The organism is Myxococcus sp. CA005, assembly GCF_006518205.1.
In the GTDB taxonomy this organism is placed as follows: Bacteria; Myxococcota; Myxococcia; order Myxococcales; family Myxococcaceae; genus Myxococcus; species Myxococcus xanthus.
On record NZ_SRLV01000063.1, the window covers coordinates 1 to 50396 of the forward strand.

Below are 50396 nucleotides of genomic sequence, written 5' to 3' on the forward strand. Positions count from 1 at the left end.
GCCCTGGCCCCCGCCGCCGCGCCCAAGCCCGTGCCGCCTCCCGAAGGCGCCAGCGTCCTCTCCGGCACCCTGGCCGACTTCACCGCCGCGTGTGACACGGACCTCGAGCGCACCCGCGCGCAGGTGTCCGCCATCAAGGCGCTGGACGCGCGCAAGGACGGCCAGGCCGTGCTCGCGGCCTATGACGAGGCCCTGGGCTCGCTGCTCGCCGCGGCCAACCGCTCCAGCCTCGCGCGCGAGGTCCATCCGGAGGCGGCCTTCCGCGACGCCGCGCGCGAGTGCGAGCAGCGCGTGGACTCCGCCAACGTGGCGCTGTCCCAGGACCGAGGCGTCTATGACGTGCTGGCCGCGGTGGACCTGTCCAGCGCGGACGCGGCGACCCGGTACTGGATGGACCGCGCGCTGCTCGACTTCCGCCGCGCCGGCGTGGACCGCGACGACGCCACCCGCGCCAAGGTGAAGTCGCTCAACGAGGAGTTGCTCAAGCTGGGGCAGCAGTTCAGCAAGAACATCGCCGAGGACGTCCGCAAGGCGACCTTCAAGCCCGCCGAGCTGGACGGCCTGCCGGAGGACTACCGCAAGGCGCACCCGCCGGGCGCGGACGGGCTGGTGGTCATCACCACCAACTACCCGGACTACTTCCCCTTCATGACGTACGCGAAGAACGCGAAGGCGCGCGAGAAGCTGTGGCGCACCTACCGCCAGCGCGCGTACCCGGCCAACCAGGACGTGCTGGCGCAGCTCATCGCCAAGCGCCACGAGCTGGCCACGCTGCTGGGCTACGCGAGCTGGGCCGCGTACACCACCGAGACGAAGATGACGCGCACGCAGCAGGTGGCCGCGGACTTCATCGACCGGCTGGGCATGGCCACCGAGGCCCGCGCGAAGCAGGAGTACGCGCAGCTCCTGGCCCGCAAGCAGAAGGACGTCAAGGGAGCCAAGGTGCTGGAGCCCTGGGACCAGGACTTCTACGAGGACCGGCTGCGCGCGGAGCGCTTCAGCTTCGACTCGCAGGCGGTCCGGCCCTACTTCGAGTACGGCCGGGTGAAGGCGGGGGTGATGGACATCACCTCGCGCATCTGGGGCATCACCTACAAGCCGGTGAAGGACGCCCGGGTGTGGCAGCAGGAGGTGGAGACCTACGACGTGTTCGACGGCGACACGCTGCTGGGCCGCATCTACCTGGACATGCATCCACGTGACGACAAGTACAAGCACGCGGCGCAGTTCGATCTCGTCGCGGGCCAGGCCGGCAAGCGCTACCCGGAGGCCTCGCTGGTGTGCAACTTCGCGCGCCCCGGCGAGCTGATGACGCACGACGAGGTGGAGACCTTCTTCCACGAGTTCGGCCACCTGCTGCACGCCATCTTCGGCGGGCACCTGAAGTGGGCGGGCATCGCGGGCACCCGCGTGGAGTGGGACTTCGTGGAGACGCCGTCCATGCTGCTCCAGCAGTGGGCGGGCAACCCGGAGGTGCTGAAGGAGTTCGCGAAGCACCACGAGACGAACCAGCCCATCCCCGCGGAGATGGTGGAGAAGCTCCGCGCGTCGAAGGAGTTCGGCCAGGGCCTGTGGGCGCGGCGGCAGTTGTTCCTGTCCGCGGTGAGCCTGGACTACTACTCGCGAGCGCCGGGCTTCGACACGACCGAGGCCCTGGTTGCCCTGCAGACCCGGCTCAGCCCCTTCAAGCATGAGCACCGCGACGGCACGCACTTCGAGGTGGCCTTCGGGCACCTGGATGGCTACTCGGCGGCGTACTACACGTATCTCTGGTCCTCCGTCATCGCGAAGGACCTGGAGACCGAGTTCCAGAAGAAGGGCTTCCTCGACCGGGAGACGGCGATGAAGTACCGCCGCACCGTGCTGGAGCCCGGCGGCTCCAAGCCCGCCGCGGAGCTGGTGAAGGACTTCCTCGGGCGCGAGTACGGCTTCGACGCGTACCGCGCGTACCTCGACGCAAAGTAAGGAGCCCGCGGCATCCACGCGAACGCAGCTTGCACGCCGCAGGCTGCGTTCGTCCGAGGTTCCCTCGCCGGGAACCTCGCTACCCATTCGCGCCAATCTCTTCCCAGCGCGCTTCCGGGTAGCCAACGCCATCCTGCCCCCTGAAACAACGGAGAGGTCCAAAAGGCCACGTGCCTGGGTGGAGTGCACATTGCTACGGCTTCTGCTGTCCCGGCTTCGGATGGGGCAGTGTGGAGGGGGGTAGCCGACGTGACACCCATGCATCGACGAAGAGGGGGCTGGCTCTTCCTTGCGGGCGCAAGTCTCGCCCTGCTGGTGACCAGCTGCACCGATGACGGCCCAATGGCCCGGGTCAAACCCGACGAGGAGATACCAGGAGAACCTGTTCCACCGGGGCAGCCCCCGGTCGCAGGCGAGTGCGAGAACGCACCCCAGAAACCGGGGCGCGTCACGCTCCACCGCCTCAACCGCGCGGAATACAACGCCACCGTGCGGGACCTGCTGGGAGACACCACCCAGCCGGCCAATGACTTCCCTATCGACGACCACGGCTACGGCTTCGACAACATCGCCGACGTGCTCTCGCTGTCGCCGCTGTTGATGGAGAAGTACTCCGCCGCGGCGGAGCGGCTGGTGAATGACGCCTGGACGCGCGGCGCCTTCAACGCCTGCGCGCTGGACCCGCTCAACCCTGCGCCGTGCGCGCACGAAATCCTCTCCGACTTCGCCCGCCGCGCCTGGCGCCGGCCGGTGCAGCAGGAAGAGGTCGACAAGCTGATGACCTTTGTCAACCTGTCGAGCCAGCACGCGGACCCGCCCGTGGTGGGCGTGAAGCTGGCCCTGCGCTCGGTGCTCGTCTCACCGCATTTCCTCTTCCGGGTGGAGAAGAACGCGCCGCCAGGAAGCACCGAACCGTACACGCTCGACAACTTCGAGCTGGCCAGCAGGCTCTCCTACTTCCTGTGGAGCAGCATGCCGGACGACGCGCTGTTCGCCGCCGCCGAAGCGGGGAAGCTGAGCGACCCCGCGGAGATGGAGGCCCAGGTGCGGCGCATGCTCGCGGACCCGAAGGCACGCGCGCTGGTGGAGAACTTCGCCGGCCAGTGGCTCTTCACCCGCGCGCTGGGTACCGCCGTGCCGGACGGCACGCTCTATGGCGCGTTCAACGAGGAGCTGCGCGCCGCCATGCGCACGGAGACGGAGCTCTTCTTCGCGGAGTTCATCTCCGGCGACCACAAGCTGAAGGACCTCATCGACGCGCCGTTCACCTATGTGAACGACCAACTGGCCGCCCACTACGGCCTGCCATTGCCCGGCAGCCCCACGCACAAACGCGTGGAGCTCACGGGCCACCCGGAGCGCAGCGGCATCTTCGGCAAGGGCTCGCTGCTCATCGTCACGTCCAACCCGGACCGCACCTCACCGGTGCAGCGCGGCGTCTGGGTGTTGGAGCAGTTGCTGTGCTCGGCGCCGCCGCCACCGCCACCGGACGTGGAGAACCTGCCGCCGCCCATCACGCCGGACATGACGATGAAGGAGCGCATGGCGCTCCATCGCAGCGCGCCGGCGTGCCAGGGCTGCCACCGGCTGATGGACCCGCTGGGGCTGGCGATGGAGAACTTCGACCCCATTGGCCGCTGGCGCCTCCAGGAGGTGAGCGGCGCGCCCGTGGACGCCACGGGTGACCTGCCCGACGGCGCCATCCTCAACGGGGTGCGCGACATGCAGACCTACCTGAAGGAGGACCCGAAGCTGACCAACTGCATCACCGAGCACATGCTCACCTATGCCACGGGCCGTGGCCTGGACGAGGCCGACCACTGCGCGGTGAAGGATGTCGCCGACAAGGCCGAGGCCCGCGGTGGGCGACTCGTCGACTACATCCTCAGCATCGTCTCGAGCAGCCACTTCACGCAGCGTGGCGCGGAGGAGGAGCAGACGCCATGAGCAAGAAATTCAGACTCTCGCGACGGACCGTCTTGCGGGGAACGGGGGCGCTGATGGCGCTGCCCCTGTTGGAGCAGATGATTCCCCGCAACGCGCATGGCGCGCCGGGCACCGTGCCCCGCAGACTGGCCGTCTTCTACACGCCCAACGGCATCCACATGCAGAAGTGGACACCCAAGATAGAGGGCCCCGCGTGGGAGCTGACGCCCACGCTGGAACCCCTGGCGGCGGTGAAGAACGACCTGCTGGTCGTCACCGGCCTGGCGAACCAGCCCGCCTTCCCGGATGGTGACGGGCACCATGCCGCCGCCACCGGCGCGTTCCTGTCCTGCGCCAAGGTGTACAAGACGGAGGGCACCAACCTCCGCGTGGGCATCTCCATGGACCAGGTCATCGCCAACCACATGACGGCGACGCGGGCCACCCGCTATGGCTCCATGGAGCTGGGCATCGACGCGGGCCGCGGCATCGGCAACTGCGACTCCGGCTACGCGTGCCCGTATGCCAACAACATCGCGTGGTCGGGGCCTCGAACACCGGTGGCCAAGGAGACCAACGCGCAGGCCGCGTTCAACCGGCTCTTCGCGGGCGGCATCCCCGGAGAGACGCAGGCACAAATCGAGAAGCGGCGCGCGTACGGCAAGAGCATCATCGACGTCGTGCGCGATGACGCCACCGCGCTGAAGGGCCAGTTGGGCACCTCGGACCTGCAGAAGCTGGATGAGTACTTCACCAGCGTGCGGGAGTTGGAGAAGCAGGTGGAGGACGTGTCCGTCCCATCCATGGCCTGCGCTTCGGGAGCCGCGCCCATCGTGTCCGAGGACCCGACGGCGAAGACCAAGGCGATGATGGACCTCATCATCCTCGCCTTCCAGTGTGACCTCACCCGGGTGGCCACCTTCATGCTGGCCAACGCGCGTGCCAACAAGGTCTACCCCTTCCTGGGGCTCAGCGGCGCACACCACACGTACTCACACCACCAGAAGTCGCAGTCCAACTACAACGCGCTCGCCACCATCGACAAGTGGGAGGTGACGCTCCTCCAGTACCTGCTGGAGCGCATGAAGTCGGTCATCGAGGCCAACGGCCTGTCGATGCTCGACAACTCGATGGTCTACTTCTCCAGCGAAATCGGCGACGGGGACTCTCACAACCACGTCAACCTGCCCATCATCCTGGCGGGCAAGGGCGGCGGCGCGCTCACGCCGGGCCGGCACATCGTCTACCAGCAGGACCCGCTGGCCAACCTGTACATCTACCTGATGCAGGCCATGGGCGTGCCCAACGTCACCACCTTCGGTGACGACGGGACGGGCCCGCTGCCGGGCCTTGTGTAGCGCCGGCATTCCCGTGCGCGGCGGAGCGTGCGAGCGGGCGGCCCACCGCACGCAATGCCCCGCCGCGCACGCTTCACATGCATGAGCGGGCGTCCTGGCGCATCATCCCCCTCATGCCTTCCTTCTCCCGCGCCTACCGCTGGTCCGCCTTGCTCCTGCTGCCGCCGCTGCTCGGCTGCGGGAGCGGAGGCACCCAACAGGGGCGGCGACAGAACGCCACCTCCCGGCAGGCCGTGGCCACCCGGCAGCCCGCCGCGTCCGCGAAGCCGAAGGAGCCACGCGCGGCCCTCCCCGATGCGAATGACTTCTCCCGGGACATGGTGGCCGCGCACAACCTGGCGCGCTCCCGGGCCCAGCCCGCACCCAAGCCCGCGCTGCCGCCGCTGGCCTGGTCCACCCAGGCCGAGCGCAAGGCCGCGTCCTGGGCGAAGGCCTGCAAGTTCGAGCACAACCCGGACCGGGGCGACTTCGGAGAGAACCTCGCCGCCGCCACGCCCGGCGCGTGGACGACGTCCCAGGTGGTGAAGAGCTGGGCGGACGAAGCCGCGGACTACGACTACCGGCGCAACACCTGCCAGAAGGGCAAGGTGTGCGGGCACTACACGCAGGTGGTGTGGCGCAAGACGGCGGCCGTGGGGTGCGCCACGGTGATGTGCAACAAGAACTCACCGTTCGGCGCGAAGTTTCCTACCTGGCAGCTCTGGGTGTGCAACTACGCGCCGCCGGGCAACTGGGTGGGTCAACGGCCCTACTGAGCGCGCCCCACGGGGCCGGTGTGTCCCGGGTGACGGACACTCACGCGGCGGGAGGTGACGGCCCTCCGCCTGGCGGCGGATAATCCCCCCATGCTCCGCCCCACGCCCCGCCATCTTCGACCGCTTGGCCTGCTCATCCCCCTGCTCCTCACCGGCTGTGGCTCCGACACACCTGGAGAGGAAGACAGCGACACCGAGCCGCTGGTCATGACGCAGTTCGACCGCGACATGCTGGCCGCGCACAACGCCGCGCGGAGGAACGTGTCGCCCGCGGCCTCCCCCGCGTTGGAGGACCTGACGTGGGACGAGCAGGCGACGCGCACGGCGAAGGCCTACGCCGCGAAGTGCCAGTTCTCGCACAACCCGAATCGCGGCAACCTGGGGGAGAACCTCACCGCGGCATCGTCCAGCGCCATGGGCGCCCAGGGCGTGGTGCAGGGCTGGGTGGACGAGGCCGCCCACTACGACCACGCCGCCAACACCTGCGCGAGCGGCAAGGTCTGCGGCCACTACACCCAGGTGGTGTGGCGCAACACGCGGGCCCTGGGCTGCGCCGTCCAGGAGTGCACGAAGGACTCGCCCTTCGGTTCCCAGTTCCCCAAGTGGACGCTCTGGGTGTGCAACTACGCGCCGCCGGGCAACTACGTGGGCCAGCGCCCCTACTGACGCAGGTGCTGGTCCAGGAAGGCCGCCACCTGCTGCCAGGCACCCGCGGCGGCCTGCGCGTCGTAGCGCTCACTCGACGGGTTGGCGAAGGCGTGCTCCGCTTCGAACTCCAGGATGTAGTGCCGCACACCCGCATCATCCAAGGCCTGCCGGAAGGCCTGCACCGTCTCCAGGGGGATGGACGGGTCCTTCGTGCCGAAGATGCCCAGCACCGGCGCGCGGATGGCGGCGAGCTCCCGCGCCTCCGTCACCGGGTTGCCGTAGTAGAGGACCGCAGCGTCCAGCTCCGGCATGGCCATGGCCGCGTGCAGTGACCAGCCGCCCCCGAAGCACCAGCCGATGGTGCCCGTGCGCGGCGCCTGCACCCGCGCGTCCTGCTGAAGGAAGGTGTGCGCGGCCGTCAGCGTCTCCTGCGCGCGCGCCGGGTCCACGGCCTTCAGCAGCGCCAGCGCCTCATCCCGCGAGGTGGCCACCTTGCCGCCATACAGGTCCACCGCCAGCGCGGCGTAGCCCTCCGCGGCCAGCCGGTCCGTCCAGTGGCGGATGTGGTCATTGAGCCCCCACCACTCATGGATGACGATGACGGCGGGCAGCGGCCCCTGGGCGCCCTGGGGCAGGCTCAGGTAGGCCTTCGTGCCGGCCACCTCCACCTCCTGGCCCTTGGGCGCTGGCGGCGCGTCCTCGCGCAGCGTGTGCAGCGCCTTGAACTCCGATTCGGAGACAGCGCCCGTGGCGGACGGCTCGCGGAGCACTTCCCGGGAACGGCCCTGGACGCAGGCGCTCAGCAGCAGCGCTCCCATCATCAACAGCAGGCCCTGGCGCATGATGTGTCGACCTCCGTGGGTGTTGGCCCGTCCCCGATGCGGAGACGCTGGAGACAGGTGGACTACCCCGAGGCAGCGCCCCTCCGCCACTCCGGTGCCCGTGAACGCGAAGAGGGCTGGGAGGGAAGAATCCCCGCCAGCCCCCTGGGCGTCCTGCGTGAAGACGGTGACTACTTCTTCTCGGCCGCGGAGGGCTTGCCCGCCGGCGGCGTGCCGCCCATGGCCGGCATCTCCGGCGGCTTGACGATCTCCAGCAGCTCCACCTCGAACACCAGGGCGGCGCCACCCGGGATGTTCGGCGGCGCGCCGCGGTCACCGTAGGCGATGTCGGACGGGCACACGAGCTTGGCCTTGCCGCCCACTTTCATCTTCTGCACGCCCTCGGTCCAGCACTTGATGACGCCCTGGAGCGGGAACTGCGTGGGCTCGCCACGCTTGTGCGAGCTGTCGAACTCGGTGCCGTCCGGCAGCGTGCCACGGTAGTGCACCTTCACGATGTCCGACGCCTGGGGCGACGCGCCCGTACCGGCGGTCAGCTCCTTGTAGATGAGGCCGGACTCCGTCTTCTGGGCGCCCTCTTCCTTCGAGGCCGTCTCCAGGAACGCCTTCGCCTTCTCCTTCTCAGCCTCCGCCTTGCGGGTGCTGCGCGCGCGCGCCAGCTCCTGCAGCTTCGGGCCGTACGTCTCCAGCTCCACCGCGGGCTTGTCGCCCTTCACCTGCGCGGTGATGCCCGCCTTGACGTACTCCAGCTCCTCGGGAGTCATGTCGAACACGCTCACGCTGCGGCCAATGGACAGGCCGAGCGCGTACAGCGTCTTCTGGTCCTCCGTCTGCGGATTCGCGCTCGCGCCGGGCGCCGTCGCCGTCGCCGCCGGCGTCGAATCCGTCTTGCCCTGCTGCTGGCAGCCCGCCAGCACCAGCATTCCCGCGACCAGCCACGTCTTCTGCATGTCGTTGCCCTTCCTTGCTTTTTGGAGCGGCAGTGAGACATCGCCGCAGTCAGTTCTGAGGGGCGACTTACTACAGAAATGGCCTGACTTCCGGTTCGACGGCACCCCGGAAGCGTCCCCGTTCCTGAGCGACACCCCGCCCGCCCCCAGGGCGACCTCGTGTCCTTTCCAGGAGGTGGGGTTTTTCATTACCCGTTCCACCCGGCGTCAGCCTCGCCCGCCTCCAGGTAGCCCAGCAGCGGCGCCAGCACGGGCGTGATGCGCTTGTAGGCCGCGGTGTCGGCGGGCACGGTGCGCAGCACGCGGGCCAGCCGCTGCCGCCGACCGGGCGCTTCCACTTCCGAGGCCACCGGGGCCACGTAGGTGTGGATGGTGAAGAGGATGGCGCGCGTGCGGGGCAGCCGGGTGAGCGTCTGACGCTCCAGGCGGAGGAAGCAGCGCTCGCCCGCATTGTCCGGGGTGATGCCGTCGAACAAGTGCCGCCACTCCGGCAGCGTGCGCGGCTCCAGGTCCAGCCGCTCCGTGACGCTGATGGCCCAGTTGCAGCGCGTGACGGGGCGCCCGGGCTTCAGGCCCTCCATCAACTTCAGCGTGGAGGGCCCCAGCTTCGCGTTGAACTGGGGCACCGGCTCGTGGACGGCCAGCAGCGACCGGCCCAGCTTGTCCCCCAAGCACCACCCGGAAGGGAAACACAACTGGCCCGCCACTAGCGGGAAACCCTCATGCGTGCCGGCCAGCAGCAGCAGGTCCTCCTGAACCTGCCGGCCAAACCAGTCCAGCGGCGCCAGCGGCAGGCTCGCCGCGTCCCCCGGCGTGAAGTCCGTCCGCGTTCCCAGCAGGCGGTTGTGCCAGCACCAGCGCGTGCCATCCACCTCCAGCGAGAAGTGCTCCGGCGATTGACGCGCCATGGCAGGCAGCAGCACCGTCAACGTCTCCCATTGGAGTTCCTCTGTTCCGGGCCCTCCCTGGAAGCGCTCGGCGTGCCCCGCCGTCAGCAGCGCCGCCTTCAATGCCACTTCGTCCGCATAGCGCGGCGCGTCTACTTCAATGAGTGTCTCTTCGGGCCTCAGCGCACGCACGCCCAGCGACATTGAAAAGACATCCTGCTCGAAGGGGAAGTAAGGCAGCACCGCGTCGACCTCTCATGAAGGGTTGGAGCAATTTATCAATCGTGTTGCAGAACGCATCGCGTCACGGAAGGGTGGCTGTTTTTCGATGTCTCACCCTTGAGGTTGTTCATCTTCACGGGGAGGATTCGCATTCCGGTCCGCGCCCTGGAGCATCGTGCTCAGAAGCCAGCAGGCGCAGCACTTCCACAGGAGATACCTGATGCATCCTCTGCCGCTGTCGCGCGCGCCCCGTGCCGTGCTTCTTGCCCTCGTGGGCCTGATTGTCCTTCCCGCATGTTCGGATGACGGCGATGACCGTCCAGATGCGGGCCAGCCGGACTCTGGCATGCCCGCGGACGCAGGCAGCGACGCGGGCAGTGATGCAGGCAGTGACGCGGGCACCCCGGACGCCGGCGGCCCCATGGCCTGGCCGCAGGAATTCTCCTGCGAAGGCAAGGAGCAGACCGAGCTGACGTTCAACCCGGGCCAGGAGCAGGACCTCCAGGACGCGGTGAACGCGCTGGACGATTGCACCACCATCAACCTGGGCGCGGGCACCTTCCAGTTCGACAACGCCATCACCATCCGCGCCAACGGCATCACCGTCAAGGGCGCGGGCAAGGGCACCCAGGGCGAGGCCACCGGCGGCGAGTCCAGCACCGTGCTGGACTTCACGCACGCTGCGGCGAACACCAACGGCTTCGACGTGGTGAGCAAGCTCTTCACGGTGAGCGACCTGGCCGTCTGGAACGCGAAGAAGGATGGCCTGCGCATCGAGTCCTCCACCAACGTGAACATCCAGCGCATCCGCACCGAGTGGGCCCAGGAGAACCAGCAGAGCAACGGCAAGTACGGCATCTACCCCGTGAAATCGACGTACGTCCTCGTCGAGGACTCTGAGGCGTACAACGCCGCCGACGCGGGTATCTACGTCGGTCAGACGCAGCACACCATCGTCCGGCGGAACGTGGCGAAGAAGAACGTGGCGGGCATCGAAATCGAGAACACGAAGTACGCCCACGTCACGAACAACGTCGCCGAGGACAACACCACGGGCCTGGTCGTGTTCGACCTGCCGGGCAACCCCATCCGGGGCACGGACATCTACGTCGCCCACAACACCATCACCGGGAACAACCGCCCCAACTTCGCCTCCGTGGAGGCCAGCAGCAGCACCGTGTCCCAGGTCCCGGCCGGCACCGGCACCTTCATCCTGGCGTCGCGCCGGGTGGAGATGGAGCGCAACACGTGGGGCAACAACAACACGGTGGACATCGCCATCCTCAGCGGTCTGGCCATCGAGCCCGACCCCGTCCAGTGGGCGGCCGGCTTCTTCAACTACCCCAGCCAGGACATCTCCATCCACGACAACACCTTCACCGGTGGCAGCGGCCGAATGGTGGACAACGGCACGCCGGACCCGGAGCGCCGTCCGCTGGGCGCGCTGGTGGGCGCCGTCTACCAGTACGGCGCCGCGGCCCACGGCGTGACGGGCGTGGAGCACGTGCTGTGGGACGGCGTCGACCCGGCGCCTCGCGATGAGAGCCTGGCCAACCCCATCAACATCTGCTTCACCCGCAACACGCTGCCAGAGGGAGCGCAGGCCTCGGTGGTGGACTTCGACCTGCAGGCCGTCGGTGGCCACCTCTCGGCGGGCCCCACCCCCGAAAACGCGGCCGCCGCCTGGGGAGAGACGCGCCGCTATGCCCAGGGCGCCGAGCCCTACAACTGCTCGGGCTTCACCCCGGCCCTGACCATCCGCTGAGACATCGTGAAGAACGGACGCATGTACAGGCCGTTCATCCCAGGACTGGGCCTCGCCGCGATGCTGGTGACCGCGGCGCTGGCCTCGTGCTCGGGTGACGAGGGCGGCGTGGAGCCGACCCCGGACGGCGGAGGCGGCTCCACGGTCGACTCCGGGCTCCCGCCCGAGGACAGCGGCACCCCGGACGCGGGCACGGGTGACGCGGGCGAGGACGCCGGCACCCCAGAGGACGCGGGGACGAACGAGGACGCGGGGACGCCAGACGCCGGGCCTGCGTTTCCGCCCAACACCCTGTCGGGCTTCGGCCTCTTCACCGGGACACCCGCGACGGGTGGGCTCCAGCCGGTGGAGGGGAACATCCCCTATGAGCTGACCACGCCGCTCTTCTCCGACTACTCGGTGAAGTCGCGCACGCTGTACATCCCGCCGGACGCGCAGGCCGGGTACTCGGCCAACGACGTGCTGGACCTGCCGGTGGGCACCATCATCACCAAGACGTTCTCCTTCCCCGCGGACCTCCGCGTCCCGGAAGAGAACGTGCGCGCCATCGAAACGCGCGTGCTGGTGCACAGGCCCGGGGGCTGGGAGGCCTTTCCCTACTTCTGGAACGAAGCCCAGACGGAGGCCACGCTGGCCAACGGCGGCCGCGTCGTCCGCGGCGTGCGCTTCATTGGCGAGGACGGCGTGGAGCGGACGCTGGACTACCTGGTGCCCAGCAAGAACCAGTGCCTGAAGTGCCACCATCTCCAGGACGCACAGGAGAACCAGGTGCTGCTGCCCATTGGCGTGAAGGCCCGCTACCTCAACCAGGACCATGACTATGGCGACGGGCCCATCAACCAGCTTCAGCACCTGGCCAACCTGGGCCGGCTGACGGGGCTGCCTCCGGTCAACCAGGTTCCCCGCGCGCCGAACGCGTTCAACGCGGAGGACGGCACGCTGGAGCAGCGCGCGCGCACCTACCTGGACATCAACTGCGCGCATTGCCACAACCCCAAGGGGACGGCGGGCACCACCAGCCGGCTGTTCCTCAACGTGGACAACACGGAGGAGTTCACGTTGGGCGTGTGCAAGCGGCCGGGCTCCGCGGGCGGTGGCGTGGGCGGTGAGTTCGACATCGTCCCCGGCAGCCATTCGGTGTCCATCCTCTGGTACCGCATGCACACCGAGGAGTCGGGGAAGATGATGCCGGAGCTGGGCCGCGTGCTTCGCCACGACCAGGGCTCACGACTCATCTCCGACTGGATTGACGCCATGGACCCACGCTCCTGCAAGTAGGTCCTCGGTCAGACGAGCGGCCCCTCCGTGCCCGGTGCGCGGAGGGGCTTCTCGTTTCCGATGCGTGACGGCCGCGCCGCGTGACAGGGCGCGCGCGTGCCGCATAATCGCGGGGACATGTCCCTGCCCATGCTGCTCCGGGCCGCGGGGGTCGCCACCGCGCTCGTCCTGCTCGCCGCCTGCCGCATCGAGTCCGCCGCGCCCTCGGCCGGGCCCACGCTGGCGCGCGAGGGCACGCCCTCCGGAGACGTCTGGGTCTACACGTCCATGTACCGGCACGTCCTGGACGCGCTGGAGCCGCTGCTGAAGGCGCGGCTCCCGGACGTCCGGGTGCATTGGTATCAGGCGGGCAGTGAGAAGGTGGCCAGCCGGCTGGAGGCGGAGCGCGCCGCCGGGGCCATCCGCGCGGACCTGCTGGCCACGTCGGACCCGTTCCTCTACGAGCGGCTGGCCCGTGAAGGCGCCCTGCTCCGCTACGCCTCGCCCAACGTGCTCCGGGTGCCCCGCGCCCTGGTGGACCTGGACGCGCGCTACGCGGCCCTGCGCCTGTCCACCATGGTCCTGGTGCACCGGCAGGGCGGGCCACCGCCGCCCACCTCCTTCGCGGCGCTCGCGGAAGGTCCGTGGACGGGACGCGTGGCGATTGGAGATCCACTGACGTCGGGCACCGCCTTCACCTGGGCCGTGTTCTGCGACGCGAAGTACGGCGCGTCCTTCTTCCCCGGGCTGCGCCAGCGAGGCGCCATCGTCGCGGGAGGCAACGCGGCGGTGCTCCAGAAGGTGGAGAGCGGCGAGGCGGATGCGGGCGTGTTGCTCCTGGAGAACGCGCTCGCGGCCCAGGCCCGCGGCAGTCCCATCCAGGTGGTGTGGCCCACCGATGGCGCCGTCGTCATCCCCGGCCCCGCGGCCCTCTTCGCGACGACGCCCAACCCCGTCGCGGCGAAGGCGGTGGTGGACGTGCTGCTGTCGCCCGAAGGCCAGCGCATCATCGTGGAGAAGGGAGACATGCACGCGGTGGACCCCAGGCTCGCGGGCCCTCGGGGAGAGGCCGGTGTCTCGGAGTTGCTGGAGCGCGCGCGCCCATGGACGCCCGAGTTGCTCGAACGCGGGCTCACACAGGGCGGCGCCGTGAAGGAGCGCTTCCGCCAGGCCTTCTCCCAATGAGCGCGGCGGCGCCCAAATCCCAGTGGCTGGGGCTCGGCCTGTGGTTGGTGCCGGTGCTCTGCTTCTCCGTGCTCCCGGTGGCCGCGCTGCTCTGGCGAGGCCTGGGCCACTCCGGGACGGGCGGCTTGGACTGGCTGCTCGCCGAAGGTGGAGCGCTGGGGAACACGCTGCTCATCGCCACGGGCGCGGCGGTGCTGGCCTTCGTCCTGGGAGCGCCGCTGGCGCTGGTGCTGCAACGCACCGACCTGCCCCTGCGCGGGGCCTTCACGGTGCTGTTCACCCTGCCCTCCGCCGTGCCCGCGTTCATCTGGGGCATGGGCTGGCTGTCGCTCGCGAGCCCCCGCGCGGGGTACCTCAACCGGCTGCTCGGCGATGACACCTTCGACATCTACGGCCCCGCGGGCATCGCCTTCGTGGAGGGCGTGTCGGGCCTCCCGCTGGTGCTGCTGGCGGGTGCGGCGGCCCTGCGGCGCGTGGACCCGGCGGTGGAGGAAGCCGCGCGCGTCTGCGGAGCTTCGACGCTTCGGGCGCTGCTGACGACGACGCTGCCGCTGGCGCTGCCCTCCCTGCTGTCGGGCGCGGTGATGGTGTTCCTCATGGCGGCCTCGTCCTTCGGCGTGCCGTACCTGCTGGGCGTGTCGGCCTCACCGCCCACGCGGGTGCTCACCACGCGCATCTATGAACTGGTGCTGATGGGCGGTGACGAGGGCCTGGCGCGCGCCGCGCAACTGGCGACGTCGCTGCTGCTGCTCGCCCCCATGGCGATGCTGGTGACCTGGGCGCTGGGCCGTGCCGGCCGCGTCCGCCTCAGCGCGGGCAAGGGCCTGTCGTCCCGTCCCTTCCCGCTGGGGCGCGCACGCGGGCTCGTCCTGGGCGCGGTGAGCATGACGGCCGCGGTGCTGGTGCTCCTCCCGCTGGGGGCCATCCTCCTCACGTCGCTCCAGCGCAGCTTCGGCGCGGCGCTGACCTGGGAGACGTTGACGCTGACGCACTGGGCGGGTGTGCTGCTGGAGCCGCGCACGTTGCACGCCACGGGGCGCAGTGTCCTGCTGGCGGCGGGCGCGGGTGTCCTGGTGTGTGGGCTGGGACTCGCGGCGGCGGTGCTTCGACGCGGGCTGCGCCGCCTGGGCACGGGCGTGGAGGCGCTGGCGGTATGGCCCTACGCGGTGCCGGGGACGGTGCTGGCCCTGGCGCTGCTGCTCGCGTTCTCCCGGGACTTGCGCTTCATCCTGCTGGACCGCGTCGCCTTCGTGCTCGCGCTGGCACACACGCCGTGGCTGCTGCTCATCGCCTACGTGGCGAAGTACCTCGCGCTGGGCGCGCGCAACAGCGACGAGGCGCTCGCGCAATTGGACGCCTCGCTCACCGAGGCCGCGCGGGTCAGTGGTGCCGGCCCCTGGCGCGCGTTCGTGGATGCGCCCCTGCCCTTGCTGCGGCCGGCGCTCACCGCAGCCTTCGTCCTGGCGTTCCTCGCATGCGCGACGGAAATCACGATGTCCGTCCTGCTCGTACCCGCGGGAACCGAGGTGCTCGGGACGCTGCTGTTCGAACTCCAGAGCTACGCGGACCCCGCCGCCGCCGCGGTGCTGGCATGTGCCTTCATCGCGCTGGTGGTGGTGGGGCAGGCCCTGCTCGCGCTGCTGACCCGGCGGCCCTTGGACACGCGGTGATGGACGAGGTGTCCGGCATCGCCAGGGAGCCGGCGGCTTCCTGGCGATGTCTTCAGGACCTGCTCGCCATTACATGCACGCGCAGTACATGCCCCGGATGCAGTGCCCGAATCCCTCGCCACAGAAGTGGTCACAGTCCGAGTTGCGCTCACAGACGGACTGCGTGAACTCAGGAGCGTTGGCCTCGGCCGTGGACGGCATGAACGCCATTCCGAAACCCGCCGCCAGTCCCACACCCAGCGCCATCAGCATCGCAATTCCATTCTTCTTCATCGCGTGACTCCTTTCGGGGAGCCTCCAGCCTAACTCCAGACTCAGACACGAGGCAGCCAATCCACACGCCGCGTGCTTCCGCGACGCAACAGCAGACTTCCTGACACACAGCGACATGGTGTTTCGGACACGGCCCCGAAGCACCGTCGCGCCAAAGCCGAGGGACTCACGGCAAAAGGCGGCGGCCAGGGTAGACTCCGTCACCGCCGCATGAGCAACTTTCGACGCGCCACCCGTGACGACAACACCGCGCTGCTCGACCTGTTCGGCACGGTGCCCATGCAGGGAGACCTGGTCCTCTCCGCACAGCGAGCGCCCGACTACTTCGGCCTCTACACCATGCAGCGTGGAGAGACGGAGGTCTGGGTCCACGGCGAGCACGGCCGGCTGGACGGCATGGGCGCCGTGCACGTGCGCGATGGCTGGCTGGAGGGCCGTCCGTGCCGGGTGGGCTACCTGGGAGACCTGCGCACCCGTTTCTCCGCGCGCCGGAACCGCGGCCTCGCGCGCTTCTACGGGCCCATGATCGAGGAGAGCGCCCAGCGCCTGGGCGTGGACACCTTCCTCACGGCCGTCATGGCCTCCAATGCCCCCGCGCTCCACGCGCTCGTGCGGCGGCGGCCCGGGCGCGTGAGCCAGCCGCACTACACCCTGCTCCGTCGCTTCTCCGCCGTGTCCATCCAGTTCCTGCTCCGCCGCCGTCCCCGGCGAAGCGCTGTGACCGTGCGGCGCGCCACACCCGCGGACGTCCCCGCTGTCTCGGCGTTGCTGGATGCCGACCACCGTGCGCGTCCTTTCGGCTACCGCTTCGACACGGGCGAGTTGGAGCACCGCCTCGCCCACTGGCCCGGGCTGCGAATCGAAGACACCTATCTGGCCTTCGACGCGACCGGCGCGCTGGTGGGCTGCACCACCGCCTGGAACCCGGAAGCCGTGAAGCGCTACCGCGTCCATGCCTACCGTGGAGGCATGCGCTGGGTGCGGTGGGGCTGGGACACGCTGGCCACCGCGCTCCGCGCGCCGCGCCTGCCCGCGCCGGGCAGCGACTTCCGCTACTTCTATCTCTGCAACACCAGCGTGCGCGGAGAAGACCCGGCCGTCCTCCGCGCGCTCGTGGAGCGGGTGTACGCGGACTTTCACGGCCAGGGCTTCCACTTCTTCACGCTGTACCAGGACGAACTGGACCCGCTGGCGCCCGCGCTGAAGGGCTTCCTCCAGCGGCGCCTCGACTTCCACCTCTACGCCGTGACGCCCGCCTCACGTCCCCGGGAGACCTTCCCCGCCGGGCGGACCGGCTTCGAAATCTGCCTGCCCTGACGCACTCACTCCGCTTGGAGCGTGAAGCGCCAGGGGACCTGCTCCAGGCCGGAAGCACCGGCGAGAAACAGCGTATGGAGACCGCTCCGGCTCGCCACGAACCGTCCGTCCCGCAGATTCGCCAGGAGACCGCCAGGCGCGATGAGCGTCGCGCGAAGCGTGCCGGCGTCCAGGCCCAGCCGGTATGCGCGCCCCTCCTCCAGCCAGACGGAGAACACGTCCGTGTCGACGGCCGACTGGACCACGCCGGACATCGAAGCCGGCAGCGCCAGGACCTGCGCATCCTCGCTGGAGTCCGGATGGTCATCGAAGGCCACCTCCTCCAGCGTCAGGGAGAAACCCTCCACGCCATTCAGGGGCTGGAACATCAAGGTGACCTGCCGGGCGTCCCTCGCGCTGAAGAGATGGCGGCCGCTCCCCAACCCCAGGATTCCCACGGCGCCTCGCGGGTTCAGGGACAGGTCGGCGAACGGCGCATAGGACGCAAGGTAGATGGCACGTGCCTGGGTGTGGAAGGCGATGGCATCCGTGTCCTGAGGTGAGTCGAAGCGGCCCGTGATGGTGATTCCCGGGGAGATGAATGTCGCCGTCTCTGGAGAGTCACCGTGGTCATCCGTTCCCGCGTCCACCAGCGTCAGCACGAAGGAGTGCTCCCAGGGAGCCCCTCCCTGGAGGCGAAGGGAGTAGGTGCCCCAGCGGTTCAGACGGACCCGCAACTGGTCGGTCGTCGTGAGCGCCACGTTCGCGCCATCTTCGTCCACCACCTGGGCGGACCACCGCCCGGCCCCTTCCGTCCGCACCGTGTAGACATGCCCGGGCTCCCCCGTGAAGGAGAAGACATCCACGTCATCACGCGACTGAAGGGTGACCGCCACCGGGACACCCGGCGTCACGGGCGTTGCGGTCTCCAGTGTGTCGCCATGCTCATCGGGCCCCAGGTCCTCGAAGCGGCAGGCGGCATCCACCGGGAAGGTGCCATGGTCGGCAGCCAGCATCAGGAGCCAGTCTCGCTCGGACGTCGCCTGCAGGCTCACCGTGAGCGGCTCCCCTGACGTGCCCTGCACCGCATCCATCAGCAAGCCGGTCGCGGACTGCAGCGTCAATTGAAGGAACGGGTTGGGAGCCTGCTCACAGATGAAGCGGTAGCCATGCCCCACCCGCGAGCGGAAGGTGAACACATCCGCGTCAAAGGGCGAGGAGAGCCGCACGGGGAACGACGTGCCAGAGCCGGCCTCCAGGACGGTGGCATCCTCCAACGTATCGCCATGGTCGTCCACGCCCAGCGACGCCAGCTCGTACGTGTAGCGCCCGTACGAGTCCCTGCTGGAGACCTCGAAGTACCAGGTGCCCTCGGAGAGCGTGGGGAACCACGACACCCTCGCCCCCTCGACAGCGGAGGGCATGTCGTGGGCGTTCCCAGCCACATCCAGCAACCGAACCCGGCACTCCACCAGCAGCAGCCGCGTGCACGAGAAGCGATACAGGCCGCTCGCCTGCACGGTGACGGAGAACAAGTCCCTGTCCAGCATCTCCTCCCGCCGGCCCTCGTCGATACGGCCCTCCAGGGGCGACATGGGGAGCGTCAGCACCGTCGCGCTGTCAGGCGAGCCCCCATGGTCATCCGGCTGCGTGAAGGCGGCGACCGAGCACGTCAGCCCCGCGGCTCGCTCCCACGGTCCGCAGCGGCACATGGGCTGCCCCGCGTTGGAGAAGCAGGTGCCCGCGGTGCACCGCAGCCCCGCGCAGGCCACCTCATCCCCGGGCACCTCCACGGGGTGGCATGAAGCCAGCCCCAGGACGAGGAGCAGGACCACCGGAAGCAGCCCCGGGGTCCTGGCGAAACGCCATACATGGGCCATGACGTTCCGCCCTCCCATTCAGACCACCCGGTGCTTCCAGGTCCCACGCCGGAACAGGACGACGGCCACCAGCGCCATCACCGAGAAGGCCACCGAGATGGACAGGAATGCCCCCGGCGGCCCCAAGCCCAGGGGGCCGGAGAGCACCCACGCCAGGGGCAGCTCCAACAGCCAGAAGCAACAGATGTTGAGCACGGTGGGCGTGGTGGTGTCCCCTGCTCCGTTGAAGGCCTGCGTCAACACCATGCCGAAAGCATAGAACAGGAAGCTGGCGCTCAGGATGCGCAGGGCGAGCACCGCTTCCTTCATGACCGCGGCGTCGTTCGTGAAGATGCCCACCACGGGATTGGCCGCGAGGACGAACAGCAGCCCCAGCGAGCCCAGGAAGACGGCGTTGATGCGCCCCGCCGTCCACACCGCGTGCTCGCCCCGCTCCGGCTTTCCCGCGCCCAGGCTCTGTCCCACCATGGTGGCCGCCGCGTTGCTCAGCCCCCACGAGGGCAGCAGCGCGAACAGCACGATTCGCAACGCGATGGTGTAGCCCGCCACCGCCGCGCTGCCGAACGTGGCCACGATGCGGGCCAGCACCACCCAGCTCGTCGTGCCCACCAACGCCTGGGCCGTGCCCGCGCCTGACATCCGCAGCATGGCCAGCATCGTCCCCGGCTCCAGGCGCAGGTGCTCGCGCCGCAGCCGCAGCCGGCCGGAGCCACGCGCCAACCGGTAGAGCTGGTACGCCACGCCGCAGGAGCGCCCGAAGGTGGTGGCCACCGCGGCGCCCATGACGCCCAGCTCCGGGAAGGGCCCCACGCCGAAGATGAGGAGCGGCGCCAGCACGATGTTGATGGCGTTGGCCAGCCACAGCACGCGCATGGCGATGGCCGCGTCCCCCGCGCCGCGGAAGATGGCGTTGATGAGGAACAGCAGCAGGACGCTGCCCATGCCGCCCAGCATCACCTGCGTGTAGCGGATGCCGTGCTCCAGTACCCACGGCGAGCCGCCCATCAGCGTCATCAACGGCCGCGCGAAGTAGACGCCCGCCACCGACACCGGAATGGACAACACGACGCCCAGCCCCACCGCCTGCACCGCCGTGCGCGCGGCCCGCTCCGGGTCGCCTTCACCGATGCGGCGGGACACCAGCGCCGTGGCGCCGATGCTCAGCCCCGCGGACGCCGCATAGATGATGGTGAGCAGCGACTCCGTCAGTCCCACCGCCGCCACCGCGTCCGCCCCCAACCGGCCGACGAAGAAGACGTCGACGACGGCGAAGACGGACTCCATCATCATCTCCAGCACCATCGGCACGGCGAGCAGGAAGATGGCGCTGCGAACCGGAAGCCGGGTGAGGTCCCTCTCGGTTCCGTGAATGGCTTCCTTCACCGAAGCCCAGAACCCCTGAGGCCCCTCTTCGGGCGGACCCCGTGCTTCCGCCGGAACGGGTTCGAACCCGACCGGGGATGACTCAGACATGCCTGCCTCCGTTTGCGCCCTTCTGTCAGGAAGGCGGAAAGAGGTCCAGGGACGCCATCCCCCATGACACCTGACGCCTCTCCCCTCCAGGCCCCCTGCGCGGCGAGCGGGCAACCGCCCCCAGGGCAAGGCCTGGCCCTGAGAGCGTCGGACGCTGGACAACCTACCTGCGCCGTCGGGCCGTCGGGCCGTCGAGCGCGTGGGTGTAGGGTGCCGCGTCAATGGTCATCAGCCTGCCGCACGAAAGTGCGCCCGCGGTGCCTGTCGGGGGGGCCGCGCACTTCAGCCTCTCCAGCAGCGCTCGGGTGCTGGGAACTCTCCACCTGGGTCCGGGAGCCAACATCGCGCAAGGCGCGGTGGTGCGCTCGCACGAAGGCGCCGTGCGGTTGGGCGCCGGCTCGGCCGTGCTGGAGAACGGTGTCATCATCGGACTGCCGCAGCAGCCTGTCACGGTGGGAGAGCGCACCTTCCTGGACCACCGCAGCATCGTACTCGGCGCGGAGGTCGGCGCGCTCTGCGATGTGGGAGGTGCCTCCATCCTCATGCCCGGCGCGCGCATCGGCACGCGCTGCCTGCTGGCGGAAGGAACGCTCATTCCAGCGGGCACCGTGGTGCCGGACGACTCCGTCGTCGTGGGCCGCCCCGGCCGCATTCTCCGTCGAACCACCGCGGATGACCTGGAACGGCTCCGGAAGCGCCGCGGCGGAAGCCTCGACCTGCCGGGCCAGCCACTCACCGCTTTCTCCGCGAGAGATCGCGCAGAGGACGCTCCCATGGGACAGCTCTATACGTTTCGCGACAAGCACCCACTGGTGCACCCCACCGCCACCCTCTTCTCCTCAGCAGAGGTAACAGGGGACGTCATCATCGGCCCGGGCTGCATCATTGGCCCCGGGGTCAAAATCCTCGGGGATGGCAATGGCCCAGTCCGCATCGGCGCGGGCGTACAGGTGCTGGCCAACACCGTGCTGCACCGGCTGTCGGACCACACGCTGACGCTGGAGGACGGCGCCATCATCGGTCCGGGCTGCACGGTGCATGGCAGCCACGTGGGCGCGAACACCGTGGTGGAGCCGGGCGCCATCCTCTGTGACGGAACGCGGCTGGGACGCGGCAGCTTCGTGGGCGCGGGCAGCCTGGTGAAGCAGGGCAGCGCCTTCGCGGATGGTGCGCACATCGAGGGCTTCCCGGCGACGCAGACGGGTACGTTGGCGTCCCTGCCGCCGGTGCCCCGCTGGGCGCTGCGGCCGGAAGACCTGCCGGGGCTGCGGCGCATCGGCTAGCGCGCCCGCATGCTCACCGCTGCCTGTCCGCGTGATTGAAAGCCGCGAGCAGCGTGCCCATGGCATGGAACGCCAGTCCCATGCCCCAGCCGATGGCGGGGTACTGCACCCACCAGCCCGGCCCCGAAAACAGGTCGATGAGGGTGAGCCCTCCCATGACGATGGTGTAGCTCGTCGCGTGTGACGCAAGGCCCATGTAGGCCCTGCGCATGCGGCGCTGCGCCTTGTCGCGTCCCGTGCGCGCGGAGATGACGCTCTCCACGGCGGCTTCGCTCACGCCCATCTCCCGGGCCATGGCGAGCAGGTCCTCCCGGGTGAGCGCGCGCTCCTCGTCCTTGCCCGCCATCGCGCGAGCCGTGGCCTCGCGGATGATGTCCGCGGCCTCGTTCTGGGAAAAACTCGGAGGTGCACTGCGCTGCCGTGTGTCCGCCATGGGACTGGGACGCTAGCGCGGCGCATCCGCCACGAAAAGAGAAGGAATCCCCCCACGCCCGTTCTCGCTCGCGGCTCACCTGTTTTCACAAATCGCGCAGGGGAAACTCATGCTTCGTGGCATTCGCAGGTCCATGTTCTGTGCGCTCGGCCTCATGGCCGCGGCGTGTGGTGGTGACGGTTCACGCGCCCAGGAAGCGCCACCCGTCCAGGTCGTCCCGGAAGCGTGGCTGGGCGAGGCCGCGGGCGCCGAGCTCCCACACCTGGAGGCCCTGGGCGATGTCCGCATGCTGAAGGACGTGAACGCGGAGGCGTTGTTCCGCGAAGCCTCGGCGCGCCAGCCCGCGGGAAGCACGCGCGCCGCGGCGGAGGCACCGGTCCGGCCGACAACGGAGCGCGCCTTCATTGGCATCGACGTGAAGAACAACAAGGCCTACCGCCTGCGCACGGACACGGCCAACCTGGAGCGCGTGGCGGAGGAGCTGGCGCGGCGCGGACTCAACGGCGCCTCACGCGGCACGCTGGACGACGCCGCGCGGTTGGAGCCCGTGAACGGCGATGAGGCGCTGACCTCCGGCACGGTCTCAGGCCAGACGTGGAGCAACGGGGTGGACACGCGCATCCGCATGGGCCTCACGGATGGCTATGCCACGAACTCGTGGCCCTATCGGACCATCGGCCACCTGAGCGCTGGCTGTTCGGGTGCGCTCGTGGGCCGCCGCGTCGTCGTCACCGCCGCGCACTGCGTCGTCAGCGCGTACAGCGGGTGGAACCCCATCTTCAACACCTTCACCGCCCGCCGCGACGGCGCCACCGCGCCGTGGGGTGTCCAGGACGCCATCTGGTACTGGGTGCCGGAGGGCTACATCAACGGCTCGTGCAACAGCGTCGCCAGTTGCAACCGCTACGACGTCGCCATCATGGTGCTCGAGGACGACTTCCCGAACGGCCACCCGGGCTGGATGGGGCACTGGAACGCGTCCACGGACACGCTCAAGACGTGGTCCAGTTTCATGCGCGGCTACCCCGGCTGCGGCCACGTGGCGGCCCCCGCGAGCTGCACGGCCCGCACGCTGTACGGCGACACCCAGCAGTGCAAGACGAGCAACGCCTACAGCCCGGACGCGGACGGCTGGCACCAGGAAATCGAAATCGGCTGCGACGGCAGCCCGGGCCAGAGCGGCTCGCCCATCTACTCGTATGACGCGCCCGTCTCGGGGCCGGTCGTGGTGGGCCAGTACAACCAGTACTACTGCGACGCCACGGGCTGCGCGGGCAACGCCTTTCCAAACAGGATGGGGCACCTGACGCCCTCGTGGAACAACTCCATCAGCTACTTCAAGTCGCTCTATCCGTAAGTGACACTCAGGGACGCGCGGCCGTGGCAGGGGGGCGCGTCCCGCGGCCGTGCGGTGAACCCGAGTCAAGCGCGCCAGCCCACCAGTGACGGCTTCCGTGCGCTCCAATGCCCCCGGGGGTCGTTCCGCGTCGAAAGGCCCCGACAGAATAATGAGGCGCCCACGCACATGGTGAGGACGATGCCTCCATCCGACGCCGCAGCTCTCGGGAGCAGCCACCGGCAGCCCGCCAGCGAAACACCCGTCGGGTATCCCCTGGAGCATGCCCACACGGTCCAGTTCTATGAGGACGAGGCAATCGTCATCGACATCGTCGAGGCCTACATCACGGGCGGGCTCGAACGAGGAGACCCGCTCATCATCATCGCCCAGGCGAGCCACCGGCAGCAGCTCATCGCGCGGCTGGTGGCCGCGGGCGTGGACACCGCGGCGGCCATCGCGAGCGGGCAGCTCACCCTGCTCGATGCCCGTGAGACACTGGCGCGCTTCATGGTGGGGGGACGCCCGGACTGGGAGCGCTTCCGCGAAGTCATCGGCACCGTGATTGAGCACAGCCTCGCGGCCTCGCGCCCCGGCGCCAAGGTACGCGCCTACGGCGAGATGGTGGATGTCCTCTGCCTGGATGGGATGCCGGACGTGGCGGTGGAGCTGGAGGCACTGTGGAATGACCTCAGCGTGCTGTACCCCCTGTCCCTCCTGTGCACCTACGCCATCGGCCACTTCGGCCAGGCGGCGCACGCGCGGCCCTTCCTCGATGTCTGCAAGGCGCACGCACACGTCATTCCCACCGAGCGCTACACACGGCTCGCGGATACGGAAGGACGGCTGCGAGAGGTCAGTCTCCTCCAGCAGCGCGCCCAGGCACTGGAGGTGGAAGTCAAGCAGCGGCAGCAGGCGGAGCAGGCCCTCCGCGAGGCCCTCCATCGCCGGGATGAATTCCTGGCCCTGGCCGGTCACGAGCTGAAGACGCCCCTGACCGCGCTCCAGCTCCAACTCCAATCACTCCCCTCCGCGGCGGCGCGGAAGGATGGTGGCGGACGCCTGCTGGAGCGGCTGGACAAGGCCATCCGCCATACCGAGCGGCTCGCCACGCACATCGACGGGTTGCTCGACGTCTCCCGCATTGGCGAGGGCCAGGTGCCCTTGATGATGGAGCCGCTCGACCTGTCGCGGCTCGTCCGGGACACGGTTACCCGCGCCATGACTCCGGCGGCCGAGGCGGACTGTCCCCTCCAGTTGATGGCGGAGGTCCCTATCGAAGGCGTATGGGACCCGCTGCGGATTCAGCAGGTGGTGGGCAACCTCCTGGTCAATGCCTTCAAGTACGGCAGGGGCCGTCCCATCGAGGTGCGGGTGGACGGCGCACCGGACCACGCGCGCATCATCGTGAGAGACCACGGCATCGGCATTGCCCCCGAGCACCAGGAGCGCATCTTCCACCGCTTCGAACGCGCCGTTCCCTCGAGCGCCTTTGGAGGACTGGGCCTGGGGCTCTACGCGGCCCGCCAGGTCGTGGTGGCGCACGGCGGCACCCTCCGCGTGGAGAGCGAGTTGGGCCAGGGCGCCACCTTCATCGTGGAGTTGCCCTACCGTCCGCAGTAGCGCGGCGGACTCAAATCCAGAAGGCCATGTCGCGCTCGGCGTCCTCGGGCCCCGAGCCCTGGCCGCCCTCCCGCAGCCAGCGGCGATACGCCTCGATGTCGGCGTGGTGCAGGTCCGCCTCCGTGCCGGAGTAGACGCCTCCACCCGGGCCGTCCAGCAGGGCCTCGCGCTGGATGTCCATGATGACCACGTCCTGCTGGATGACCTGCCGCGTGTACCACCGCACCAGCGGCATCATGGCGCGTCCCACCAGCGCACCGGGGACATCCACCGGTAACCGATAGCTGATGGCCGTGTAGACGAGGCTGTCCGTGGGCCCGATGGGCGTGCACTGCGAGTTGATGACGAAGCCGTGCTCGCCCCAGAGGTAGTCAACGCGCGTGACATTGGGGACGTAGAACTTGTCCGTGTGGAGCAGCGGCAGTCCGCGCGGATTGAAGAGCCGGCCCAGGCCCGTGACGGTGTCCTGTGCCTGCTTGTACGTCACCAACACGCTGCCCGCCGTGCGCCGCACCGTGGCCGGCACTCGCTTGCTGGCGGGCCTGCGGAACCAGCCCGGATGCACGAAGAGCGTGTGCGGGACGTCCATGAAGTTCTCGACGAGGTTCGTCACCCCGTTCGGGAAGCGCGTCACCATGAAGTAGACGGTCCACCCCTCCTGGTCCCAGTACGGCACGCGGAACGGCGCGGACCGCGCGGGCTCGGCACCGCCCATGTAGACGAAGACAAGGCCGTCCTGCTCCAGGGTGGGAAAGCGCGTCAGGCGTCCCAGCGCGCAGGGCGCGGTCGCCAGTCCCTCCCGCGCGCAGGCGTCGGCGTCGAGCAACTCGCTTCGCTGCGAAGGCCCCAACGAGGGCACCTCCACCACGGCGCCCGACGCGTCGTAGACCCAGCCGTGATACGGGCAGCCGATGCGGCCATTGAAGACCGCGCCCCGGGACAGCCGCGCGTTGCGGTGCAGACACCGGTCCCGGAGAGCGGTGGGCTGTCCCTGTACGTCACGGAAGAGGACCACCCCCGTGCCGAAGAGGGTCCGCGCCAGGGGCTCGCCTGGCTTCAGCTCGGTGGAGAGACACGCGACGTACCAGAAGTCCTTCAGCGCGCCACAGCGCGTGAGGTCGGCTTCGGCTTCCAGGTCCACGTTGGGGGCGGGCGAGGTGTCGCGCGAATGCAGACGCAGTGGCGGTCTCATGTGGCGGCTCCGGAGAAATGGTCCGACCAGCCCGTCAGGCGGTGCAGGTCCACGGGCTTGATGTCGCCCGCGCGCTGGCCCAGCGCGACGCAGCGGGCCTCGTAGCGGCGAGCCCCGTCCGCCACGCGCACGGCACGCACCGGACCGAGTTGTCCCAGGGCTCGCGCGTAGCGGTAGTGGTGTCCCTCGCAGAGGGCGTGCTCCACGGCCTCCGCGGCGGCTGCGAGCCGTGAAGCGGGGGCGTCCGTCTCCAGGAACAAGACGTAGGACGGCGCGGGAGTCCACTCGGGCGCCAGCATGGAGAAGCCGGGGCGCGCGCCGCCAAAGAAGTCTGGAAGCACGGCATCCAGCACGGCCCCCACGCGCGTGCCGGCGAGCTTCTCGCCCACCAGGTCACAAATGGCGTCCGCTCGGCCGACGAAGCGAAGACAGGGCGTCGCGTGTTGGAAGCCCTCCACGCGGACCAGGTCGCCCAGGCGGTAGCGCAGCAGGCCACCCGAGGTGGACAACAGCACCGTGTACGTGCGGCCCTGCTCCAGCTCGTGTGCGAGGCGAGGTCGCGAGGTGGGCTGCTCGCTGTCGATGAACTCGAAGAAGTGGCTGCGCACCGCGAGCACGGGGGCGGGCGCATCGAAGAGGGGCACGGTGACGACGCCCTCCGTGGCCAGCAGCCCCTTGCCCTGCACCTCCACGCCCGGAAAGCGGCGGCATGCGGCGGGAAGCGCGTGGGCGGCCTGTGCGTCCGTCCACATGCTGAGAAGCGACAATCGAGGCCACAGCGCGCGGGCGCTCCAGCCACCTCGCAGCACCTCACGCAGCAGCGAAGCCCGCTCCGGGCGCGGGGAGAAGCGCATCCGGTCCAGCACCGCTTGCGTCGCGGCTTCATCGTACGCTGCGCCGGACGCAGGTGGCCGGCAGTGCCCTCGCATCAGGTCATCGGCCAGTCGCTCCCCGTGCCGCTCCAGCGCGTCCATGAGGAGCGTGAGAAAGCTGGGGTTCCACACGCTGATGAGAGACAGGTCCTCGCGGGCGACGAGATGCCAGAGCGTCACGTAGCGGCAGGACTCCACATCCGGCAATGCCCCCACCTCACCGGGCACCGCGAAGATGCGGGACAGCAAGGGGCGCAGCACGCGCGAGAAGTAGGCGCTGTCCTCCGCGCTGCCCACGGGAATGCCGCCCGCCGTGCGGACCTGCTTTCGCGCCAGTGGGGAGATGGACCAGTAGCTGGCGCCCTCGCGCAACGCGGGCCGGCGGTGGAGCAACTCGAAGAGCATGGGGGCCAGGGCGCGCTGGAACTCGGCCAGGAGGCCGCGTGTCATGGGCACCCGCTTGCTGGCGCCCGAGGAGCCTCCAGAGAGTTCGAAGCGCAGCACCGGCTCACGCGTGAGCACCCGGGCCTCGCCCGCGGCGATGCGCTCCACGTCCGGAGTCAGCGCGTCCGGGGTCACCCACGGCACGGCGGCCTGGAAGTCACGGGCGTCGCTGATGCGGTGGAAGCCAGGAATGCGCTCCGCCTGCACGCTGCCCACGGCCGAACGAAGCACCCGCTGCAGACACACCGCCTGCGCGGCCTCCGGATGGCGCAAGGCCCGGTAGAAGCGCAGCGCGGAGGGAGCGAGCACGGCCCGCAGGCCGCTCAGCGGCAGGGAGGAAGCACTCACGACGGCCTCATGTCCCCACGCGGACACCGGCGTTCCGCAGCCCTCGCCGGGCCCAGCCGCGAAGCTGTCCGGACACGCTCCGCCCCAGCGCCAGGAAGAGGTCCCACCAGCGAATCTCCACCAGGCACACCAGCTCCTCGCCCTCGCCATGGCGCGGATTGCGCTCGGCGAAGAAGGCGATGTCGGGGTGCAACGCCGCCGCGCGGTCGATGGGCGCGACGCCGTCCCGCACACGATAGTGCGCGCCCTGGAAACGGAGCGTGCCCCGCGACGCGTCGTACTGCGCGCCGAACCAGCGGGCGGCCAGCGCGTGAAGGAAGTCGGCGCGTCCGGGAGGCGGCGTCCAGTCCCGCCGGGGCATCGTCCTGGGGAAGTAGTTCACCGCGAGCAGGTACGTCTTGAAGCCGGCGCTCAACAGCAGCCAGTGCACTGGACGCAGGGGATGGCGGAGCTTGCGCGACAACACGAAGCGCCCGAAGCACACCTGCAACACCTTGTGGCCCCACCAGTCGGGGTGGATGACCGTGTCGCCCGAATACACCACCTCCACCCGCTGCCCGCCCGCGAGTTCCTCGGCGACGCGCAGCGTGCTGAAGCCCACCAACTCCCCGCCTCGCCGCGTGTGGAGGAGGATGACGTATTGCTTGGCCTCCAAGTCCTCGGCGAAGCGCTCCGGCGACACGCCCGTGTAGCAGAGCTGCATTAGCGCCAGCATCTGTCCACGCTGCGCCTCCGTGAGCGCATCACGCCGCACCGTCGAACCCTTGAGCGGCGACATCATGGCCCGGCACGCCCCTGCAACACCTCCGCGTCAGGAGGCTGCCGAAGCTCATGCGTGCGGTCCGACGACAGCGACACCTCCTGCACGTCGCCCCCGTACCAGTGCACCCGCGCCGTCACGAGCCCCGTGTACCGGCCCAGCCCGAAATGCAGCCGCGCGTCCGCCGCCGCGGAGAAGCCGCCCATCAACCCGACTTCCTGCACCTGCTCCACGCGCTTCCCCGCCTCCTCGTAGGAGACAACAACCCGGGTGCCCACCGCGCTCCGGTGCGTGCGCCCACCGTGGCCCACCAACGTGAGGCCCACGAAGTGCGCATCCTGGCGCCCCTCTGAGCGCAGCGTGTTGCGATACAGCGACACGGGCCCGTGCTGATTGGTGATGAGCGCGTCCAGGTCGCCATCCCCATCCATGTCCGAGAGCAGCACGCCTCGCGAGTTGTCCGGGTCGTCCAACCCGAGCTCGCGCGCCAGGTCCACGAAGTGTCCGGGCTTCGCGTCGCCCAGGTTGAGGTACGCGCGACGCGCCTCGTTCGGGTAGATGGTGCGGCCCCGGATGTCGCCCCACTTGTCCGCGTACGTGTGGACCTCCGGGCCGGACTGCATCAGCTTGTGATTCACGTACCAGTAGTCCTTGCGCTGGCCGTCGGGGATGCGCCACCGCGCCGCGTCCAGGCGGTCATCCACCATGCCATTGGCCTGCACCAGGTCCGGCCAACCGTCGTTGTCCAGGTCTCCCGCCGCCGCGCCCCAACCGAAGCGCCGCTCGTTGAGCGCGCCGCGGAAGGTGGCCTCGTCCCGGAACTCCGGCGTGAAGGCGTCCTTCCCGGGGCCCACCATCCACAGCAGGCTGCCCTCCGCCTGGAGCGAGTGGTGAACGTTGGAGACGTACAGGTCCAACCAGCCGTTGCGGTCGAAGTCCGCCACGGAGGCATTCATGCCCTTGTACGTGTCCTTTCCAATCTCGCCGAAGAGCCGACCCGCCACGCGGCGGAAGTGCTTGCCGCCCTCGTTGAGATAGACGTCGTCCGGCCCGAAGTCGTTGGCCACGTACAGGTCCGTCCACCCGTCGCGGTTGAAGTCCACCGTGCTCACCGCCAGCGACCAGTGCGTCTCCGGCATGCCCATCGCGGCGATGTCCACCTTCTCGAAGGTGCCGTCTCCCCGGCCCCGGTAGAGCGCGTTGAGCCCACCGTTGGCCGCGTTGTGCCAGCCGTCGTGCATGAAGCGGAACATGCGGCGGTCCTCTGCGTGCTCGGGCTCGGGCAGCCGGAAGAGGTTGAGCGGCACCGGCGGCTCGTAGCCCGGCAGGTGCGTGGTCATCACGTTGAGCACGAAGAGGTCCAGGTGCCCATCCCGGTCATAGTCCAGGAAGGTCAGGCCCAGGCTCACCGCGTGGTCCGTCACGCCCGCGGCCTCCGTCACGTCCTCGAAGCCCGCGGTGCCCGTCTCTCGCAACGTGTTGCGCAGCAGCCGGACGGGCCCGAAGGCCACCGCCACCGCGAGGTCCAGGTCGCCGTCACCATCCCAGTCCACGAAGGTGCCGCCGCCCGGCAGGCCCTCTTCCTTGTAGCGGGTGGCGAAGCGCTCCAGCGCGGGAACAGGCACCCGTTCGAAGCGGAGGTCGCCGAGGTTGCGATAGAGGATCGCGTGGTCCTCGGGCCGCGCCAGCGGGTGCGTGAGGAACAGGTCCGGCCGGCCATCCCCGTCGTAGTCCCCCACGGCGACGGAATCCCCCACCGCCACCAGCCACTTCGCGACATGCCCCAGCCGTGGGTCCAACTCCTCGAGCGTGTTGCCCATGGTGGAGTCGAGCCCCGCGGCCCGCGCCTCCACGCGCTCCATGCGGAAGTCCAGCGGCGAGGTCCGGACTCCGGGCGTGGCGGCCAGGGTGTAGCCACCCACCATGAGACCTCCCAGCCCGCCCACCACCACCGCGCGCTTCAGCCAGCCGGAGGACACCAGTGTGCTCAGCGACTCGCGCAACCCGCGCTGCCAGGCGGCTCGCGCGTGGACGAAGAGGAAGCGGACCGTGGCGCACGTGAGGGCCGCATAGAAGAACGTGTAGACGCTCTCCTTGAAGTGCAGCACCAGGTCCACCAGCGTCACCGCCAGCGCCAGCAGTATCTGCCCGCGCCGCGTGCCCGGAGACGTGGCCGGGTCGGTGAGCATGTAGAAGACGAAGATGAAGAACGACGGCGCACCCAGCGTACCGAGGAAGAGGACCTCCGGAGGCAGGTGGTGCCGGAGCACATAGGCGCGCAGCGCCGTCTGGAGCGCGTAGAAGAAGAGGAAGCTGACCACCAGCCACCCGCGCCCCACCCGGAAGAAGAAGAGCACCAGCGCCGCCATGAGGATGAAGGCGGAGAGGGCCACCTCTCCGTTGGCCCACTGGTAGGCGGGCGCGGCGGTGATGAGCTCGCGCGTGAAGAGCAGCGACATGGCCACGCCGAACATGGACGGATTGAAGACGTGGCGCCCCTGGAAGGTGAGCACGTACTTCGAGCCGATGGCGAACCACACCGGGAGGAGGAGCAGCCAGCTCGAATGCGAGTAGTTGAGCAGCAGCGCCAGCGAGCAGCAGGAGATGTACGCGCTCAGGGGGACGACCTTCTGCCGCTTCAGCCCCCAACCCAGCGCGACGTCCAGCACGCTGCCCGTCACCACGATGGCGGCCATCTGCCACGGGCTGCGGTTGAAGCCGAAAAAGGTGAAGCCGAGCACGCCGTAGAGCGTCAGCAGGAAGGCGAAGGGCAGGCGCGGGTCGTTCCAACGAGGCCAGACCCAACCCCAGCGCTCGACGCGCGGCGCCGTGTGTTGCGGGATGTACACCTGTGCAGCCGGGCTCACCCCGGGACCAACGCTCATGGAAGCCCGCCTCCCGCCGAAGCGCGTCGCCGCGCGCGTGCGGAGCGTGCCCCGTGGAGCGCGCCCTGTCCAATCAGGTCAAGGGCTTGCAAGAGCCCCTCCTGTCCATGCATCCATGCCATGCCCGGGACATTGCAAACTCCGGGCACAGGTCCTTCAGCACGCGCGGTTTCCGATGCCCTCTCCGCACACCCGAGCCCTTCTCGCCATCCTGGCCGCTGTCTGCATCGTGGCGGCGGCCGGGTTCCGTCACGCGCAGAATGTGAAGGGCTCACGAGGCGGACGCATCTCCGGCCCCAAGCTGGCGTGGCTCTTCTACGCGGTGTTCCTGTGGTTCCTCGCGTGCCCGCTGGTGGCGCTGGACGTGGCGGTGCCGGAGGAGGCGCGAGGCGTGCTGGGCGCGTTCGCCGCCTTCATGTGGCTGCGAGGCGTGGCGGAGCTGTACCTGCTCTACGGCGTGAAGCGCTGGCGGCCTCCGTATGGCGTGGCCCATGACGTGGCGTGCATCGCCCTGGTGCTCGGCGGCCTGTTCTGGGGCCGGGCGCGGTGGCTGGGCGTGCTCGGCCCCGAGGACCTGTGGGCCCTGGCCTTCCTGGGCCTGGTGCTCGTGAGCCTGTTCGTCGAGGTCGCCTACGCGGCCCTGTTCTTCCACGCCGTGGAGGGCCGCACCACGGGCGAGGACGGCATCTGGTTCGCGGACGAAGAGCAGGCCCGGTTCCGCCGCATCAACCGGCTGACACTGGCGCTCAACGTGCCCCTGTACGCGGGACTGGTGGGCCTGCTGGCGGTGGGGGCGTGGTAGGCGGCGCACTTGCTAGAGCATCAGGTGCTTCCAGGAATCGGCCCTGTAACGCAGACGCGGTAACTCCAGCGCGGTGGATGGAATGAAGAGGTAGTCCTCTTGCGGCTTCAGTCCAGCTCGGACCGCAAGGCGGACCAGCGCAAGGCCTTCAATGGACACATAGGCCTCGGTCGCGAGCACCTCTTCCGCTTCGGTCTCCTTCTCAGCCAGCCTCCGGTAGCGGACTTCGCGCTCCTCCATCATCTGCGTCAGCGCGGCGTCGAACGCGTCTCCATCCGCAGCAAGCAGCGCCTGACACACCAGGAGCCTCGCGTCTGTCGTCCCCTCCAGGCACTTCTCGTAGCGAGAGAGAAGCACCTGGCCATCCTGCGCGGTTCTCTCCAAGAAGAAGTGGTCCATCAGGAAGCGCACGAAGAGGAAGTCCTCCTCGTACTCACGATCCTTGTCGGGACTCGCGGGAGAAAACCGGCTGAGTTCCCGTGCGGATTCATCGTCACCACACGCCACGGCGTCAAAGAAGGGCGCCGCCCGGCTGGTCAACTTCTTTGTTTCTTCCGAAGCCCGGGAGAAGAACACGAAGGCACGGGCGCTCGCGTGAAGGCATTCGTGCAGGCGCGCAGACGTACCAGAAAGCAGGAGTGAACCAATACCAGCCACGCGAAAGTTCTGACAAAATCGCAAGGCCTCCTTCAGGCCTCCTTTTCCAGCCGCAAATGCCGGAAGCAACTCTTCATTGTCGCCAAGAGCATTGCCAATAAAAACGGGCAGGAACTTCGAAGCCAAAGGAGCGTCCTTTCGAGGGGAAGGCTCAAGCCTTCACAGCCGAGACTGCAATCTCCCGCAGTACCAGGTTTGTGAAGCCACGCTCCTTGAACGCACGAACCAACGGCTCGCTCACGATGTAGCGCTGCGGGTCTTGCTTCAGGCGGAACAGTCCCGGTGCCCCAATCAACTTCTGCGGATCCAGCACCAGCTTCCGGATCGCAACGACGGCACCGCTGCGGTGGTACTTGATATCACTGGCAGCCGCATCCACGGCATCGATGCTCCCCAGCGGATTGATGAAGAAGTAATCCTGGCTGCGGACGCGCTCGCGGTGGTCGAGTAGCGTGAACGGCAGGTACTCGATGGCCGCCTCCACACAGTGCTCTGAGACAGCCTCCTTCACTGCCGCAGAAGCAATGAGGTAGTTGAAGTTATTACCCAGCAAGGAAGACAGTTGGATTCCGGCATGCTCCTCGCTTGGCTTGACCTTCACCTCAGACGGATAGTCCGTCCCAATGGGTTCGCCTGCCGCCAGGCAGTAACCATCCAGCCCCAGCACCTCGGGCTCTTGGTCCAGAAAGAGCAACTCCGAGTTGTTGATGTCTCCCAGCGTCTCAATCTCGAAGTATCTCACTATCCCTCGCTCACGAACCAGCCGCCCCATCCGTCATCGTGAGTCCAGGACCTTATCCCATGGGACTGCTACACTGCGCCCCTCGGTTCCGGTGGCGATCTGCCCCGACAGACACGAGCACTTCATGGGCCACCCTACCATCGAGAACGAAACCCCCTTCGCCTTCGATATGATGGGCCTCGCCGACGAGGACGGGAGGCCACTGCTTCTACTCGTCGTGAAGGCCACGTACGACTTCGGAACGTCTGGGCTCAAGCTCGCGGGCGAACAGTTGCCCGTGACGTGGGGCGGCGAGTCCTGGGGCAAGCCCGGAGAGTCCAGCGACAAGTACGAACCCGAGAGCGCCTTCATCAAGCTGGCCACGGACGTAGCGCTGATTGGACATGCCTACCCGCCACAGAAGGGCGCCACCGAGGCACTGGTGGCTCTTCAGGTCGGGCCGCTGAAGAAGGCCGTGCGCGTCGTGGGTGAGCGGACCTGGTTCAAGAGCATGGGACATGTCGCGGCCACCAAGCCGCTCCCCTTCGACAAAATTCCGCTCACGTGGGAGCGCGCATTCGGCGGCTGGGACCGGACGGACACCGTGAAGCCGGCCTTCGAGCCGCGCAACCCCGTGGGAGTGGGCTTCCGCGCCAGTCCTCGCCACTTCGAGGAGGGACTGAAGCTGCCCAACCTGGAGGATCCCGCCACGGAGCCCCTGCGCGACTTCGGCCAGAAGGTGGTGCCTGCTGGCTTCGGCTTCACCTCCCCGCACTGGCAGCCGCGCGCCAGGTATGGCGGCACCTACGACGAGTCCTGGAACAAGTCGCGCAAGCCCTTGCTGCCCAAGGACTTCGACCGGCGGTTCTTCAACGCCGCCGCGCCGGGCCTCATCGCTCCCGGGTACCTGAAGGGGGACGAGCCGGTCATCATCGCCGGCGCTTCCCCCAAGGGCCGTCTGTCCTTCGCGCTTCCGGGCCAGGCCGCTCCGATCGTCACCGTGGCGCTCGCAGGAGGCGAGGACGCGACGCCCCCCATGCACCTGGACACCGTGACCCTGGATACCGACGAAGAGAAGGTGACGCTCCTCTGGCGCGGACATGTCGCCCTGGGAGAGGGCCTCCACGATGTGCGGGGCCTGAAGGTCACCGCCCAGGGAGTGACCGCGCCCAAGGCGGCCTGAGCGGGGCCTGCGTAGGGGCATGTATCCAGCGGCGCAGCCGCGCTCCAGCTTCGCGGTGGCGTGCCTCGCACCGCGTGGCCCCGCCGGGGTATTCTGTTCCCCTGGAGGTGGCTGGCATGGCGGTCAATACCGGTGTGAACAAGATGTCCGTGGTGACGAAGGACAGCGGCGGCGTCACCGTTGCCTTCCCGGACGTGTGCAAGACGCCCAGCCCGGCCGGGCCCGTGCCCATCCCCTACCCCAACGTGGCCCAGTCCTCCGACACCGACAAGGGCACGAAGAAGGTCTCCGTCGCTGGCAACCCGGTGTGCGTGAAGGACTCCAACTTCAAGACGAGCACCGGCGACGAAGCCGGCACCGCGGGCGGTGGCGTGGCCTCCAGCAAGACCAAGGGCAAGGCGGAGTTCGTCAACTTCTCCTTCGACGTGAAGTTCGAAGGGAAGAACGTGGCGCGCGCCTTCGACCTGATGCTCCACAACGACAAGAACACGCCGCCGTTCCCCGTCATGCAGGGGCCCGTCATTGCCATGGGGAAGAGCGATGAAGCACCCAAGTGCGCGGTGTGCGACAAAGACCTATAGGTCCAACACTCCGCGGATAGCCCCTCCATCACGCGCAACACCCTACGCTGCGCCGGTCATTCATCATGCAGGTACACGCACAGGCATCGGCCGCCCGGCTCTGCTCTGGACCTCGCCTGAACACACAAGCCACCCTCTCGCGTTCAACCAGACGCACTCTTGACGGGACTTGTCAATGCCCCACCCTGTCTCCACTTTTCGAGAACAGCCCAAGAGCGCGTCGGTGGCTGGCGACGCAATTGTCATCACCGGCCTGGGCATGGTCTCTCCCATAGGAGGGGACGTTGTCTCAAGCTGTGCCGCCGCCCGAGCAGGACTCACGCAGTGGACGGAGCTGGACCTCCAGGTTACAGACGAGCACACCCTGGAGGCAGTATCGCTAAAGGGCCATGAGATCCCATGGCTCACCCTAGGATTCGAGGGTTTCGCGCGTTGGCTGCGCCTGGGTGACGCCGCCCTGCGGGACCTCGTGGCGTACTCAGGACTGACTCGAGCAGACTATGCGCAGACGGGTTTCCTTCTCCAGCTACCGGGCAGCTTCATCAACGACATCCACCTAAAAACAAGCCTGCTTGAGCGTCTACCTGAAAACGAGCGCGCTCGCATCCAACGCGAAATCGATGCAGAGCGTACTGAAGCAAGAAACAGCCTGACCCGTAGGCTCATTCCCGAGTTGTTAGCGCTGAATAACATACGAATCGAGCCGCAAGCACAGTCCTATGCATTTGGCGGAGCTGCCGCTTCCTGCCAACTGCTGCTGCGGGCGATAGAAGGACTCCGAAGCCGAACAATGGACCGATGCATCATCGGCGGCATCGACTCCTGGGTCGATGGAGAACCCCTTACCCAGGCTTTCGACTTGGGGCTGCTGCGAACCCCGAACCGCCCGATCGGACGCTTTCCGGGCGAAGCGGGGGCCTTCATTCTCCTGGAACGGATTGATGCCGCCCGGTCCCGTGGCGCACGCATCGAGGGTCTCCTTGGCCCAGTCGCGTTTACGAGCGACACCAGCCACCGGTTCTCAGGCCAGGCCCCCTCCGGCAAGGCCCTATTCAAGGCCATTGAGGCTTGTTTTCCGGGAGGGGCCCGACAGGCAACCGATGTTGAGTTGCTCATCGCCAATCTCAATGGGGATGAACAACGTGCTCGCGAATTCGGTCATTGCCTCGTTCACCTCAAGGAAGCGGAACTTCCCTCCTCAACTCCGCGCTGGCACGTACCTGAGCATTTCGGAGAAATTGGCGCGGCGACTTCAACCGTAGCTACGTGCTTAGCGGTGAGAGGGTTCGCCAGAGGTTATGCCCGAAGCCGAAAAGCCCTGGTAGCATTGCTTGATGACGAGCCCTCCCGAGGCGCGTTCCTACTACAAGCTCACTCTTGAAGGTCATTCCAACGATCCGACGTCACTGCATGTGAGACAGTCATGAGCACTGAAGAGCATTTCGAAGCACTCTCCAACGACAAATCCCATGTGGCCGGCGAGAGCAATGGCTGTGTCACTCGGTGCGTCTACGAGACTCAGGGCGGCAAGAGAAAATGCAAGTTCGCAGGCCATGACTACAAGGAGAATGGATTCAACTTCCAGAAGAGCTCAGATGAGGTGAATTGGTACAACCTGCCCATCCATGAGGATGGCAGCGAAGCCCGCAAACGCTTTGATAGCATCTTCGTCACGAGCTTCAAGCAGGCTTGGCGTGACCCGAGCAAACGAGCGGACGCGTGGCATATGGGCTCGGGCCCCTATGGGCACATCAACTTCATTGCCAGTGGACGCTGGCCTTGGAGCAATAACGCCCACCACATCATTCCGGTCGACGACGTCCTGAGCAAAGTTCTCAACTTCGACCAACTCAAACTACTTCAACAAGCGAAATACAACGTCAACAAGGGCGTAAACATCATCTATCTACCCAACAGCACACGTCACGCCCAGCTTTTCCAGTTGCTCAAGCACCCCAAATACCACAGCACGTATAGCAAGGATGTCCGAACGCGCGTGAATGCCATCAGGGACCAACTCACTCAGGCCACCGATGAGGACGAGGCTGGACATCCGAAACTCAATGAGAAAACGGTTCCCCTGCTTGGCGCACAACTCGATGCCTTCTCCTTGAGAATGCGCAAGAAGATCCGCGAGGCAGGCGTCAAAAGCCCTGGAGCCCACCTCAACGAACTGGCAAGTCTCGTGACCATCCGGTAGGTGCCGTCCATGAACTCATACTTCCTCCTCACCGAAGCGAACGAACCGAAGCACTGCATCATCAATGAGGTCCCAGACGCATTGAAGCCGAAGAAATGGCGGATCAGCGCAGGGCTCCCCATGGAACATCGGTTTCCATCCGATGTCGTACTCAAGATGGATGGAAGTCACAAGGGTGTGCAGATACCAGACTTGGTGAACAACACCGAGCGAATTTCCATTGTGTCAGAAAAGCTCAAGGCCCTGCTAGAACAGCAGGCGGGCGCCCGGATCGAATTCCTGCCAGTCACAATTGCGAATCACAAGGGCCGAGTAGCCGCAAAAGACTATTTCATTGCCAATCTACTCGACCATGTCGACTGTGTGGACAAGGAGCGCAGCGAGGTGGAGGAACTGAACCCAGATCCTACCTTACTCTCGGGGTTGTTCCGGCTTCAGGTCTTTCCAGAGCGCATTCCTTCAAATGCCAAGCTGTTCAGACTCAAGACCATGCCCCCTGCAATCATCGTCCGCGAGGATCTACGAGCCGCGATAGATGCAGGACACATCACCGGCGTGAACTACATCGCAATGGGCGAAGAATGCGCTATCTATTGAATCGGAAGCGGATTCTTTCACAACGGCTTTGTCCTTAAGGGATTGATGCTGAAACCATGGAATCTGGCGCGCAACTCCACGTCCCCTTTTGAAATCCTCGGTCCCCGATGAACACCGTATGCCACTCCTACTTCATCCTTTCGACAGTTCGGGAGCCCAAGAACTGCGTCATCCATGAGGAACCAACCTCGATCCGCGACATGAGCTGGCGCATGAGCCGTGGATTGCCCGTGGACGAGCGGTTTCCCTCAGACGTGGTTCTTCAGGTGGATGGCGGGACCAAGGGAATCACGCTCCCTGATTTCGTTTCAAACACCGTCCAACTGGCAATTGTATCCCGAAAATTCAAACAGACTCTAGACGAGCACGCAGCGGCTAACATCGAGTACCTTCCCATCTCGATCGCAAATCACAAGGGGCGAGTCTCGGGAAATGACTACTATATCGCGAACCTACTCGATCACCATGACTGTATTGACATGGAGCGCAGCGAAGTAGAGCAACTTGGCATGGAGCCAGAGTTCCTTTCTGGCCTGTTCCGTCTCCACATCACCGAAGACCGGGTTCCTCACGAGGCAAAGCTCTTCCGCCTTAAGTCCATGCCCTCCGCAATCCTCATCCGCGACGACCTACGCGCGACCGTCGACGTCGCTGGCCTCACCGGAGTGAAGTACATTGGCATGGGCGAGCGCTGCCGCATCTACTGAGTCCATCCGTAAACATGTTCTCCGACACTCTGAGAAACATCCAGGACGATTCACTTTTCGGGATTGAAGAAGCGGCCCGCAGCATCCAACGCCAGGATGCCAGCGAGCGCTCGGGGCAGGCTTACACAATAGCCGCGCTATGCCACCGCCGACTCGCAATCTGCGCAGTGCTCTTGGATGCCCGACCTGACCGTTTCCTTGCGCACCTTTGCCATTCCGCTCACGCGCGCCTGTATTTTCTGCGACTGGTCGCGGGCGGCCACGCCGCAGAGCCTCAGTACATATGCGCAAGCAAAGAGTTTTCATTCATCGACGCGATTGCTGCCGGGCAGTATGCATTGTCCGTGGATATCGCGAAGCTTTCCGCAAGACATCATGACCCGGCGCATGAGTATGAGGATGATTTCCTCCTACACCACTTCCTTCAGCAGTTCTTTCTGAAGACCATCGGGGCAACGGAGGCAAGTCCGACTTCGCTCTCCGCGTTGCTCGACCGGTGGAAGACCGTCCTAGAGGATGGAGAAGACAACTATCTCGAAGCCTGTCGTGCCCTGCTCGAAAAGCAGCCCCTGGCTTTTGATGAAGCCCTACAGGCAATTATCGACGCACGGCTTCTGACGTTCCAGAAGATGAGCCGTAGCTCGGGACCTGAAGAGGAGCTACGGAAGACCGAGGGCGCCCTGTTCATGAACGGCCTCGCCATGCTGCGCCTCGCGGAGCTTCAAGGAATGCAAACGCGATCCGAGTACATATCGATTCCGTCACTGTCCCGAATTCCTGCAGGGCAGCGGGCACCCACTGGGGCCGCATGGCTGGTTCCTCAGCCTGATTGGGTGGACTGAGAAAATGAATGCCGCTCCTTTGCAGGAGCGCAGAGTCGTTCATGCCCCTCCTCGTCCAAACTAGCCTCGTGGAGAGCAACTGACGTGACGAACATGCTGACCTGGCGACCTCCCCACTGGAGCAACTACGAGACGCACCTCGATGAGGCAGCGTTCCGCTTGAGCCAGTGGGAGGCAGCACTCGACGCGCCCGACTTCATCTTGGAGGAAGCCGCGGAGCTGGAGGAACAGCTCGCTGCGCATATCGACGGACTCGTCTTGGGCGGGCAGCCCGTCGCTATTCAGCTGCTGGAGCCCTCGCTGGCCGCCGCAGAGCCAGAACACATCACCGTGGCCGCGCTGTCCCTCCTCAAGGGCGCAGCCCCCTCCGGTACCACAGCGGTGCTCAGCGCGCTTGAGTCGGCCGAACCGCCCGCGCTCGCCGCTCTCCAGCGCGCATTAGGACTCGCCCCCTTTCCAGCACTTCTTTCGAGCCTTCCCGCCCTGCTGCAGAAGGATGACGCGCTCCCGGAACTGCAGGCGCTTGTGCTCGATACACTCGGCCAGCACGGAGTCGCCACACACCAACAGTGCTTGCCCTGGATCACGCATCCCGTGCCACAAGTAGCCGCCGCTGCGCTTCGCGCCGCCAGCCGCTCCCGACTGCCACTGGAGCCCGCCCACATTCAGCGCGCGATGAACTCAGCCTCATCCGACCTGCGCGATGCCGCCATCGTCGCGGGACTGCTATCCGGGCACAGCGCTGCGTGGACTGCCTGCCAGGCCGTTGCGGCACCGGGCGGCACCGGTGGGAGACTGCCCTTGCTCCTGCTGGGACTGAACGGCGACGAACGGGATCTGAAACGCCTCCTCGAGCGGCTCTCCGACAAATCACTTCAAGCAGACGTGCTCTGGGCATTGGGGTTCTCCGGCCGATTGGATGCTGCCAATGCCTGCGTGGAGCTGCTGGGACAGGGCCCCATCGCCGCGCTCGCGGGCGAGGCCTTCAGCGCCATCACCGGATTGCGCATTGAGGGAGACTTCGCGATACCGAAGGACGAGCAAGAGGCGGAAGAACCCGTGCCGCTGGAAAACGATGACTTGGACGCGGACCTCAAGCCGAAACCCGAGGATTCACTGCCCACTCCCAACGCGATGACAGTGACGGCATGGTGGCAGCAAACCCGGCCGAAACTGGACGCCAGACAGCGCTACCTTTCGGGTCAGCCCCATCAGCCCCAAGTCCTGCTCGATGCACTCATCAGCGCGCCCATGCGACGGCGGCATGCGCTTGCACTGGATTTGGAGTTGCGCAGCCGGGGCGCCCTCCGAGTGCCGACACGCATGTTCGTGGCACAGCAAGTCGAGGCGTGGAAGAAGGCCCAGGGGGCGCCAACATCGACCTTCAACCGCCCTTTTGCCGAGGCACTCCGAAGCTGAGGCGCGCGTCATGGGCGGGAGGAGGCGCATCCCGTTCAACAGCGGGCCATGAGCCGCTCCGCGAGACTGCCTAGCGGTATGGGCTTCCCCAGTACGCGGCTGTCAAAGAGAAAGGTGCCTAGCCGGAGGAGGCAAGACGCACGGATCGCGCGCTCTTCATGAATGGTTTAGCGCTATGGCGGTTGGCGGAACTGGGCGGACTCGCTACTCAGCGGGAGTACCCCAACATCCCCAGATTTGCCCGGCTGCCCGTATCCAAGCTGGCATTGCCTCCGGACGCGTGGAAGACACCGAACGAAGCGCTACCGTCCTAGCGTCTCCCCAGTGCGCATCCGCTCATGTCACGGAGGCATCCATCAGCCGCCTGCTGACACCGTGGGCGGCAGGTCACCCACGCCCAGCCGCTCCACCAGCAGCGCCAGACTCCGGCCCACGATGGCGCGCCGGATCTGACCTCGGTCCCCAGTGAAGACGTGTCGTTCCACCGTGGCCTGTCCACCCCGCTGGAGCACCGCGAGGTAGGCCAGGCCCACGGGCTTCTGCGGCGTGCCGCCTCCGGGCCCCGCGATGCCTGTCTCCACCAGAACCCAGTCCGCCGTGGAGCGCGCCAAAGCACCATGGGCCATGGCCTCCACGGCTTCAGCGCTGACGGAGCCATGTGCTTGCAGCAACGCCAACGGGACGCCGAGCTGCTCCACCTTGGACTCATACGAGTAGGGAATGAAGCCACGCTCGACTACCGCGGAGGCGCCGGGCACCTCCGTCAACGTCGCGCCCAGCAGTCCTCCCGTGCAGGCCTCCACCAACGCCAGGCGAACGCCCGCCGCACGACACCGCTCCAGCGCCTGTCGCGCCAAGTCCTCCAGGGATGCTTCCGTCATGCGCCCCACTCCATCCCATCCGAGGCGGACCTGCACGCCCAAGGACGGTCGCGCCATGCGGTCCCGGCAGTTTCCTCGCTCGGGGCGCCGCGTCCGAGGCCGCCGTAGCAGCCGGACGTGGGGCCCCGTGGCCGCACCGGGGCGAGGACACCGTCCACGGTCGCGCAGTCCGTTGACCGACATCCCCTGGCCGCACTCCGGGTGCCCTCGGCGGCGGATTCCTTGACCCATCCGCGCCTGTGCGCAACAGAGTGCCGCCCGTGTCCTGGCGAGCGTGGAAGGTTGGAGTCCTGGCCCTGATGGCCGCGTTCCTGGCGGCCTGTGCGTCCAGGCCGGCGGCCCCTGTCCCTTTGCCAGTCCCAGCAGAACCGGTCGTCATGGGCCCGGTCGCCGAGGCCGAGGCCTATCTGCGCGCCTGGGCCGCGGGGGATGTCGCCTCCATGCGGCGCGCCGTCGTCAACCCGCCCGCGTACTTCGAGGTGATGCACCAGCAGTTCCGCGACGGGCTGCGCATCGTCTCCTCCCAGTTCGAGCTCGGGCCGTTCCAGCGCGATGGCGACGCCAGGGTGGCCACCTACCGCGCCGTGCACCTGCTGCGCGGGCTCGGGGAATGGGAGCTGGACGGAGCGCTGCGCTTCGTCCGTCACCAGGGCCAGTGGCGCGTTCAGTGGACTCCCGCCGCGCTGCACCCCGAGGCCCGCGAGGGTGACCTCTTCTCCCGCACCCGCACGGCCCCGCTGCGGGCGGATATCCTCGACGCGCAGGGGACACCGCTCACCCTGCAAGGCGAGGTCATCACCATCGGCGTCGACCCCACCCGCGTCCGGAGCCGCGCGGACGTGGCGGCGGCGCTCCAGGCACACGCCGGCGTGAGCACCGCACAGTTCGACGCGGCGCTGAGCGCGGCGGGCACGGCGACGAGCCGCTTCGTGCCCATCATCGACCTGCCCCCCGCGCGCTACCAACAGGTGCGCCCGGCGCTGGCCCCCGTGCCCGGCATCTTCTTCCGCCGCAAGAGCGCCCGCACCCCGGCGGACGGCTTCGCGGCGCACACCCTGGGCCGCGTTGGCGAGGTGACGGCCGAGCTGCTGCCCCAGATAGGCCCCACCTATCTGCCTGGAGACCTCGTGGGCCTGTCCGGTCTGGAGCGGGCATACGAGGTCCAGCTCGCGGGCAGCCCCTCCGGTGACGTCCTGCTCATGCGCCCCTCGGGCAAGACGCAGGTCCTCTTCCACTTCGAGGGTGAGCCGGGAGCGCCCCTGTCCACCACGCTGCGCCGCGAGGTCCAGGCCGCCGCGGAGGCCGCGCTCGACGGTGTGGCCCACCCCGCGGCCCTCGTCGCCGTGGACAGCGCCACGGGGGCCATCCTCGCTGTGGCCAGCCGGCCGCTCTCGCAGCCGCTGCACCGTGCCCTCACCGGCCGCTACCCGCCCGGGTCCACGTTCAAGGTCGTCACCACGGAGGCGCTGCTCGCCCGAGGCATGCGGGTGGACTCCCCTGTCGCGTGCCCGCCGATGACGATGGTGCGCACCAAGCCCTTCCGGAACTTTGAAGGGGAGTCCATGGGTGACACCACGTTGAGGCAGGTGTTCGCCCACTCGTGCAACACCGCGTTCGTGACGCTCGCGACGGGAATCGGCGGTGATGCGCTGAGTGCCGCGGCTCGCCGCTTCGGCTTTGATGTGCCCTACTTCCCCGGGCTGACATCCGCCGGTGCATCGTTCCCCGCGCCCGCGGATGCGATTGAGCTGGCGGCCGCCGCCATCGGTCAGGGACGGGTGCTTGCGACGCCCTTGCACATGGCCTCGGTCGCGGCGGCTGCGGAGTCCGGCGAGTGGCGCGCGCCCTATCTCGTGGAGGGGCTGGACGGCGGACCGAGCAGCTTGCTCTCGAACGGCGTCCGGGCGCCTTTGTCCGCGCTGATGCGCGCCGTCGTGATGGAAGGCTCCGGGAAGGCCGGCCGGCAGGTGCCCGGGCTCGGCGGCAAGACAGGCACCGCCGAGTTCGGCACCGTGGCGCCGCTGCCCACGCACGCGTGGTTCATCGGGTTTCGAAAGGGCGTGGGATTCGCCGTCCTGGTGGAAGGCGGTGGCGTGGGCGGGCGCGTTGCAGCGCCCATCGCCGCGAAGTTCGCTGGTGCGCTGTAACGCACGCGAGCGCTCTTTCACACACAGGCTCCGCAACGACGCAGCACCACGCAAGGCCCTAGCGCGCGGCGTTCCTCCCGCCGCGCGCCGCCGGTGCTCAGGCTCCGCGACGACGCAGCGCCACGGCCAGTCCCGCGAACGCCAACACCACCCACAGCGCCACCGCGCCCGGCCCCGTCGCGTTGCAGCCGCCACCGCCCACGTCCGCGCCGCTATCCGGCGGAGTGCCCGCATCGGGCGTCTGCGGCCCCGCGTCCGGCTGCTGAGTGCCCGCATCCAGCGTGCCCGTGCCCGCGTCCGGCTGCTTCGTCAGCGTGCTCTCATCGAAGTACGCGCCACACGCCGGGTCACTCACACCGGCCGCGCGGTGGTCCAGCGCCAGTGCATAGGCGCCCGCGCCGAAGCCCGCCATGGGCGCGTTGTACTTATACGTGCCGTTCAGCTCGTCATACGTCTCCGCCACGGCCAGGTAGTTCTTCAGCGACTGGTCCGTCACCCACTTCAGCACGCGGTCAGCACGCGCCGCATCGCCGCCCATGCGCTTGGCCATCGCGCCGCGCAGGCTGACGATGACCCACTCCGCGCTGTCGTACTCGCCACCCCAAGGGCTCATATCCGCGCCATCCGGGTGGTCATACCGGTCATCGTTGCGCTGCCAGCCCGCCCCCGCCGGTGAGGACAGGCGCAGGTCCAGTCCATGATAGGTCGCCTGGGCAATCTTCCCCGCCGGGTCGAACAGCTCGAAGGCGAACGCGTCGAACACCGCCGCGTCCCAGTAGCCCCTGCCCTTCCTCAGTTCCTCCAGGTTCGAGGCCAGCGCGAACTTGCTGTCCGTCAGCTTCTCCGCCATCGCCCGGCGCAAGGACTCGCCCGCCTGCCGGTAGCGCTGCGCGCGCTCCGTGTCGCCCACCCGCTGCGCCAGCTCTGCCGCGTCACACAGGCCGCGCGCCGCCGTGAGGCTGGTGTACGTCCACGACCGCTGCCGCCCCTTCCAGTGCGTTTCCCAGATGGACGAGTCCGGACGGATGAGCCCCGTCACCGGGTTGATGAGCGCCACCAGTGCGTCCCCCACCTTCGTGGACACCGTGGGCCAAGTCTGGTCCACCAGCGTGGTGTCGCCCGTCGTCCGCTCGTAGTGCCGCAGCGCCCACAGGAAGAGACCGAAGCCGTCGAACTCGATGTTCGGCCCCGCCTCGTTGAAGTCCGTCTCCTCCACGCCGAAGCCGTGGTAGCGCGTGAGGGTGATGATGTACGGCGGCATCGAATACGGCTCCAGCTCACGCCAGTGCTGGAAGCGGCCACTGTCCGCGTTGAGGTAATAGGACAGCGCGTCGCGCGCATCGCTCTGCATGCCCAACGTGGCCATGGCCGCCACCGCGTAGGCCCCGTCCCGAATCCAGGCGTACGTCCACTGCCCGGGCGGCAGGCTCGCCAGCACCGCGCCGTAGCCCGCGTGGCGAACCACGCCTGGCAGCGACGCCGGCGTTCCGTCAGGCGCCTTGAAGCGCGTGCGGCGCGGCTCGCCATCCCGCGACAGGAACTCGCGCAGGTACACGTCGCGCGAACGCACCTGCGCCATGTGCAGCACCACCGCCGAGTGCCGCAACAGGGACTCCTCGTCCGCCGACATGCCCGCGGGCACCTTCACCGTGTCCGTCTGGAATGCCGCCCACCGCGCCACTTCCGCGTCCACCAGCGCCTGGGCGCTGGACGCGCCCGCGTACTCCGTCAGCCACTGCCGCACCGTGGCCCCGGCCGCGGGGTCACCGTGGCGCGCGAAGGCCACACCCACACACCGCTCCGCGCCCGCCGGGATGTCTCCCAGGTTGAACTGGTACGCCGTCGCCCAGCCCGTGCCCGCCGAGGGCTGCGCCGTGAAGTCCTGCAGGTCCTGCCCGCCGCCCCCATTCACCACCGCGTAGGCATTCTGCGGGCCCGTCGTCGTGGACAGCCACGCCGACTTCCGGGCCACCGCGCCCAGCGGCCGCGCCACCAACACACCCGCGAAGCCCTTCTCCACGAAGTCGTCGCCGCTCAACTCCACCGTCTCGCCATTCTCATCCACGTCCGCCATCACGCCCGGACGGCCGAAGCCCAGGTGGAAGTTGTGGAGCGAGAAGGCACTCACGCCCGTGACGGCCGACGTGCCGGTGTTGCGCACGCGCAGCGCCATGACGAAGGACGCGTGCGGCAGGCCCTGCGGCGCGAAGACGAACGTCGTCGCCTCCAGCGTTCCCACCCGCTGCACCAGCGCGCCCAGCCCCGTACCACCCGTCTTCTCCGGCGCCCATGCCGCGTAGCCGCTGGCGTCCCGGTCCGCCTCCTGCGTGCTGAGCCAGCGCTGCGTGCCCCCGGAGCGCAGCCCGAAGAACGCGTCGAAGAGCAGGTCGCGGGCGTGAATCACCTTCGGCTGGCCATTCTCGAAGATGTCATTGCCCGCCGCGTCGATGACGGGCTCCTCGGTGGCGAACAGGTGCTCGCGGAAGTGCGTCACCTTGCGCTGCTCCACGTCCAACATCACCGCGCCATGCCCGTTGGACGACGGCAGGCGCAGGAAGGAGCGCTGGATGGGGACCTCCGCGCGGGCGCCAGCGCCCACGGTGCACAGCAGCGCGAGGAGCAGCACGGGCGGCTGGCCAGGTCGGCGATACAGGCGGGGGGTGGGAATCATCCGGCGGATTCTGGGACCCTTCCCGTCTCAGGCCAACGGTCTTGCTGACCTTCCCGGAAATGGCTGTTTCAAATGGGGGTTCAGCCCGGACTCTGGCGCCTCCGCGCAACCACCTGTCGCCACCCTCTCCCCAAGAAATGGGACTCATCACGTACTGACTGGTGACGCGGCACCGGACGACCCACCGCCGCAGGGGACCTCATGACTTCGCTCGCCCGGCCCGCGAGGCTGACCTGGCAGAACGGCGGCACCTTCCTTCGCGTCCTGCTGACGCAGGTGCTCTACGTCGCCCCGCTCTTCTGGTTCATGGAGCTGGCGCAGAACGTGGCCTGGCGGTGGATGAATGGGGACTGGGGTTGGGTGTTCCCCAAGTCGCCGTACCACTGGTTCTCCTTCGGGAGCCTCATCCTGTGGGCCGGCTGCGTGGCGCTCCTGTGGAGCCTGCACTTCTTCTGGTTCTACCCACGCCGCGTGAAGGTCTGGCCGCGGCTGGCCATTGGCGCCGGGGTGTGCTGGGCAGGCGAATGGGTGGGCGGCTACGTCGCGGCCAATGTCTTCAACCATCCGCTCCAGGTGTGGCCCGGCTCACCGCTCGTCTACGTCCACTACAGCGCCCTGTTCTTCTGGGTGAGCAACTGCATCGTCTATCACCTGCTCACCAACGACGTGGTGGACCTCACGCCCGAATACGACGCGCCTCCGACGACGACGCGCCGCGCCCAGGTGGCCTGAGACTCACGCGCCCTGAGGCAGCTTCAAGCGCGCGCGGCAGCCCTTGCCCTCGGGGCGATTCTCCAGGCGCAGGCTGCCCCCGTGGGCCTCCGCGATTTGCCGGCTGAGCGCCAGGCCGATGCCGCTGCCCTGCGGCTTGGTGGTGAAGAAGGGCACGAAGAGGTTGCCCGTGTCCGTCATGCCGGGGCCCTCGTCCTCCACCCAGACCTCCACCGCGCCCGGCGACAACACGGCCCACGACACCCAGACATCCCCTGCGGCCTCCGGAGCGGACAGCACCGCGTCCACCGCGTTGCGCACCAGGTTGATGAGCAGCTGCTCCAACTGGTCCACGTCGCCGCGCAGCACCAAACCGGGGCCCACGCGCACACCCACCTTCCGGCGCTTCTCCAGCGCGGCCACCCGGCGCACCCACGCGTCCACCTCCACGGCGCCTGGCGTCGGAGGCGGCAACCGCGCGAGGCTGGCGTAGGCGGACATGAAGCGCGCCAGTGATTGGGAGCGACGGGCGACGATGCCCAGTCCGCTCTTCGCGTCCTCTTCCCAATCGGACGGACGCGGCGCCATGAGCAACGTGTCGCGCAGCGCCTCCGCGATGGAGCCGATGGGCGCCAGCGAGTTGTTGATTTCGTGGCTCAACACCCGCACCAGCCGTTGCCAGGCCTCGCGCTCTTGCTCACGCAATGCCAGCCGCAGGTCCGCAAGCACCACCAACTGGTGCGGCAGGCCGCCCTGCCGGAAGGAGCCTCGCCGCAGCTCATAGGGGCCGCCCTCCTCCGCGAAGGAGCGCGTCAGCCTGCGAGGCACGTCGCCCTCCAGCAGGTCCGTCAGGCCCAGGGCTCCGGCGCCCTTACCCACCAACTGCGAGCGTGACGCGCCCAGCAGCCGCTCGCCCGCGCGATTCACCAGCCGCAGCGTGCCCGCCACGTCGAAAGCCAGCACGCCGACGTCAATCTCCTCCATCACCTGCTCCAGGAGCGCGCCCGCCTCCAGCACTCCCAGCCGCTGCTCGCGCAGGGTGTCCCCCAGCGCGTTCACCTCCAGCAGCACCTCGCCCAGCGCATCCCCCGCCCGCGCGCCTCGGCCGCGCACGGAGTAGTCCCCTTCGCGCAGGGCGGCCAGCAGGTTGGCCACCGCGTGCAGCGGCCGCATCACCCGTTCGCGCACCAGCAGGCCCACGCCCAGGAAGGTGCCCACCACCAGGGAGGTCAGCGTCCACTGCACCTTGGAAGAGAAGTCCCCCAACCACACCAGCACGAGCGCGGCCACCGAGCCCGGCAGGCCCGCGAGCCACGCGAGCCCGAGCACCTGCAGGTCATGCGGCGGTGGCCTGCGCTCCTCGCTCACCGAGCGCCCTTGATGCCGTAGTACTGGAGCCGCCGGTACAGCGCGCTGCGCGACAGCCCCAGCCCCTTCGCCGCCTCGCTCACGTTGCCTTCGTGCCGCGCCAGCGCCCGCTCGATGAGGTAGCGCTCCACCTCCTCCAGCGTCATCTCCTCCAGCCGCGCCATGCCCTCGCGGCCGGCCCGCTTGAGCAGCAGGTCCTCCTGCGTCACCTCGTCACCCGACGCCATCAGCATCGCGCGCTCCACCGCGTGCTCCAGCTCGCGCACGTTGCCCGGCCACGCATAGGCCAGCAGGGCCTCCAGCGCCTCCGAGGACAGCCGGACGTTGGGCCTGCCGTAGCGCCGGCCCTGTTCGGCCAGGAAGTGCGCGGCCAGCAGCGGGATGTCCTCGCGACGCTCGCGCAGGGGCGGAAGCTGCACCTCCACCGTGTTGAGGCGGTACAGCAAATCTTCCCGGAAGCGGCCCTCCGCCACCGCCCGCGACAGGTCCACGTTGGTGGCGCTCACCACGCGCACGTCCACCCGCCGCGTCTTCGACGAGCCCACCGGATGCAGCTCGCCCGTCTGGAGCACGCGCAGCAGCTTGGCCTGCTGCGACAGCGGCATGTTGCCAATCTCGTCCAGGAAGAGCGTGCCGCCGTCCGCCAGCTCGAAGCAGCCGATGCGGTCCGACTTCGCGTCCGTGAAGGCGCCCTTCACGTGGCCGAACAGCTCGCTCTCGAAGACACCCTCGGACAGGCCGCCGGAGTTGACCGCCACGAAGGCCCGCTCGGAGCGCGTGGAGCCCCCATGAATCAGCCGCGCCACCACCTCCTTGCCCGTGCCGTGCTCGCCCGTCACCAGCACGTTGGCGCCAGACGGCGCCACCCGCTCGATGAGCCGCCGCACCGGCTGCATGGACCGCGACTCGGACACCATGGCGAGCTGATTGCCCTGCCCCCGGCGCAGGTGCTGGTTCTCCTCCTCCAGCCGGCGGCTGCGCTTCAACGCCCGGCGCAGCTCCAACTGGGTGCGCAGCGTGGCCAGCAGGCGCGTGTTGTCCCAGGGCTTCTGCACATAGTCGCGAGCACCGGCGCGCATGGCCTCCACCGCGCCCTCCACGCTGCCCCACGCCGTCATCACCACCACCGGCAGGGACGCATCCTGCGCGCGGATGCGGCCAAGCAGGTCGATGCCCTCCTGCCCGGAGGTGGTGTCGCGCGCGTAGTTCAGGTCCATCAGGACCAGGTCCACGTCCTCGGCCTCCAGCGTGGCGAGCGCACCCGCGGGCGACTGCGAGGTGACGACGGTGAGTCCATCCCGCTTGAGGAGCAGCCGGAGGGCCTCCAGGACGTCCGCCTGGTCGTCGGCGACAAGGACACACGGAGGCCGCGCGGCGGCGC

The 50396-nt window shown here is 68.2% G+C and carries 41 protein-coding genes; 24 read left to right on the forward strand and 17 right to left on the reverse strand.

All coding sequences use genetic code 11. From position 1 onward, the window contains the following. The first annotated feature begins 3 nt into the window (after nt 1-3). From FMQ63_RS24930 to FMQ63_RS24950, 5 genes are all read left to right on the forward strand, one after another. Entirely contained in the window at nt 4-1965 is a 1962-nt protein-coding gene (locus FMQ63_RS24930) for a M3 family metallopeptidase (RefSeq protein WP_228556492.1), read from the forward strand. A gap of 342 nt (nt 1966-2307) precedes the next feature. Next, nucleotides 2308-3912, forward strand: coding sequence for a DUF1592 domain-containing protein (locus tag FMQ63_RS24935; protein ID WP_225909624.1), 1605 nt, complete (start codon nt 2308-2310; stop codon nt 3910-3912). Beyond that, on the forward strand, nt 3909-5249 hold the full coding sequence (locus tag FMQ63_RS24940) for a DUF1552 domain-containing protein (protein WP_011557025.1): 1341 nt from the start codon (nt 3909-3911) through the stop codon (nt 5247-5249). The genes FMQ63_RS24935 and FMQ63_RS24940 overlap by 4 nt, the downstream gene beginning before the upstream one ends. A 77-nt stretch (nt 5250-5326) precedes the next feature. Further along, nucleotides 5327-6004, forward strand: coding sequence for a CAP domain-containing protein (locus tag FMQ63_RS24945; protein WP_020478072.1), 678 nt, complete (start codon nt 5327-5329; stop codon nt 6002-6004). 90 nt (nt 6005-6094) lie between these two features. Next, nucleotides 6095-6670: a CAP domain-containing protein gene (locus FMQ63_RS24950; RefSeq protein WP_011557027.1), complete on the forward strand. Its 576-nt coding sequence runs from the start codon at nt 6095-6097 to the stop codon at nt 6668-6670. On the opposite strand, the gene FMQ63_RS24955 is transcribed toward FMQ63_RS24950, so the two are convergent. From FMQ63_RS24955 to FMQ63_RS24965, 3 genes are all read right to left on the reverse strand, one after another. Then, on the reverse strand, nt 6664-7494 hold the full coding sequence (locus FMQ63_RS24955; RefSeq protein ID WP_011557028.1) for a dienelactone hydrolase family protein: 831 nt from the start codon (nt 7492-7494) through the stop codon (nt 6664-6666). The two genes, FMQ63_RS24950 and FMQ63_RS24955, sit on opposite strands and share 7 nt — an antisense overlap. A 170-nt stretch (nt 7495-7664) precedes the next feature. Next, nucleotides 7665-8444, reverse strand: coding sequence for an FKBP-type peptidyl-prolyl cis-trans isomerase (locus tag FMQ63_RS24960; protein WP_011557029.1), 780 nt, complete (start codon nt 8442-8444; stop codon nt 7665-7667). A 188-nt stretch (nt 8445-8632) separates the two neighbouring features. Continuing rightward, a complete protein-coding gene (locus tag FMQ63_RS24965) occupies nt 8633-9574 on the reverse strand; it encodes a DUF3445 domain-containing protein (protein ID WP_011557030.1) in 942 nt (313 codons plus the stop codon). A 199-nt stretch (nt 9575-9773) separates the two neighbouring features. On the opposite strand from FMQ63_RS24965, the gene FMQ63_RS24970 reads away from it, so the two are divergent. From FMQ63_RS24970 to FMQ63_RS24985, 4 genes are all read left to right on the forward strand, one after another. Then, a complete protein-coding gene (locus FMQ63_RS24970) occupies nt 9774-11318 on the forward strand; it encodes a parallel beta-helix domain-containing protein (protein WP_171452216.1) in 1545 nt (514 codons plus the stop codon). Between the two features lie 21 nt (nt 11319-11339). Beyond that, nucleotides 11340-12596 carry an SO2930 family diheme c-type cytochrome gene (locus tag FMQ63_RS24975; protein WP_216608626.1) on the forward strand — a complete coding sequence of 419 codons (1257 nt, stop codon included), beginning with the start codon at nt 11340-11342 and terminating at the stop codon, nt 12594-12596. Nucleotides 12597-12713: 117 nt separating this feature from the next. Continuing rightward, on the forward strand, nt 12714-13760 hold the full coding sequence (locus FMQ63_RS24980; RefSeq protein WP_020478071.1) for an ABC transporter substrate-binding protein: 1047 nt from the start codon (nt 12714-12716) through the stop codon (nt 13758-13760). After that, a complete protein-coding gene (locus FMQ63_RS24985; protein WP_011557034.1) occupies nt 13757-15430 on the forward strand; it encodes an iron ABC transporter permease in 1674 nt (557 codons plus the stop codon). The genes FMQ63_RS24980 and FMQ63_RS24985 overlap by 4 nt, the downstream gene beginning before the upstream one ends. Before the next feature lie 69 nt (nt 15431-15499). On the opposite strand, the gene FMQ63_RS24990 is transcribed toward FMQ63_RS24985, so the two are convergent. After that, nucleotides 15500-15703, reverse strand: a complete 204-nt coding sequence (locus tag FMQ63_RS24990) for a hypothetical protein (RefSeq protein WP_020478070.1) — start codon at nt 15701-15703, stop codon at nt 15500-15502. A gap of 210 nt (nt 15704-15913) precedes the next feature. On the opposite strand from FMQ63_RS24990, the gene FMQ63_RS24995 reads away from it, so the two are divergent. Then, a complete protein-coding gene (locus tag FMQ63_RS24995; protein WP_011557036.1) occupies nt 15914-17020 on the forward strand; it encodes a hypothetical protein in 1107 nt (368 codons plus the stop codon). 5 nt (nt 17021-17025) lie between these two features. Here FMQ63_RS24995 and FMQ63_RS25000 read toward each other — a convergent pair whose 3' ends face one another. Both FMQ63_RS25000 and FMQ63_RS25005 read right to left on the reverse strand, forming a co-directional pair. Further along, the gene (locus tag FMQ63_RS25000; protein ID WP_225909625.1) at nt 17026-18879 is read right to left on the reverse strand and encodes a hypothetical protein; all 1854 of its coding nucleotides are present in this window, start codon (nt 18877-18879) and stop codon (nt 17026-17028) included. Between the two features lie 18 nt (nt 18880-18897). After that, nucleotides 18898-20352 (reverse strand): MATE family efflux transporter, encoded by a 1455-nt coding sequence (locus FMQ63_RS25005; protein ID WP_011557038.1) that lies wholly within the window; start codon nt 20350-20352, stop codon nt 18898-18900. Between the two features lie 221 nt (nt 20353-20573). On the opposite strand from FMQ63_RS25005, the gene FMQ63_RS25010 reads away from it, so the two are divergent. Then, the gene (locus tag FMQ63_RS25010) at nt 20574-21635 is read left to right on the forward strand and encodes a gamma carbonic anhydrase family protein (protein WP_011557039.1); all 1062 of its coding nucleotides are present in this window, start codon (nt 20574-20576) and stop codon (nt 21633-21635) included. Between the two features lie 13 nt (nt 21636-21648). Here the strand turns inward: FMQ63_RS25010 and FMQ63_RS25015 are convergent, their stop codons facing one another. Next, nucleotides 21649-22068, reverse strand: a complete 420-nt coding sequence (locus FMQ63_RS25015) for a 2TM domain-containing protein (RefSeq protein WP_011557040.1) — start codon at nt 22066-22068, stop codon at nt 21649-21651. A 133-nt stretch (nt 22069-22201) separates the two neighbouring features. Here FMQ63_RS25015 and FMQ63_RS25020 point away from each other — a divergent pair, with 133 nt between their 5' ends. After that, the gene (locus FMQ63_RS25020; protein WP_020478069.1) at nt 22202-23425 is read left to right on the forward strand and encodes a serine protease; all 1224 of its coding nucleotides are present in this window, start codon (nt 22202-22204) and stop codon (nt 23423-23425) included. 180 nt (nt 23426-23605) lie between these two features. Further along, on the forward strand, nt 23606-25027 hold the full coding sequence (locus FMQ63_RS25025) for an ATP-binding protein (RefSeq protein ID WP_216608625.1): 1422 nt from the start codon (nt 23606-23608) through the stop codon (nt 25025-25027). Nucleotides 25028-25037: 10 nt separating this feature from the next. Here the strand turns inward: FMQ63_RS25025 and FMQ63_RS25030 are convergent, their stop codons facing one another. From FMQ63_RS25030 to FMQ63_RS25045, 4 genes are read right to left on the reverse strand one after another with little or no spacing between them, the layout of a single operon-like run. Next, on the reverse strand, nt 25038-26219 hold the full coding sequence (locus FMQ63_RS25030; RefSeq protein ID WP_020478068.1) for an aromatic ring-hydroxylating dioxygenase subunit alpha: 1182 nt from the start codon (nt 26217-26219) through the stop codon (nt 25038-25040). Beyond that, complete coding sequence (locus FMQ63_RS25035; protein WP_011557044.1) at nt 26216-27883, reverse strand: GH3 auxin-responsive promoter family protein; 1668 nt, start codon at nt 27881-27883, stop codon at nt 26216-26218. The genes FMQ63_RS25030 and FMQ63_RS25035 overlap by 4 nt, the downstream gene beginning before the upstream one ends. Nucleotides 27884-27890: 7 nt before the next feature. Further along, complete coding sequence (locus tag FMQ63_RS25040; protein WP_011557045.1) at nt 27891-28664, reverse strand: hypothetical protein; 774 nt, start codon at nt 28662-28664, stop codon at nt 27891-27893. After that, nucleotides 28661-31528: an FG-GAP-like repeat-containing protein gene (locus FMQ63_RS25045; RefSeq protein ID WP_011557046.1), complete on the reverse strand. Its 2868-nt coding sequence runs from the start codon at nt 31526-31528 to the stop codon at nt 28661-28663. Before FMQ63_RS25045 ends, FMQ63_RS25040 begins: the two co-directional genes overlap by 4 nt. 175 nt (nt 31529-31703) lie before the next feature. Between FMQ63_RS25045 and FMQ63_RS25050 the strand changes: the two genes are divergently transcribed. Then, nucleotides 31704-32330, forward strand: a complete 627-nt coding sequence (locus FMQ63_RS25050) for a hypothetical protein (protein ID WP_011557047.1) — start codon at nt 31704-31706, stop codon at nt 32328-32330. Nucleotides 32331-32342: 12 nt separating this feature from the next. Here the strand turns inward: FMQ63_RS25050 and FMQ63_RS25055 are convergent, their stop codons facing one another. Together FMQ63_RS25055 and FMQ63_RS25060 are read right to left on the reverse strand one after the other, a co-directional pair. Beyond that, nucleotides 32343-33113, reverse strand: coding sequence for an Imm49 family immunity protein (locus tag FMQ63_RS25055; RefSeq protein WP_011557048.1), 771 nt, complete (start codon nt 33111-33113; stop codon nt 32343-32345). Nucleotides 33114-33138: 25 nt separating this feature from the next. Beyond that, entirely contained in the window at nt 33139-33729 is a 591-nt protein-coding gene (locus FMQ63_RS25060) for a DUF1629 domain-containing protein (protein ID WP_225909626.1), read from the reverse strand. Between the two features lie 124 nt (nt 33730-33853). Between FMQ63_RS25060 and FMQ63_RS25065 the strand changes: the two genes are divergently transcribed. From FMQ63_RS25065 to FMQ63_RS25095, 8 genes are all read left to right on the forward strand, one after another. Then, nucleotides 33854-34891, forward strand: coding sequence for a DUF2169 domain-containing protein (locus FMQ63_RS25065; RefSeq protein ID WP_026114095.1), 1038 nt, complete (start codon nt 33854-33856; stop codon nt 34889-34891). Nucleotides 34892-35007: 116 nt separating this feature from the next. After that, nucleotides 35008-35472, forward strand: coding sequence for a DUF4150 domain-containing protein (locus FMQ63_RS25070; RefSeq protein ID WP_026114096.1), 465 nt, complete (start codon nt 35008-35010; stop codon nt 35470-35472). A 223-nt stretch (nt 35473-35695) separates the two neighbouring features. Beyond that, entirely contained in the window at nt 35696-36853 is a 1158-nt protein-coding gene (locus tag FMQ63_RS37565) for a hypothetical protein (RefSeq protein ID WP_167545718.1), read from the forward strand. 42 nt (nt 36854-36895) lie between these two features. Beyond that, nucleotides 36896-37672, forward strand: a complete 777-nt coding sequence (locus FMQ63_RS25075; protein WP_011557053.1) for an AHH domain-containing protein — start codon at nt 36896-36898, stop codon at nt 37670-37672. 9 nt (nt 37673-37681) lie between these two features. Further along, nucleotides 37682-38269 carry a DUF1629 domain-containing protein gene (locus tag FMQ63_RS25080; RefSeq protein WP_043612649.1) on the forward strand — a complete coding sequence of 196 codons (588 nt, stop codon included), beginning with the start codon at nt 37682-37684 and terminating at the stop codon, nt 38267-38269. A gap of 107 nt (nt 38270-38376) precedes the next feature. Next, entirely contained in the window at nt 38377-38976 is a 600-nt protein-coding gene (locus FMQ63_RS25085; RefSeq protein ID WP_011557054.1) for a DUF1629 domain-containing protein, read from the forward strand. Between the two features lie 14 nt (nt 38977-38990). Beyond that, nucleotides 38991-39818 (forward strand): hypothetical protein, encoded by an 828-nt coding sequence (locus FMQ63_RS25090; protein ID WP_011557055.1) that lies wholly within the window; start codon nt 38991-38993, stop codon nt 39816-39818. A 93-nt stretch (nt 39819-39911) separates the two neighbouring features. Beyond that, entirely contained in the window at nt 39912-41237 is a 1326-nt protein-coding gene (locus FMQ63_RS25095; RefSeq protein WP_044277802.1) for a TIGR02270 family protein, read from the forward strand. A gap of 356 nt (nt 41238-41593) precedes the next feature. On the opposite strand, the gene FMQ63_RS25100 is transcribed toward FMQ63_RS25095, so the two are convergent. After that, on the reverse strand, nt 41594-42118 hold the full coding sequence (locus FMQ63_RS25100; RefSeq protein WP_011557057.1) for a CinA family protein: 525 nt from the start codon (nt 42116-42118) through the stop codon (nt 41594-41596). A gap of 239 nt (nt 42119-42357) precedes the next feature. Here FMQ63_RS25100 and FMQ63_RS25105 point away from each other — a divergent pair, with 239 nt between their 5' ends. After that, nucleotides 42358-44265: a penicillin-binding transpeptidase domain-containing protein gene (locus FMQ63_RS25105; RefSeq protein WP_011557058.1), complete on the forward strand. Its 1908-nt coding sequence runs from the start codon at nt 42358-42360 to the stop codon at nt 44263-44265. Nucleotides 44266-44362: 97 nt separating this feature from the next. Here FMQ63_RS25105 and FMQ63_RS25110 read toward each other — a convergent pair whose 3' ends face one another. Beyond that, nucleotides 44363-46936, reverse strand: coding sequence for a glycoside hydrolase family 15 protein (locus tag FMQ63_RS25110; protein ID WP_011557059.1), 2574 nt, complete (start codon nt 46934-46936; stop codon nt 44363-44365). Nucleotides 46937-47137: 201 nt separating this feature from the next. Between FMQ63_RS25110 and FMQ63_RS25115 the strand changes: the two genes are divergently transcribed. Continuing rightward, nucleotides 47138-47668, forward strand: a complete 531-nt coding sequence (locus FMQ63_RS25115; RefSeq protein WP_011557060.1) for a hypothetical protein — start codon at nt 47138-47140, stop codon at nt 47666-47668. 3 nt (nt 47669-47671) lie between these two features. Here the strand turns inward: FMQ63_RS25115 and FMQ63_RS25120 are convergent, their stop codons facing one another. Then, nucleotides 47672-49015 carry a PAS domain-containing sensor histidine kinase gene (locus FMQ63_RS25120; RefSeq protein WP_011557061.1) on the reverse strand — a complete coding sequence of 448 codons (1344 nt, stop codon included), beginning with the start codon at nt 49013-49015 and terminating at the stop codon, nt 47672-47674. Next, the coding region (locus FMQ63_RS25125) for a sigma-54 dependent transcriptional regulator (RefSeq protein WP_141276751.1) at nt 49012-50396 on the reverse strand (1385 nt) is incomplete at its 5' end. The genes FMQ63_RS25125 and FMQ63_RS25120, both read right to left, overlap by 4 nt.

What these genes read in the sequence shown, in the direction of transcription:
- FMQ63_RS25010 (WP_011557039.1), top strand. Translation starts at nt 20,574, where the DNA reads ATGGTCATCAGCCTGCCGCACGAAAGTGCGCCCGCGGTGCCTGTCGGG.
- FMQ63_RS25100 (WP_011557057.1), bottom strand. Translation starts at nt 42,118, where the DNA reads ATGACGGAAGCATCCCTGGAGGACTTGGCGCGACAGGCGCTGGAGCGG.
- FMQ63_RS24990 (WP_020478070.1), bottom strand. Translation starts at nt 15,703, where the DNA reads ATGAAGAAGAATGGAATTGCGATGCTGATGGCGCTGGGTGTGGGACTG.
- FMQ63_RS25075 (WP_011557053.1), top strand. Translation starts at nt 36,896, where the DNA reads ATGAGCACTGAAGAGCATTTCGAAGCACTCTCCAACGACAAATCCCAT.
- FMQ63_RS25030 (WP_020478068.1), bottom strand. Translation starts at nt 26,219, where the DNA reads ATGAGACCGCCACTGCGTCTGCATTCGCGCGACACCTCGCCCGCCCCC.
- FMQ63_RS24980 (WP_020478071.1), top strand. Translation starts at nt 12,714, where the DNA reads ATGTCCCTGCCCATGCTGCTCCGGGCCGCGGGGGTCGCCACCGCGCTC.
- FMQ63_RS24970 (WP_171452216.1), top strand. Translation starts at nt 9,774, where the DNA reads ATGCATCCTCTGCCGCTGTCGCGCGCGCCCCGTGCCGTGCTTCTTGCC.
- FMQ63_RS24960 (WP_011557029.1), bottom strand. Translation starts at nt 8,444, where the DNA reads ATGCAGAAGACGTGGCTGGTCGCGGGAATGCTGGTGCTGGCGGGCTGC.
- FMQ63_RS25115 (WP_011557060.1), top strand. Translation starts at nt 47,138, where the DNA reads ATGACTTCGCTCGCCCGGCCCGCGAGGCTGACCTGGCAGAACGGCGGC.
- FMQ63_RS25085 (WP_011557054.1), top strand. Translation starts at nt 38,377, where the DNA reads ATGAACACCGTATGCCACTCCTACTTCATCCTTTCGACAGTTCGGGAG.
- FMQ63_RS24950 (WP_011557027.1), top strand. Translation starts at nt 6,095, where the DNA reads ATGCTCCGCCCCACGCCCCGCCATCTTCGACCGCTTGGCCTGCTCATC.
- FMQ63_RS24985 (WP_011557034.1), top strand. Translation starts at nt 13,757, where the DNA reads ATGAGCGCGGCGGCGCCCAAATCCCAGTGGCTGGGGCTCGGCCTGTGG.
- FMQ63_RS25015 (WP_011557040.1), bottom strand. Translation starts at nt 22,068, where the DNA reads ATGGCGGACACACGGCAGCGCAGTGCACCTCCGAGTTTTTCCCAGAAC.
- FMQ63_RS25020 (WP_020478069.1), top strand. Translation starts at nt 22,202, where the DNA reads ATGTTCTGTGCGCTCGGCCTCATGGCCGCGGCGTGTGGTGGTGACGGT.
- FMQ63_RS25090 (WP_011557055.1), top strand. Translation starts at nt 38,991, where the DNA reads ATGTTCTCCGACACTCTGAGAAACATCCAGGACGATTCACTTTTCGGG.
- FMQ63_RS24955 (WP_011557028.1), bottom strand. Translation starts at nt 7,494, where the DNA reads ATGCGCCAGGGCCTGCTGTTGATGATGGGAGCGCTGCTGCTGAGCGCC.
- FMQ63_RS25005 (WP_011557038.1), bottom strand. Translation starts at nt 20,352, where the DNA reads ATGTCTGAGTCATCCCCGGTCGGGTTCGAACCCGTTCCGGCGGAAGCA.
- FMQ63_RS25080 (WP_043612649.1), top strand. Translation starts at nt 37,682, where the DNA reads ATGAACTCATACTTCCTCCTCACCGAAGCGAACGAACCGAAGCACTGC.
- FMQ63_RS25070 (WP_026114096.1), top strand. Translation starts at nt 35,008, where the DNA reads ATGGCGGTCAATACCGGTGTGAACAAGATGTCCGTGGTGACGAAGGAC.
- FMQ63_RS25110 (WP_011557059.1), bottom strand. Translation starts at nt 46,936, where the DNA reads ATGATTCCCACCCCCCGCCTGTATCGCCGACCTGGCCAGCCGCCCGTG.
- FMQ63_RS25040 (WP_011557045.1), bottom strand. Translation starts at nt 28,664, where the DNA reads ATGATGTCGCCGCTCAAGGGTTCGACGGTGCGGCGTGATGCGCTCACG.
- FMQ63_RS24975 (WP_216608626.1), top strand. Translation starts at nt 11,340, where the DNA reads ATGTACAGGCCGTTCATCCCAGGACTGGGCCTCGCCGCGATGCTGGTG.
- FMQ63_RS24945 (WP_020478072.1), top strand. Translation starts at nt 5,327, where the DNA reads ATGCATGAGCGGGCGTCCTGGCGCATCATCCCCCTCATGCCTTCCTTC.
- FMQ63_RS25065 (WP_026114095.1), top strand. Translation starts at nt 33,854, where the DNA reads ATGGGCCACCCTACCATCGAGAACGAAACCCCCTTCGCCTTCGATATG.
- FMQ63_RS25095 (WP_044277802.1), top strand. Translation starts at nt 39,912, where the DNA reads ATGCTGACCTGGCGACCTCCCCACTGGAGCAACTACGAGACGCACCTC.
- FMQ63_RS25025 (WP_216608625.1), top strand. Translation starts at nt 23,606, where the DNA reads ATGCCTCCATCCGACGCCGCAGCTCTCGGGAGCAGCCACCGGCAGCCC.
- FMQ63_RS25050 (WP_011557047.1), top strand. Translation starts at nt 31,704, where the DNA reads ATGCCCTCTCCGCACACCCGAGCCCTTCTCGCCATCCTGGCCGCTGTC.
- FMQ63_RS24940 (WP_011557025.1), top strand. Translation starts at nt 3,909, where the DNA reads ATGAGCAAGAAATTCAGACTCTCGCGACGGACCGTCTTGCGGGGAACG.
- FMQ63_RS25000 (WP_225909625.1), bottom strand. Translation starts at nt 18,879, where the DNA reads ATGGCCCATGTATGGCGTTTCGCCAGGACCCCGGGGCTGCTTCCGGTG.
- FMQ63_RS24995 (WP_011557036.1), top strand. Translation starts at nt 15,914, where the DNA reads ATGAGCAACTTTCGACGCGCCACCCGTGACGACAACACCGCGCTGCTC.
- FMQ63_RS24935 (WP_225909624.1), top strand. Translation starts at nt 2,308, where the DNA reads ATGGCCCGGGTCAAACCCGACGAGGAGATACCAGGAGAACCTGTTCCA.
- FMQ63_RS25045 (WP_011557046.1), bottom strand. Translation starts at nt 31,528, where the DNA reads ATGAGCGTTGGTCCCGGGGTGAGCCCGGCTGCACAGGTGTACATCCCG.